The organism is Azospirillum sp. SYSU D00513, from assembly GCF_017356015.1.
Lineage (GTDB): Bacteria > Pseudomonadota > Alphaproteobacteria > Azospirillales > Azospirillaceae > Azospirillum.
The window spans coordinates 111,690-152,727 of sequence record NZ_JAFIQV010000011.1 but is presented as its reverse complement, the minus strand read 5'-3'; the positions used below and the strand labels follow the sequence as shown (position 1 = coordinate 152,727).

Annotated in this window: 38 protein-coding genes, 4 tRNA genes, 2 pseudogenes and 1 other annotated feature; of the genes and pseudogenes, 33 read left to right on the top strand and 11 right to left on the bottom strand. The window is 66.4% G+C overall.

Annotated features, from left to right (window positions below; all coding sequences use genetic code 11):
• The first annotated feature begins 137 nt into the window (after window positions 1–137).
• A complete protein-coding gene (locus tag JUB11_RS10935) occupies window positions 138–1,043 on the top strand; it encodes a GDP-mannose 4,6-dehydratase (protein ID WP_348771408.1) in 906 nt (301 codons plus the stop codon).
• A 28-nt stretch (window positions 1,044–1,071) separates the two neighbouring features.
• Here JUB11_RS10935 and JUB11_RS10930 read toward each other — a convergent pair whose 3' ends face one another.
• Together JUB11_RS10930 and JUB11_RS32710 are read right to left on the bottom strand one after the other, a co-directional pair.
• Window positions 1,072–5,154 (bottom strand): tetratricopeptide repeat protein, encoded by a 4,083-nt coding sequence (locus JUB11_RS10930; RefSeq protein WP_207458559.1) that lies wholly within the window; start codon window positions 5,152–5,154, stop codon window positions 1,072–1,074.
• A gap of 49 nt (window positions 5,155–5,203) precedes the next feature.
• Entirely contained in the window at window positions 5,204–5,491 is a 288-nt protein-coding gene (locus tag JUB11_RS32710; RefSeq protein WP_247886978.1) for a hypothetical protein, read from the bottom strand.
• A 162-nt stretch (window positions 5,492–5,653) separates the two neighbouring features.
• Between JUB11_RS32710 and JUB11_RS32705 the strand changes: the two are divergent.
• Window positions 5,654–5,825: pseudogene (locus JUB11_RS32705) on the top strand (IS3 family transposase); the annotation flags it as partial.
• Window positions 5,772–5,882, top strand: a sequence feature (AL1L pseudoknot). Its footprint overlaps the pseudogene before it by 54 nt.
• Window positions 5,883–5,934: 52 nt before the next feature.
• Window positions 5,935–6,316: pseudogene (locus tag JUB11_RS32700) on the top strand (IS3 family transposase); the annotation flags it as partial.
• A 1-nt stretch (window position 6,317) separates the two neighbouring features.
• On the opposite strand, the gene JUB11_RS10915 reads toward JUB11_RS32700, so the two are convergent.
• Window positions 6,318–6,509, bottom strand: coding sequence for a hypothetical protein (locus tag JUB11_RS10915; protein ID WP_207458558.1), 192 nt, complete (start codon window positions 6,507–6,509; stop codon window positions 6,318–6,320).
• Between the two features lie 565 nt (window positions 6,510–7,074).
• Here JUB11_RS10915 and JUB11_RS10910 point away from each other — a divergent pair.
• Both JUB11_RS10910 and glp read left to right on the top strand, forming a co-directional pair.
• A complete protein-coding gene (locus JUB11_RS10910; RefSeq protein ID WP_247886977.1) occupies window positions 7,075–7,449 on the top strand; it encodes a hypothetical protein in 375 nt (124 codons plus the stop codon).
• A gap of 127 nt (window positions 7,450–7,576) precedes the next feature.
• Window positions 7,577–8,815, top strand: coding sequence for a gephyrin-like molybdotransferase Glp (gene glp, locus JUB11_RS10905; RefSeq protein ID WP_207458557.1), 1,239 nt, complete (start codon window positions 7,577–7,579; stop codon window positions 8,813–8,815).
• 27 nt (window positions 8,816–8,842) lie between these two features.
• On the opposite strand, the gene JUB11_RS10900 is transcribed toward glp, so the two are convergent.
• Window positions 8,843–9,340, bottom strand: a complete 498-nt coding sequence (locus tag JUB11_RS10900) for a BLUF domain-containing protein (protein WP_207458556.1) — start codon at window positions 9,338–9,340, stop codon at window positions 8,843–8,845.
• A gap of 412 nt (window positions 9,341–9,752) precedes the next feature.
• Between JUB11_RS10900 and JUB11_RS10895 the strand changes: the two genes are divergently transcribed.
• On the top strand, window positions 9,753–10,382 hold the full coding sequence (locus JUB11_RS10895; RefSeq protein WP_207458555.1) for a metal-dependent hydrolase: 630 nt from the start codon (window positions 9,753–9,755) through the stop codon (window positions 10,380–10,382).
• 35 nt (window positions 10,383–10,417) lie between these two features.
• Here the strand turns inward: JUB11_RS10895 and JUB11_RS10890 are convergent, their stop codons facing one another.
• Window positions 10,418–10,903 carry a hypothetical protein gene (locus tag JUB11_RS10890; RefSeq protein WP_207458554.1) on the bottom strand — a complete coding sequence of 162 codons (486 nt, stop codon included), beginning with the start codon at window positions 10,901–10,903 and terminating at the stop codon, window positions 10,418–10,420.
• Window positions 10,904–11,026: 123 nt separating this feature from the next.
• Complete coding sequence (locus JUB11_RS10885) at window positions 11,027–11,344, bottom strand: hypothetical protein (protein ID WP_207458553.1); 318 nt, start codon at window positions 11,342–11,344, stop codon at window positions 11,027–11,029.
• 298 nt (window positions 11,345–11,642) lie between these two features.
• Here JUB11_RS10885 and JUB11_RS10880 point away from each other — a divergent pair, with 298 nt between their 5' ends.
• A complete protein-coding gene (locus JUB11_RS10880) occupies window positions 11,643–11,984 on the top strand; it encodes a hypothetical protein (protein ID WP_207458552.1) in 342 nt (113 codons plus the stop codon).
• Between the two features lie 39 nt (window positions 11,985–12,023).
• On the opposite strand, the gene JUB11_RS10875 is transcribed toward JUB11_RS10880, so the two are convergent.
• The 5 genes from JUB11_RS10875 to JUB11_RS10855 all read right to left on the bottom strand — a co-directional run bounded on the left by JUB11_RS10875 (window position 12,024) and on the right by JUB11_RS10855 (window position 16,582).
• Window positions 12,024–12,254: a hypothetical protein gene (locus JUB11_RS10875; RefSeq protein WP_207458551.1), complete on the bottom strand. Its 231-nt coding sequence runs from the start codon at window positions 12,252–12,254 to the stop codon at window positions 12,024–12,026.
• Between the two features lie 158 nt (window positions 12,255–12,412).
• Window positions 12,413–12,847, bottom strand: a complete 435-nt coding sequence (locus JUB11_RS10870) for a response regulator (protein ID WP_207458550.1) — start codon at window positions 12,845–12,847, stop codon at window positions 12,413–12,415.
• 278 nt (window positions 12,848–13,125) lie between these two features.
• Window positions 13,126–13,986 carry a calcium-binding protein gene (locus JUB11_RS10865; RefSeq protein WP_207458549.1) on the bottom strand — a complete coding sequence of 287 codons (861 nt, stop codon included), beginning with the start codon at window positions 13,984–13,986 and terminating at the stop codon, window positions 13,126–13,128.
• 607 nt (window positions 13,987–14,593) lie between these two features.
• Complete coding sequence (gene glnA / locus JUB11_RS10860; protein WP_207458548.1) at window positions 14,594–16,003, bottom strand: type I glutamate--ammonia ligase; 1,410 nt, start codon at window positions 16,001–16,003, stop codon at window positions 14,594–14,596.
• 240 nt (window positions 16,004–16,243) lie between these two features.
• On the bottom strand, window positions 16,244–16,582 hold the full coding sequence (locus JUB11_RS10855) for a P-II family nitrogen regulator (RefSeq protein WP_207458547.1): 339 nt from the start codon (window positions 16,580–16,582) through the stop codon (window positions 16,244–16,246).
• Between the two features lie 318 nt (window positions 16,583–16,900).
• Here JUB11_RS10855 and JUB11_RS10850 point away from each other — a divergent pair.
• From JUB11_RS10850 to JUB11_RS10730, 26 genes are all read left to right on the top strand, one after another.
• Window positions 16,901–16,976: transfer RNA gene (locus JUB11_RS10850), tRNA-His, on the top strand.
• A gap of 211 nt (window positions 16,977–17,187) precedes the next feature.
• Window positions 17,188–18,663, top strand: a complete 1,476-nt coding sequence (locus tag JUB11_RS10845) for an NAD(P)H-hydrate dehydratase (RefSeq protein WP_207458546.1) — start codon at window positions 17,188–17,190, stop codon at window positions 18,661–18,663.
• 117 nt (window positions 18,664–18,780) lie between these two features.
• Window positions 18,781–18,909, top strand: coding sequence for a hypothetical protein (locus JUB11_RS33165; RefSeq protein WP_282189055.1), 129 nt, complete (start codon window positions 18,781–18,783; stop codon window positions 18,907–18,909).
• A gap of 134 nt (window positions 18,910–19,043) precedes the next feature.
• Window positions 19,044–19,128, top strand: a tRNA-Leu gene (locus JUB11_RS10840).
• A gap of 95 nt (window positions 19,129–19,223) precedes the next feature.
• Window positions 19,224–20,561: a trigger factor gene (gene tig / locus JUB11_RS10835; RefSeq protein WP_207458545.1), complete on the top strand. Its 1,338-nt coding sequence runs from the start codon at window positions 19,224–19,226 to the stop codon at window positions 20,559–20,561.
• Between the two features lie 106 nt (window positions 20,562–20,667).
• Complete coding sequence (gene clpP, locus JUB11_RS10830; protein WP_207458544.1) at window positions 20,668–21,306, top strand: ATP-dependent Clp endopeptidase proteolytic subunit ClpP; 639 nt, start codon at window positions 20,668–20,670, stop codon at window positions 21,304–21,306.
• Window positions 21,307–21,624: 318 nt separating this feature from the next.
• Complete coding sequence (gene clpX / locus JUB11_RS10825; protein WP_207458543.1) at window positions 21,625–22,887, top strand: ATP-dependent Clp protease ATP-binding subunit ClpX; 1,263 nt, start codon at window positions 21,625–21,627, stop codon at window positions 22,885–22,887.
• 311 nt (window positions 22,888–23,198) lie between these two features.
• A complete protein-coding gene (lon, locus tag JUB11_RS10820; RefSeq protein ID WP_207458542.1) occupies window positions 23,199–25,607 on the top strand; it encodes an endopeptidase La in 2,409 nt (802 codons plus the stop codon).
• A gap of 225 nt (window positions 25,608–25,832) precedes the next feature.
• Window positions 25,833–26,105 carry an HU family DNA-binding protein gene (locus JUB11_RS10815; RefSeq protein ID WP_207458541.1) on the top strand — a complete coding sequence of 91 codons (273 nt, stop codon included), beginning with the start codon at window positions 25,833–25,835 and terminating at the stop codon, window positions 26,103–26,105.
• A 100-nt stretch (window positions 26,106–26,205) separates the two neighbouring features.
• Window positions 26,206–26,280: transfer RNA gene (locus JUB11_RS10810), tRNA-Val, on the top strand.
• A gap of 195 nt (window positions 26,281–26,475) precedes the next feature.
• Complete coding sequence (locus JUB11_RS10805) at window positions 26,476–27,147, top strand: calcium-binding protein (RefSeq protein ID WP_207458540.1); 672 nt, start codon at window positions 26,476–26,478, stop codon at window positions 27,145–27,147.
• 138 nt (window positions 27,148–27,285) lie between these two features.
• A complete protein-coding gene (locus JUB11_RS10800; RefSeq protein WP_207458539.1) occupies window positions 27,286–27,498 on the top strand; it encodes a hypothetical protein in 213 nt (70 codons plus the stop codon).
• A gap of 168 nt (window positions 27,499–27,666) precedes the next feature.
• Window positions 27,667–27,743 (top strand) — tRNA-Asp (locus tag JUB11_RS10795).
• 309 nt (window positions 27,744–28,052) lie between these two features.
• Window positions 28,053–28,421 (top strand): NADH-quinone oxidoreductase subunit A, encoded by a 369-nt coding sequence (locus tag JUB11_RS10790; RefSeq protein ID WP_207458538.1) that lies wholly within the window; start codon window positions 28,053–28,055, stop codon window positions 28,419–28,421.
• Window positions 28,412–28,957, top strand: a complete 546-nt coding sequence (locus JUB11_RS10785) for an NADH-quinone oxidoreductase subunit B (RefSeq protein WP_207458537.1) — start codon at window positions 28,412–28,414, stop codon at window positions 28,955–28,957. The genes JUB11_RS10790 and JUB11_RS10785 overlap by 10 nt, the downstream gene beginning before the upstream one ends.
• 29 nt (window positions 28,958–28,986) lie before the next feature.
• Window positions 28,987–29,616, top strand: coding sequence for an NADH-quinone oxidoreductase subunit C (locus JUB11_RS10780; RefSeq protein ID WP_207458536.1), 630 nt, complete (start codon window positions 28,987–28,989; stop codon window positions 29,614–29,616).
• Between the two features lie 68 nt (window positions 29,617–29,684).
• Window positions 29,685–30,833, top strand: a complete 1,149-nt coding sequence (locus JUB11_RS10775) for an NADH-quinone oxidoreductase subunit D (RefSeq protein ID WP_211112492.1) — start codon at window positions 29,685–29,687, stop codon at window positions 30,831–30,833.
• Window positions 30,830–31,465 (top strand): NADH-quinone oxidoreductase subunit NuoE, encoded by a 636-nt coding sequence (gene nuoE / locus JUB11_RS10770; protein WP_207458534.1) that lies wholly within the window; start codon window positions 30,830–30,832, stop codon window positions 31,463–31,465. Before JUB11_RS10775 ends, nuoE begins: the two co-directional genes overlap by 4 nt.
• A gap of 10 nt (window positions 31,466–31,475) precedes the next feature.
• The gene (gene nuoF / locus JUB11_RS10765) at window positions 31,476–32,768 is read left to right on the top strand and encodes an NADH-quinone oxidoreductase subunit NuoF (RefSeq protein WP_207458533.1); all 1,293 of its coding nucleotides are present in this window, start codon (window positions 31,476–31,478) and stop codon (window positions 32,766–32,768) included.
• Window positions 32,769–32,780: 12 nt separating this feature from the next.
• Window positions 32,781–34,844 (top strand): NADH-quinone oxidoreductase subunit NuoG, encoded by a 2,064-nt coding sequence (nuoG, locus tag JUB11_RS10760; protein ID WP_207458532.1) that lies wholly within the window; start codon window positions 32,781–32,783, stop codon window positions 34,842–34,844.
• Window positions 34,837–35,847 (top strand): NADH-quinone oxidoreductase subunit NuoH, encoded by a 1,011-nt coding sequence (nuoH, locus tag JUB11_RS10755; protein ID WP_207458531.1) that lies wholly within the window; start codon window positions 34,837–34,839, stop codon window positions 35,845–35,847. Before nuoG ends, nuoH begins: the two co-directional genes overlap by 8 nt.
• A 110-nt stretch (window positions 35,848–35,957) precedes the next feature.
• A complete protein-coding gene (gene nuoI / locus JUB11_RS10750; protein ID WP_207458530.1) occupies window positions 35,958–36,446 on the top strand; it encodes an NADH-quinone oxidoreductase subunit NuoI in 489 nt (162 codons plus the stop codon).
• 21 nt (window positions 36,447–36,467) lie between these two features.
• The gene (locus tag JUB11_RS10745) at window positions 36,468–37,079 is read left to right on the top strand and encodes an NADH-quinone oxidoreductase subunit J (RefSeq protein WP_207458529.1); all 612 of its coding nucleotides are present in this window, start codon (window positions 36,468–36,470) and stop codon (window positions 37,077–37,079) included.
• A gap of 1 nt (window position 37,080) precedes the next feature.
• Window positions 37,081–37,389 carry an NADH-quinone oxidoreductase subunit NuoK gene (gene nuoK / locus JUB11_RS10740; protein WP_207458528.1) on the top strand — a complete coding sequence of 103 codons (309 nt, stop codon included), beginning with the start codon at window positions 37,081–37,083 and terminating at the stop codon, window positions 37,387–37,389.
• 9 nt (window positions 37,390–37,398) lie between these two features.
• On the top strand, window positions 37,399–39,498 hold the full coding sequence (gene nuoL, locus JUB11_RS10735) for an NADH-quinone oxidoreductase subunit L (RefSeq protein WP_207458527.1): 2,100 nt from the start codon (window positions 37,399–37,401) through the stop codon (window positions 39,496–39,498).
• A 23-nt stretch (window positions 39,499–39,521) separates the two neighbouring features.
• Complete coding sequence (locus JUB11_RS10730; RefSeq protein ID WP_207458526.1) at window positions 39,522–41,036, top strand: NADH-quinone oxidoreductase subunit M; 1,515 nt, start codon at window positions 39,522–39,524, stop codon at window positions 41,034–41,036.
• Window positions 41,037–41,038: the final 2 nt, after the last annotated feature.

Below are 41,038 nucleotides of genomic sequence, written 5' to 3'. Positions count from 1 at the left end.
CTGGAAGATGTCACCCCGTGAATGGACGGCCGCAAAGGCGCAGATGGCCGTCATGTTCGGTGAGCGGTTCACAAAGGCCATGAGCGCCTGAAACTGAAATCGCCCCCGCCGAGCACGAAATTCCGGATAGTCCCGAGGTGTCCAGCTTCGCCAGCCTCAAGCGGCTGCAAGTCCTTGACCAAGTCCATCTGCATTCCGCGGTGCCGACGGATTTCCGCAGCGTCGCCCAAGTCATCGGCACTATCCAACCGGACGAGATCTACAATCTGTCGGCCCAATCCTCCGTCGGGTTGTCCTTTGACCAGCCGGTGGAAACGCTGAACAGCATTCTGCTGGGCACCGTCAACATAATGGAGGCGATCCGTTTTCTGGGACTTGAGACGCGCTTTTACAACGCTTCGTCCAGTGAATGCTTCGGCAACACCGACAACGGCCCGGCGGACGAGCGGCACGCCTTTCACCCCCGCAGCCCCTACGGGGTTGGGAAAGCTGCGGCCTATTGGGCAGTCGCGAACTACCGCGAATCCTACAACCTGTTCGCCTGCTCAGGCATCCTGTTTAATCACGAGTCCCCGCTCCGCCCTGCGCGCTTCGTGACTCAGAAGATCATCCGCGGGGCGGCCATGATCTCCGAGCGAAAGGCGAGCGTCCTTACGCTCGGTTCGCTGCACGTCGTCCGTGATTGGGGCTGGGCGCCGGAATATGTCGACGCCATGTGGCGGATGCTCAACCATCATCAGCCGGAAGACTTTGTCATCGCGACGGGCAAAAGCCATTCGCTGGAGGAGTTCGTCCAGCGGGCCTTCGCCTGCTTTGGCCTCGACTGGCGCAACCACGTCGAAATCGACGAACGCGTCATGCGCCCGGCCGACATCGCTCTCAGCATCGGCAATCCTGAAAAGGCGAATGCCGTCCTTGCTTGGAAGGCTTCCCAAACGATGGATACCGTCATAGAAAAGCTCGTTCAGGCCGAGCTTGAGCGGTTGCACATGGAAAAGGAACTGTCTGGGATCGGCAGGGCGCCGGTCCTGACCCTGTGCTGATGCCGCATTGTCGGATGTTGCGTTCCGGTCACCAATGCTCGCCGAGAATGCGGCCGGCGTATTTGGCTCCATGGTCGGCGACGAAGCGGGCGTACATCGTCCCGTCTGCCGCATAGCTCTTGTCGTACCAGCCGCCGTAGCCAAGCCACAGACTCCGCTCCATGACCAGTTGCATGCAGTCGATGTGGTTTGGCGCGGGCGGATAGCCGCTCAGGACGAGGCCGACGGAGGGATCGTCCCGATTCTCCTGCCAAACGTTCGTGCCGTCGGTCTGCAGTCCGACCATGTAGACCGGGAAAATCGCGATGCGGTCGCGGTTGATGTCCCTCATCAAGCCGTCGGCCAGATAGGAGCCGATGGCCAGGCGCCGCCGGAAGACAGCGAGGATCTCCGCCAAGGCCTCCGGATAAAGGACATTGTCGGCGTTAAGGTGCAGTATGTAGCGCCCACGTGCGCGGCGCAGGCCGATGTCGCGCAGGCTGTGTCCCCAGTCACCGAAGCGGAAAGACGTGTCCTCCGCCACGGCTAGGTTCGGCACGTCCGCCGCCGTGGGGGCGGCCGAAGTGCCGCGCGGACCGTCGTGCAGCAGAACAACTTCGAAATCCCGGCAGCTCTGCGCGGCGAGTGAGCGGAGCATGCGCTCCACATGAGGGCGCGGCACGCTGCCGTCATAGTCGGGCACGATGATGGAAAAGGTGGGCCGTCGTGACGGATCGAGCCCGCCCAACTCCGGTTCCGCTTCGGCAGATGCCCTTGGCGCGGCCAAGGCTTTTCCCACGATCTCCGCCATGGGTCGGCGGGCGAAGGCCTCCGCCGCGCGCCACTCCAGGGCATGACGACGGTCGTCGTCGGCCACCAGGGCAGCGCAGGCCCCTACCAGCCCTTCGTACGGAACGGCGACCAATGCGTCGGCCAGTTCGGGCTCCACTTCATCATCGCCCGTCACCTCCGCCACCACGGCCTTGCCGTTGTTCAGAAGATAGGCAATCCGTGCCATCTCAAGCGCATTGCCCTCGTAGAAATGCAGGCACAAAACAGTCTTAGTGCGAGCAATCCAGGCGTCACGCTCGGCCCCATAAACCCCGAACAGGACCTCCACCCGCAAGCCCCGCGCGCGCAGCGCGTCCAGCACGCGCCGCCGCCGCTCGTTGGGAGAGCCGTAGAAGAGCACGTCCACATCCTGCACCGGCGCCGGTGCGATGCGGGCCAGCTCCGGCGCGTGGCCGAGCGGAATGTGGCGCACGTCCCGCCCCAGCCCCAGGCGCCGCAGATGAGTGACGTTCGCGCGGCTGTAATCCCAAACCCGGTGGCGGTGCAGCAGGTCGAGGAACCCTGGCCGCACCAGTGGACTTTCGAGCGCCAACGGCTCCAGATTGTAGAGAATCGTGTCCGGGGGCAGGGCCGGCAGCTCTGCCGGAGGCACGAGGTTCGCCCCGAACAGGACGTTGGTGGCGTTCCCGGACAGCTGGTTGTCCGCCGTCTCCACGGGAAATCCGAGAGCGCGCAGGCCGCTCGCCACCGCCTCCATCGCCTCGTCGAAGGCGGCGGCATGCCGGTAACCGGGCGGCATCATGCGGACGAGCCGGAAACTGCCGCGATGGGTGGTTGGCAGGGGATTGCCGTGTACCCGCTTCCACGCCTCCTCGTAAAGGCGCTCCAACTCCCGCGTCGTTTTGGCGCTGTCGAACAGCGGGGCCGTGTCGCGGGCCATGTCCAGGTGGCGGCGCAGCCGCGCCCGCTCCTTCGGGCGGCGGGCCAGATCGAGGGCCAGGGCGCGGTAACCGGCGAGATCGGGGGCGACCAGCTCCGGCAAGCCAACCGCGCGCAGCAGGCTGGCCGATACCCGCCCGATCATGCTGTTTCCGGCACAGCTCACCACGGGGCAACCCATCCACAACGCGTCACTTGCCGTAGTGTGGGCGGCGACCGGCAGCGTGTCGAGAAACAGGTCGGCGAGGCGCAGCCGAGCGAGATGAGGTTCCAACGGCAGAAGCGAGGCGAAGACCAGCCGCTCCGCCGCGACGCCTTGCGCGACGGCTGCGGCGCGCAGGTTGGCGGTTGCCGTATCACCGTAATCGAGCAGCCAAAGCACGCTGTCCGGTTCGTTTCGCAGCAGCTCCATCCAGACGGCGAATAGCGTGGGCGTGATCTTGTAGCTGGAATGGAAGGCGCAGAAGACCGTGCCCTGCTCGGGTAGCCCGCAGGCGGCTCGGTTCGGTCCCGTGGCCGGGCGGGGACGACGGCGGTCGTTCACTTGGTAGCAGTCGGGAAGGAACAGCGGCTCCTCGGAGAACCATTCCGCGACCTCGGGCGGAGCGACGGTGCGGTCGAGGATGGCGAAGTCGATGAAAGGCGCCCCTGTCGTGCCGGGATATCCGAGATAGGCGATCTGCACCGGGGCCGGGCGCAGCGCCAGGATCTCCGGCCGGGCCTGGTAAGTGTAGCCTTTCAGATCGACCAGCACGTCGATGGCGTCGGCGTGGATGCGCAGGGCAGCGTCCTCATGCGACAGGCCGTCCAGCTCGACGAAGCCGTCCACCGCCGCCTCGATCCTGCGACGCCAGTCGCCGCCCTTGGCCGGTCCAATGGAGTAGGCGAACACCTCAATTCGGGCTCGGTCGTGCCGCTCCAGCATCTCGGCTATCAGATAGCTGGTCGCGTGGTCACCGAAGTCGGCGGACAGGTAGCCGACGCGCAGCCGTTCCCCCCTCGGCTCCCCCCGGACCGGCCGGTGCCCGAGGTTGAGGAACTTGCGGCGGCTCTCCATGCGGGCGGCGACGGCCGCTGCGGTCCGCCGCGCGCAGCGGAACTGCGCCTCCGGCGATGCCCCTGTCGCCATGACGAAGAAGGGCGACAGCCCATCGAACGGGTTGGCGAGCGCCCGCATCCGTTCCAGCAACCCGTCGAGCGCCGGCCAGTCGTAAAGCCGTTGCAGGAGCTGCGCGAGGTCGGCGAGCGCGCCGCCGTCCCAGGGGGCGAGCGCTAGGGCGCGGCGGTGGGCGGCCAGGGTCTCCCGCTCCAGGGCCGCGCCGGCCTCATCCAGCACCGCGTCGGCATCGGCTTCCACCTCGGCATCGGCGGGGCGGCGGGACGCCATGCGGCGGGTCGCCCGCTTGTAGAGGGCGACGGACAGACAGCGCGCGTGCTGCAGGTGGGCCGCCGCGGAGTCCGGAGCGGCGAGGGCGGCGCGCCGGGCGGTTCCGGCCGCCTCGGCTGTTCGGTCGGCCTGGAGCAGAGTCTGGCCAAGGCGCCGCCATGCCTCCTCATCCGCCGGGCTCAGGGCGACGAGGCCGCGGAGCGCGGCGAGCGCTCCGGCGCGCTGCCCCTGCTCGGCCCGCAGCCGGGCCAAGGCCCGCCACGCCTCCTCATGGTTCGGCGCGCGCGCAATCAGCCATTCCAGGGTTAGCCCGGCCTGATGGTGGTCGCCCCGCTCTGCCAAGGCCATGGCGACGATCATGTGGACCGCGGTCCGGTCGGGCTGAAGGCGCAGCGCATTTCCAGCGGCGCGCAGGGCATCCTCCGCACGGTCGAGCGCGAGCAGGGCCTCCGCCTCCTGCTGGAGGATGGCCGGATGCTCGCCCCGGGCGGACATCCAGTCGCGACAGAGGGCGAGCGCCTCCTTCGTCCGTCCTGCCAGGCGCAGGGCCCGGGCGAGATTGTCGATCGGATCGGGTCGGCTGGGGGCCGCCCAAACGGCATGGTGGAAGGCGTCGAGGGCGGCGTCCAACATACCGGCCCGCGCCCGCGCGACGGCGAAGTTGGTCCAGGCGGCGGGATCGGCCGGATCGACTGTAAGGATGCGCTCGAAGCAGACAGCCGCTCCCGCAGGGTCGCCAATGGCGAGCCGGGCCGCGCCCAGCCCGCCCAGCGGCTCCACCGCGAAGGTCAGCAGGCGTAGCGCGCGGGCGAAGGAGCGCGCGGCGTCACCGGGACGCTGCCGCTCCGCCCGTAGGGTGCCGAGCGCGTAATGGGCCCGGGCCATAGCCGGGTCTACGGTCAGGAGCTGGCACAGGTCCGCCTCGGCCTCGGTCAGGCGGCCTGCCCGGGCATGCTCCGCTGCTTGGGCAAGCAGCGCGGCGGACAGATCCTTGCGAGCCTGGAGCGTTGTCATGGTTGGGGTGTGGCGCCTGGAATGGGAATAAGCGTCGTTCGGGTCGGGATCAAGACGGACGGCCTATGGAGGTGTAGGCGAAGCCGGCCTTGGTCATGATCGCCGGGGTGTGAACCTTGTGCAAATTGACCATGACCAGCCGCTCAGCAATATCTCGACCCGCTCCAGGTTCAGCACGCGGAACTCGTTCCACGCCGTCAGCAGGGCCACGCAGTCTTCCCCGTCCAGCAAGTCTTAGGCGTCGGGCGTCGATGCAGCAGACGTGGACGCCAAATTCCGAAAAGCAGGCATCGGACGACAGGCCGACATAACCCGTGTCGATCATCGCGATGGGCATGTCTTCTCCCGTACCTGTCGCTGACGGCGGGGGACGATTGCGCAGGGTCCCTGGCCGCTGTTAGAACCGGCGGCGAAGATAACAGACCGGGCACCGGAACGGGAAAGCGATAACGGCGCTTTAGTGAACCACACCGGGTTTTCCTGAGGCTCCATCTTCTGAGAACGCGATCAGGGCAAACGGCCCGGCCCAACGACGGATGAGCAGGAGCGGATCAAGGCGCTGGAGCGCGAGGTCCGGGAACTGCGCCAAGCCAACGAGATCACCGCAGCAAGGCCTCGGCGTATTTCGCCCAGGCGGAGCTCGACCGCCCGTTCAGGAAATGATCGCCTTCATCGGTCCCCGATTTGATTGGGGAGCACCGCGCCGCCCACCGGGTCGAGTCGATCCGTCCAAGGCGCCGGCCCACTTGCGAAGCAACGCGGAGCTGAGCGGGGCCATCCCAGCGGATCTGGGATGTGAATCAGGTCTATGGGGCGCGGAAGGTCTGGCGGCAGGTGCGGTGGGAGGGCCTGGAGATGGCGCGCCGCACGGTGGCACGCCTGATGCGCCAGATGGGCCTGAGGGGAACGATGCGGGGCAAGGCGGTTCGGACCACGATCGGCGACCGTGCGGTGCCGTGCCCCTTTGCGGCGGCAGCGGTTCCGCTACGGAACCGTGAGAGCCGGCTGACCAGGTGAACCGCCAGTTCCAGGCTTCGCCACCTTGGAATGGGTGGGCTGGTTCTACAGCCGACGCTTGCTCCAACCCATCGGCAACATTCCTCCCGCCAAGGCCGAAGCACGTTGCTATGCCCAAGCGGAGGACGTCGCCACGGCGGCGTGACTCAACCCAAACAGCCTCCGGGGAACTCGATGCGGTTCAGCTTCCACGATAAGCCGGCTTGGGCCGAGCCGCTTTCAATATTCGAAAAGAGCGAAGCGGCAAATTGCGACACCTCGCCGCCGGTCCCCGTCAGATCATCTCGAACAGAAGTCCGTAAAGGAACATGAAGGCCATGACGGTCATCGTCAGCCAAGCGTACATATCCGGACCCCCACAGCCGGTTGTCACGAGCGGGCATGATGCAAGGAAGGGGCAGGGTGCTCAATGGGCCATGCGGCTTAGGACCGTAAGGAGAATTCCTGGGCCTAGCCGAAAGGGGTAAGGGAAGACCCCAATATCACCATCGCCCTGTCCATGGTCTTATGCCGTCCGTTGGAACAAACGTCTTAGAGCATAGTGCCATGAACGGGCATCTCCACTGCGCCTCGAACACGCCGCGCTGCTGTTGCTGCGGTGGTCCCATCATCGCGGGCGAGCCGCACTGGGCCGGAGATCCGCAGGGGCGGCCCTGGCATTATGCCTGCGCCGAAATGGCTCGGCTGACCTCGCCCTTCGACGCGCGCGGAAGGCGGCCCGATGCGAAGCCGTTCGAGGTTTCGGGCTGCGTCTCCTCCGCGGTTCAGTAAGGCTGGCGCCTTGCATCGAAAAAAAGGGCCAGGACTTCCATCGGGTCAGGGCCGGTTCCGGGCGATGTTGCCGACCGGATCCTGTTGACGCCGACGGGGTGGATGGCACCCCGCATCGAGGAGAATCGGCCGATGCCGGCGTCGCGAACCCCCCGTCCTGCTTTTAAAGCTTACCGGGCCGCCTTTCTGCTGCCCGTCCTTCTGCTGGGCGCCTGTGCCGGCCTGAGGCCAGTGGCGACGGCAGCACCGGAACCGGGGGCGGTCGCGGCACTCGACCGGCTCAGCCCCGGCGACTGCAACGAGGAGGTCGCCGCCGCGCTGGCGGGCTCGGGCATCCCGGTGTCGCGGGTGGAAGGTCTCACCTACGGGCTCTACCGGGATGATCGGACCGGCAACATCTCCGCCTACGACGCCTGGCTCAAGATGCGGGACCAGCCGGGGTCGGTCGTCTTGAAGCTCGACCGCTTTTGCCGGCCCGTCCAGTTCTACAACCGCGGCGGCGCGTAGGCGCAGGCTGAGGCGGGCTTGCTCGCCAGCGGGAGCTTGCGGCCGGGGCCGGTACCCATTGCGGGCTTGAGTTTTCCGGCCGGGGCGGGTCACATCGGTTGAGACGCTGATCGGGAGACGACTCGCCATGGATTGCTACACCGCGCCGGGACCCGGGCTGCTGCCGCTGGACGATGCGCTGGCCGCGATTCGCGACGGGGTGGACGCCGTGACGGGGGTGGAGAGCGTGCCCCTGCGCGAGGCGCTCGGGCGCATCCTGGCCGAGGACGTGACGGCTCCGGACAATGTGCCACCGATGGCGGTGTCGGCGATGGACGGCTGGGCTTTCCGCGCGGCGCCGGATTTGGGTGGTGCCATGCGGCGGCTGGCCGTGGTCGGGCGCGTGCCGGCGGGATCGGTCTTCCCCGGCACGGTCGGGCCGGGCGAGGCGGTGCGCATCTTCACCGGCGCGCCGCTGCCCGACGGGGCGGACGCCGTCGCCATGCAGGAGGAGTGCGAGGCCGCCGGCGACGCCGTGCTGGTTCCGGCGCTGGAGCGCGGCGCCAGCGTGCGCGCCGCGGGCGAGGACATGCAGGCGGGCGCCACCGTCCTGACGGCCGGGCGGCGGCTGCGCGCGCAGGAGGTCGGGCTCGCCGCCGCGGTCGGGCGCGACCGGCTTCGGGTGCGCCAGCGGCTGCGGGTGGTGCTGTTTTCCACCGGCGACGAGCTGCGCGAACCGGGCGGGGGAAAGCCGGCCGGTGCCATCTACGACGCCAACCGCTACACGCTGGCGGCCCAGCTCGACGCGCTGGGGGTGGAACTGCGCGACCTCGGCATCCTGCCGGACAAGGCCGCGTCCGTGCGCGAGGCGCTGGCCGCCGCCGCCGGCACGGCCGACTTGATCGTCACGTCGGGCGGCGTGTCGGTGGGGGAGGAGGACCATGTGAAGGCCGCCGTTTCCGAACTCGGCGTCATCACCCACTGGCGTCTTGCGCTGAAGCCGGGCAAGCCGCTCGCCATGGGGCGGGTCGGCGGCACCCCCTTCCTGGGGCTGCCGGGGAACCCGGTGTCGGCCATGGTCACCTTCATGCTGGTCGGGCGGCCGCTGGTGCTGCGCCTGTCCGGCGGGGAGGCGGCGACGCCGCGCAGCCTCGTCGTGTCGGGCTTCACCTTCACCAAGAAGGCGGGCCGGCGCGAGTTCCTGCGCGCCCGGCTGGAGACCGGCCCCGACGGCCGCCCGGTGGCGCACAAGTTCCTCAGCGACAGCTCGGGCGTCCTGACCTCGATGGTGGAGGCCGACGGGTTGGTGGACATGCCGGCCGAGGCGACGGAGATCCGGGCCGGGCAGATGGTGGACTTCCTGCCCTTCACCGGCCTGTTCGCCTGATCCGCCAAAGGGCGCTCCGGAGGCCGGTCAGGCCAAGCGGGGCAGATCGCAGGGCTGCGGGATGGCGGCGCGGATGAGATGGCGCACGGCGGGGCTGAGCTTCGCGCGGTTGCAGGCCTGCTCATACGCGCGGCCGAGCACCTCCAGGGCGAAGTCCGGCTCGTGCGACCGCTCCCGGAACAGCGCCGGGTCCATGGGTTCGTCCAGCACCGCGCGCCAGAAGGACTCGGTGTTCAGGGGTCCGTAATTCATCGCCCAGAAGCCGTGGCGGGGCGGCCCGTCATGGCGGGTCATCATCAGGGTCTTGATCCCGTGATGCCTCCGGTCGCGGATGATCGACGCGTAGAGGTCCGTCACCGGCCCCGCTGCCCCCTCCAGGATCTGCATGAAGGTGCCCTCATACTCCACCAGGAAGCCGGTGATGCCGCGCTCCTGGTTCCGGTGGGCGCTCTGCAGGCAGATGTCCGTGATCTCCGAAAAGGGCAGCAATTGAACAGCGTCGCTGCGGTAGGCGAGGGTGAGCACGGACGTCTCCGCGGTGTTCGGCGGGCGGGAGTGGGCGGGCGCGGAGCCGGGGGGCCGGCCGGCATCCCCGAAGCTTCCCGGGAAGCCTCTGCGAAGCCCCAGGTTAGGGGTGTTCGTCGTCCCCTCGCCAGCCTCTTCGCTGCGGTCCTGCCATGCATGCCCCCCGTCCATGTCCCGTCCTGCCCGTCGAATGGATGTGTGTCGAAACAATATGGGCTGGCGGCGCCCCCCGTCCACTCGGACTTCGGTCGAATCCCGGCCTATGCGTCCGTTCCCTTTTTGTTGATGGAGGAGGCCCTGCGCCGTTGTCCGCCGACTCGGCCAATGCTATGATTCCAAACAATTTTCCGGGGCAATCGGGCCGCGGTCGGCCTGGGGGATGCGTGGTGCGGGCGTTTCAAGGTGGCGCGTCATGATGGCGTCGTCCCACATCATCGTCGGCGCCGCGACCTGGAGCTACCTGTCGAACCGCCTGGGCCTGCCGCCCTTCGACGCGATCGCCATGGGAATGGCGGTCCTGGGCGCGCTGGCGCCGGACATCGATCACCCGAAATCCACGCTGGGCAGCCGGCTGAAGCCGGTGTCGGTCCCGGTGTCCTGGCTGTTCGGCCACAGGGGCATCACCCATTCGCTGCTGGCGGTGGCGGCCTGCGTCTGGGTGCTGGCGGAGAACCCGGCCTACGCGCGCTGGACCATTCCCTTCGTCGTCGGCTACCTGACTCATCTGGGCGGCGACCTCCTGTCGCCCGGTGGGCTGCCGCTGCTCTACCCGCTGAAGCGGCGGCGCACCTTCTCGCTGCCGATCATCAAGACGGGGGGCTTCTCCGAGCAGCTCCTGGTCGCGGTCCTCTGCGGCTGGCTGATCTCCGGCATCTTCGGCTGCGATTGGCGCTCCGTTTCGACTGCGGAACTGTGGCGCGGCGCCGTCGCGGCCGTCCGGCAGGCGGAGGGGGTGGTCTTCGCATCGGCCGCCAGGCAGGTGGCCGGCCCGCCGCCGCCGCCTCCCAAGCCGAAGCCGCCCCGCCGCAGCGCCGTTTCATAGCTGGAACGGACGTAAGGCGGATCGCCCCCGGCGGATCAGGTCTCGTAGGTGACGATGGTGAGGATCACGTCCACACGCTCCCCGTCCTCGGACAGGGGCAGGTGGATGCCCATGGCGCGGCGGACCGCGTGGTTGCCGCCGGTGTAGGGCGGAACGGTGAGGAGCGGACGGCCCGTCTCCACCACGGCGGTGCGGTCCTTCCAGACCTGGCTGTCGGGGCGGGTGTGTTCCAGTTCGGTGAAGTGGAAGCCGGTGAAGTCCCGCCGCGACATCCGCACGAGGCTGGGCCCGATCCAGTCGTACCGGAAATCGGCCGCCCTCCCGGCCGCGTCGCGCAGGACCCGCGTGAGGGTCACCCAGGGGGCGAGGACGACCGGAAGGGTGGCGGGGGCGAAATCCGCCGCGGGCGGCATGGGCCGGGCGCCGCGCTTCTCCTTCCACAGCCCGTAGGCCGCGGACAGGCGGAAACTGCGCGCGATGAGATCCAGTTCATCGGAGGGCAGCGGATCGTCGCACAGCATGGGCAGGAGGTTATTGTTCCGGAATCCCGAACGGGCCGTCCATCGTCGCGCCGCGCGATTGGTTTGGCAACCGCCGGGGACCGGCCAGCCTCCCATTCCGCCGACGGGAAGGGGGTAAACCGTTCAGACCGGTGGGGGCTCCCCGCTCAGCCAGCGGGTGGCGAGGTCGCGCAGCCGCGCGGTCTGCTGGCGCTGTCGGCGGCTGGACAGCGCGTAGCCGAGCCAGGTCAAGGCCACCAGCGCGACCCAGGTGCCGGCCAGATAACGCCAGTCCCCGCCGGCGACCAGCAGCACCGTGACGGCGGCCGTCACCAGCACCACCAGCACCCAGCACAGGATGCGGGTGCGCCGGAAGGAGGATTCGTCGCTCGCTTCGAATTCCTGCGCGAGGGCCTGGAGTTCCAGCCCGGCCTGCCGGCGGGTCTCGGTCGCTGGTGTCATGGTCGCTCCTGCTCGTCGCTCGGTACGTACGGTCCGGAAGTCGGTCCGCGCCGCCTTCCGTCGGGCTACGGAATGCGGAAAGCCGGGCTCCGGTTCCCGCGAGCGGGCGGGACGGCGCGGGCCGCAGCCATGCGTTGCCGTTCGATTCTTATCATGCCTATCATCCAGCGCGCGAGCGGAGCCGGGACGATGCCTCGCCGCCGCACCCGTCCTGCCGCGCCGATCCAAGTGTGGAATGAACCAGCGGGTGGCAGCGTTCGTGACGGTGGGCGATCCTGCCCGGAAGGAGAAAATGGGCATGCGTGCGTCACTCAAGCTCGCCGGCGGGCTGTCCGCCCTGGTCATGTCCCTCGCCGGATGTGTCTCGGACGGGGGCTACAACTCGCCTTACGGGCAGGGTTCCGGCTACGGGTCGCGCAGTTCCTCTTACGATGACGATGACTCGCCGAGCGTCCACAATCTGGGCAAGCGGCAGCGCGAAGCCCTGAAGCAGGGATGCGCCCGGAAATACGAGAACGACCGCAAGCGCTACCGCGACTGCATCCAGGGCGAACGCCACAGCGAGGAAGCCCTGATCGAGGGCTGCTACCAGCGCTACAACGGCGATTCGAAGAAGCTGCGGCAGTGCCTGGGGCGTTGAGAGTCCACTCCCGGCCGTCCTCCGGCGGGCGGGGGCGGTTCAGCCCCGGTAAAAGGGGTAGAGCGCCGGGATCCGCATGATCCGCGTCGGCATCGGCAGTGTCTCGATGTCTTCGTAAATCGATACATCCCGCCAAGCGCCGCCCTGTTGGACGCTGATGTGGCAGGAGCGGCGGATCACCACGCAACTCTCCACAGTGATGGAATCCTCCATCTTGTGCGGGATGACGTGGTGTCCCTCGACCCGCTCCCCGAACCTGTGGTTCGCCATGCCGGCCTCGCCGACATCCGTGACCCGGATGCCGCAGCAGGCGCAACATTTCCTCTGCCGCTTGAGCGCCTGTTCCCGCACCGCTTTCGGAAAGCGCAGGTGTTCGTAGGACTTTATCCGTCTCCAATCGGTTCCGGCGCCGCCGGCGCCCACGCGCGTCAGTGGCGTGTGTCCGCTTCGGACCGGCCGTGCCCGGCGCTTTCCTCCACTGCCGCAAGCGCGCCGTCTCCCTCGCGCGGCAGCGAGGCCTCGACCGCCTCGAGAAGCTGGACCGAGGGAACGGGCTTCATGAAGATCGTGGTCTTGGCCGCCGATGGCGTGACGACCACCATGCTGGTGAGCATGTGGCCGGTCATGACGACCACGGGCAGGGAGGGCCGCATCTCGCGCAGCCGCTCCGTCAGCCCGAGCCCGTCGAGCCCCGGCATGCGGACGTCGGTCACCAGCAGGTCCGCCGGGTCGCGGGAGAAGGCGTCCAGCGCCTCCAGCCCGTTGCGGGCCACGGTCACGCGGTAGCCGGCATCGGTCAGCAGATCCTCCACCGCCATCGCGACCAACGCCTCGTCTTCCGCAAGCAGCACATGGATCGGCACGGCTTTTCCCCTTCAAACGCTCGGACGTGCGGGAGGGCGCAAGGCGCCATCCCGGGCCGACCGGACAGGCTCATCCTTAACCCATGTTAATGGGAGAGGCGATTCCGCGCTTCGCCATAGCGGGGCCATGGCTTTCGGCAAGAGGGCCGTGGCGATGCGGATAGGGAACCCGCAACCACGACCGACTCATCCAGTTGATGATGCGAAATGGAGGCTCCATTCCAAATGGGCTTGCGATGCATTCCGAGAGCCACCATCCCGGAATGGAGTCTGGGCTTTCATAGAATGCTGAAGCTGGCTGCCGTCAAGGTGGAGGCAATCACTCCAATCAAGGTGATGCTGCTGCCTGCGCCAAGGTCGATTACGGCATTTCCGTTTACCGCAGAAACGCGTTCTAAGAGTTCTGCAGCGCTGGTATGAGCCAATCCATTCAAGCCGGCCCCCACCAGGATGCGGTCACCTTCGGAGGCGTTGAAGCCTAGGACGAAGTCCGCATCGCCCGTGTCGGTAAAGACGAAGCGGTCGGCACCGATACCGCCGGTCAGAGTGTCAGCGCCCGCTCCGCCATTCAGGAAATCGTTACCAGCGCCGCCGAACAACAGGTCATTGCCCGCTCCACCGTCCAGAGTGTCGTTGCCAAGAGCACCCCGAAGCTCATCAAGGCCGTCGCCGCCCCACTGGACGTCATTTCCTTGCCCGCCACCGAGGAAATCGTCGCCGGTTCCGCCGAAAAGCAAATCCATGCCAGCGCCACCGGACAAGGTATCGTTGCCGGTGCCGCCATCGAGCAGATCAGCGCCGGCTCCGCCCGCGAGGGAGTCATTGCCATCACCGCAGAATAAGCGGTCGTCCAGGTCTCCGCCGTCCACCGTGTCGTCTCCCGAGCCGGCGGACACAAAGTCGTAACCATCTCCGCCCAGGATAGAGTCGTCGCCCGTAACGCCCCGGATGAAATCGTCGCCGATCCCACCGATAACCGTATCATTGCCAGACCCACCGTGGATTATCGCCGGCGCGTCGCTTGGTTGAGTGTAGGCCAGAGTGATTAGATCGTCACCATTTAGCCCGTAATAGCCTTCGTAAAACTCCGTAATCGTAATCGAGCTGCTTCCGCCAGAAGAGTCCATGAGAACGGCCATTTACTTTGTCCTTTTTAGTGGTTGTTAATCATAGGGGCGGAGTGGTCATTCGAATCTGTGAGGGAATAGATATTACAAAAATTATTAAGAAACTTTTATTCCAAGTGCCGCTGGCATGAGGAGGATCAGCGCCTAAGTCATTCTGTGTCGCTGGGGTCACGCCCTGAACTCGTCTCCGGCCATGGCCCGGACCTGAAGTAACTGCGAGTTCCTGCTCACTGCATGAACCCGAGGTGTACCCATCCCCACAGAGTGACTTCGGGTAAGGGGCGTACCGGACCCATCGGAAACCCCTGGACCCGTTGCAAGCCCTTCTTGATAGGCCTCGCGCGTCATGCCTGGTCGGCAGGAAAGCTACCTTGAAGACTGCATTCGGCTTGGTCTGGTAGGGATGAGCGATCGCCACTCCGTCATGAGGACCAAAAACGTACTGATGCTTCGTCATGCCTCGTCTTGGTCGTCCCTGAGGACCGGACGGGAGCATCGATCCAAAAACACGAGAGCCCCCCTCGGGTTTCCCCAAGGGAGGCTCTTGCCTGCTACACCGGACTGCTACGCCGTGGGTTCCGAGGGGCGCTCAAAAACCCTGACGTTTCAGTGTCTTAGATCAGACCGAATAGTACATCTTGTACTCGATCGGGTGCGGCATGGTTTCGAAGGCCATCATCTCTTCCGTGCGGAGGTCGATGTAGGAGTCGATCATGTCCTGCGTGAAGACGTCGCCCTTCTGGAGGAAGGCGCTGTCGGCGCGCAGGCTTTCCAAGGCTTCACGCAGCGAGCCGCAGACGGTCGGGACCTTGGCCAGCTCTTCGGCCGGGAGGTCGTACAGGTTCTTGTCCATCGCCTCGCCCGGATGGATCTTGTTCTGGATGCCGTCCAGGCCGGCCATCAGCATGGCGGCGAAGGCGAGGTACGGGTTGGCCGACGGATCCGGGAAGCGGACCTCGACGCGCTTGCCCTTCGGCGAGGCGACGTGCGGGATGCGGCAGGAGGCCGAGCGGTTGCGGGCCGAATAGGCCAGCAGAACCGGAGCCTCGTAGCCCGGGACCAGGCGCTTGTAGCTGTTGGTCGAGGGGTTGGTGAAGGCGTTCAGGGCCTTGGCGTGCTTGATGATGCCGCCGATGTAGAAGAGCGCCAGCTCCGACAGGTCGGCGTAGCCCGAACCCGCGAAGAGCGGCTGACCGTCCTTCCAGATCGACTGGTGGCAGTGCATGCCCGAGCCGTTGTCGCCGAACACCGGCTTCGGCATGAAGGTCGCCGACTTGCCGTAGGCGTGGGCGACGTTGTGCACCACGTACTTGTAGTACTGCATGTTGTCGCCGGTGCGGACCAGCGTGTCGAACTTGATGCCCAGCTCGTGCTGAGCGGCCGCCACCTCGTGGTGGTGCTTCTCGACCGGCACGCCCATCTCGGCCAGGACGCTCAGCATCTCGGCGCGCAGGTCGTTGCCGCTGTCGATCGGGGCGACCGGGAAGTAGCCGCCCTTGATGCCCGGGCGGTGGCCCATGTTGCCGTCTTCGTAGGCGCGGTCGGAGTTGTAGTGACCTTCCTCGGAGTCGATCTGGTAGGACACCTTGTTCATCTCGACGGAGTACTTGACGTCGTCGAAGACGAAGAACTCGGCCTCGGGGCCGAAGAAGATGGTGTCGCCGATGCCGGCCGAGGCGGTGTACTTCTCCGCGGCCTTCGCGATGGAGCGCGGGCAGCGGGCGTAGGGCTGGCCGGTCGAGGGCTCATGCACGTCGCAGAGGATGCTCAGCGTCGGCTGGGCGGCGAACGGGTCCATGATCGCGGTGGCCGGGTCGAGCTGCAGGACCATGTCCGACTCGTTGATGGCCTTCCAGCCGGCAATCGAGGAACCGTCGAACATGATGCCGTCTTCGAAGACGTCCTCATCGATCGTCGAGACGTGCTGGGCCGTGTGGTGCAGCTTGCCGCGCGGATCGGTGAAGCGCAGGTCCACGTACTTGACGTCGTGTTCCTTGATCAGGTCGAAGACCTTGCTGATGTCGGACATATCTTGTTTTCCACGCTTGAAGGTTGGTTCCCGCAGCGAGTGAACCGGCCACCCTGAGCAAGGCGGTTCGCGGCGTTCGCGGCGGACGTTATGTCATGCCTCTCCGCCCCGCACAACGCAGCAACGCAAAATGTCCTTTGGCCGCAGCTTTCCTGGTCTTTCCGGAAAGAACCGTCGGTTTCGGGGGCATGCGCCGGCCTGGGCTCGCGGGAGGAGGGGAGGGAGGTTATGGGCCGGCGGTCAGACGGCGTCCGCGCCGCGCTCGCCGGTCCGGATGCGGATCACCCCTTCCACGGGAGTGACGAAGATCTTGCCATCGCCGATGCGGCCGGTGTGGGCCGCCTGCTGGATCGCCTCGATCGCGCGTTCGACGAGGGAATCCTCCATCACCACCTCGATCTTCACCTTGGGCAGGAAGTCCACGACGTATTCGGCGCCGCGGTACAGCTCGGTGTGTCCCTTCTGACGGCCGAAGCCCTTGGCCTCCGTCACGGTGATGCCCTTGATGCCGACTTCGTGAAGGGCTTCCTTCACCTCGTCGAGCTTGAACGGCTTGATGATGGCTTCGATCTTCTTCATGGGTCTCTCGTGTACAGGGTGCCAACGCCGGCAGGCACCGTTCACGGCTCTACCGACGGGGGCGATTAAAGCATGGACCGTGCCAAGCGCGCCTGAGTGAGATCCGCCTGTGCCGGTTCCACGCCTCGGGATGGCTTTGCTTCCGGTTGGGGCACAGGATCGCCCGTTGCCGCGCCATTGTGAACAAAAAATATGCAAAGATATCCCGCCGCGCCGGGCACGCGGACGGCCACGGCGGGCGAGGGCAAAAATTTCAGGCGTGTGAAAAACTCCGCTTGACCTCGGCGGGACAGGGGCGCTATCAACCCGCTCACAGCGGCGGCGGTAGCTCAGTTGGTAGAGCCCTCGGTTGTGGTCCGAGTGGTCGTGGGTTCGAATCCCATCCGTCGCCCCATCTTCTTCTTCACCTCTCATTCTCTCCTCTTCGTGAGGGCATCGGCCCCCGGCCGGCTTTTCGCCGGCCCCGCGCGGGACTATGCTGCGGCGCTGAAGGCCGCAGGGGGAGGGGAGATGAACCGCAGCAGAACCATTGAGACAAAGCCAAGCCCGGCGTCATCCGACGCTTCGGGCTTTTCGCGTTCGGCCCGTTCCGGCGGGGCGCGCTGATGGACGAGCTGCTGACCGTCGCCGAGATGCGGCGCGCCGACGCGCTCGCCATCGCGGGCGGCACATCGGGCATCGCCCTGATGGAGGAGGCCGGCGCCGCCGTGGCGCGCGCCATCTGCGAGCGCTGGGCGCCGCACCCCACGGCGGTCCTCTGCGGGCCGGGCAACAACGGCGGCGACGGCTTCGTCATCGGGCGGCTGCTTCTGGAGGCCGGCTGGCCGGTGCGGCTGGCGCTGCTCGGCACCCGCTCCGACCTGCGGGGCGACGCCGCGCTGGCGGCGGCGCGCTGGGGCGGTCCGATCGAGGCCGCCGACCCCGCCATCCTCGAAGGCAACCCCCTGGTCATCGACGCCCTGTTCGGCGCGGGTCTGTCGCGGCCGCTCGACGGCATGGCGCGGCGGGTGGTCGATGCCATGGAAGGGCTGACCGTCGTCGCGGTGGATGTGCCGAGCGGCCTGCACGGCGACAGCGGTCAAGTGATGGGCGCGGCGCCGCGGGCCGCCCTGACCGTTACCTTCTTCCGGCGCAAGCCCGGCCATGTGCTGCTGCCGGGGCGGCGGCTGTGCGGCGAGCTGCTGGTCGCCGACATCGGCATTCCGGAAACCGTGCTCGACGCCATCGACCCGCAACTGGCGGTGAACGGGCCGGACCTCTGGCGCCGCCGCTACCCCTGGCCGACGGCGGACTCTCATAAGTACACGCGCGGGCACGCGCTGCTGACGGGCGGGGACCGCATGACCGGGGCCGCCCGGCTGGCGGCACGGGCGGCGCTGCGGGCCGGGGCCGGGCTGGTCACTCTGGCCTGCTCGCCCGCCACTTTCCCGATCTACGCCACCGCCACGCCGGCCGCCATCGTGGCGCCCGTCGCCGACGGGGCCGACTTCCTGGAGCTGCTGGCCGATCCGCGCCGCAACGCGGTGCTGCTGGGGCCTGGGGCCGGGCTGGGCGAGACGACGCGTGCGCGGGTCCTGGCGGCGCTGGAGGCCGGAAAGGCCTGTGTGCTGGATGCCGACGCGCTGACCAGCTTCGCCGAATCGCCCGAGCAGCTGCTGGACGGGCTGAACGCGCGCTGCGTCCTTACCCCGCATGAAGGGGAGTTCGCCCGGCTCTTCGGCCGCGACGCCGACGGCGACAAGCTGGGGCGGGCCCGTGCCGCCGCCGCCCGCTGCGGGGCCGTCGTTCTGCTGAAGGGGGCGGACACCGTGATCGCGGCGCCCGACGGGCGGGCCGCCGTGAACACGAACGCGCCGCCTGACCTCGCCACCGCCGGGTCGGGCGACGTGCTCGCGGGAATCGTCCTGGGGCTCATGGCGCAGGGCATGAGCGCCTTCGACGCGGCCTGCGCCGGAGTCTGGCTGCATGCCGAGGCCGCGGCTGGTTTCGGGCCGGGCCTGATCGCGGAGGATCTGCCGGACCTCCTGCCGGGCGTGCTGCGCCGGCTGAAGGGCGCCGGGGTGCCGCCCCGCGCGGAATAGCCGCGCCTGGGGGAGCCGGCCGGTGCGGGGCCGAGACCGCGGGCGAGCGCGTTGCTCGAATCGGCGTCGGAGCGGAGCCCGGCGGGTGGGCGGGCCGCTCGCCAAAGGGGCCGCGGGATGATCAGCACTCTATATGAGCCGGGCGCCAGCGGCGCCAAGCAGGATGCCTATGGCGGCAAAGGGCGGACCATCGCATCCGCGGGCGTGCGTCCGCTCATGGCGGGGGCGGCGAAAGGGGCCGGCTGAGCGGCGGAATCCCCTCAAATCCATCGTATGGCTAGACCATTTTGCCTGTTTGCACGGACAACGCTGTGCTATAGACCGGACTTCAAGCAGGCCTGCCGGGTGCGTCGCGCCCGGCAGGCTTGCCGTTGCCCAGGGCGGGCGTGGCGGAATTGGTAGACGCGCCGGATTTAGGTTCCGGTGACGAAAGTCGTGGGGGTTCGAGTCCCTTCGCCCGCACCATGGCAACGCAGAAGGAATCGCAACGGGGAACCGGTATCGGGCCGTCTGTGGACGGGTGCCGCCGTGCCGGACAAACTAGACAGGCTTTCGTTCCGATGAACATCACCGAAACCAGCACCGACGGACTCAAGCGCGAGTTCAAGGTCGTCATTTCCGCCCAGGACATTGAAGAGAAGGTGAAGGGGCGGCTCGACGAGCTGCGCCAGACGGTGCAGCTCCCCGGTTTCCGTCCGGGCAAGGTGCCGGCCGCGGTGATCCGCAAGCGCTATGGCGGCAGCGTTCTCTCCGAAGTGCTGGAAGACGCCATCGGCGACAGCTCGCGCCAGGCGCTGACCGAGCGCGGCCTGCGCCCGGCCCTGCAGCCGAAGATCGAGGTCGGCAAGTACGAGGAGAACGGCGACCTCGAATACACGATGGCCGTCGAGCTGCTGCCGGACGTCGAGCCGGGCGACTTCTCGGGCATCGAGCTGGAGCGCCCGGTCGCCGAGGTTGACGACAAGGCTCTGACCGAGGCGCTGGAGCGGCTGGCCGCGACCAACACCACCCAGGAGACCGTGACCGAGGACCGCGCGGCCGAGAACGGCGACATCGCCGTGATCGACTTCGCCGGCACGGTGAACGGCGAGGCCCTGCCGGGCATGGACGGCAAGGACTACCCGCTGGAGCTGGGCGCCAACCAGTTCGTGCCGGGATTCGAGGAGCAGCTGGTCGGCGCCAAGGCCGGCGAGCACCGCACCGTCAACGTCACCTTCCCCGAGGACTACCCGCACGAGCAGCTCAAGGGCGCCGCGACGGTCTTCGAGGTGGACGTGAAGGAGCTGCGCAAGTCCGTCCCGGCCAAGGTCGACGACGAACTGGCCAAGAGCTTCGGCATGGAGAACCTCGACGCTCTGCGCGAGGCCCTGCGCGACCGCATGAAACAGGAATACGCCAGCCTGTCGCGCCTGCGCGTGAAGCGCCAGCTGCTCGACAAGCTCGCCGACTCCCACTCCTTCGAGGTGCCGGCCGGCATGGTCGACATCGAGTTCAACGGCATCTGGGAGCGTCTCCAGCAGGAGCTGAAGAACGGCAACGCGGGTGAGGACGCCGGCAAGTCCGAGGACGAGCTGAAGGCCGAGTACCGCGCCATCGCCGAGCGCCGCGTGCGCCTGGGCCTGCTGCTGTCGGAGATCGGCCGCCGCAACAACATCGAGGTCACCCAGGACGAGGTGAACCGCGCCCTCATCAACGAGGCGCGCCGCTTCCCCGGCCAGGAGCGCCAGGTGTTCGAGTTCTTCAAGCAGAACCAGCAGGCGCTGGAAGGCCTGCGCGCCCCCATCTTCGAGGATAAGGTCGTCGACCACATCATCGAGGCGGCGAAGGTGAGCGAGAAGACGGTTTCGGTCGAGGAGCTGACCCGCGACCCGGACGAGGACCAGGCTCAGGCGGCATAACTGCCGTTTTGCGTAGAGGGGCGGCCTACCGGTCGCCCCTTTCCGTACCTATATGGATGTGGAGCCGCTCTGACACTTGAGCTGCGGGAGCAGGGAAGAGAAATAAATGTACAACTTCGATTTCGAACCGAAGATGAACACTCTGGTCCCGATGGTCATCGAACAGACCAACCGGGGAGAGCGCTCGTACGATATCTATTCGCGCCTGCTGAAGGAGCGGATCATTTTCCTGGTCGGTGGCGTGAATGATGCCGTCGCCAGCCTGATCTGTTCGCAGCTGCTGTTCCTGGAAGCGGAAAACCCGTCCAAGGACATCGCGCTCTACATCAATTCGCCGGGCGGCTACGTTTCGGCCGGCCTCGCCATCTACGACACCATGCAGTACATCCGGCCGCAGGTCTCGACCGTGTGCATGGGCCAGGCCGCCTCGATGGGCTCGCTCCTGCTCGCCGCCGGCGCGCCGGGCAAGCGCTTCTCGCTGCCGAACAGCCGCATCATGATCCACCAGCCCTCGGGCGGCGCCCAGGGCCAGGCCTCGGACATCGAGATCCAGGCCCAGGAGATCCTGAAGCTGCGCTCGCGCCTCAACGACATCTACGTGCGCCACACCGGCCAGCCGCTCGACGTGATCGAGCAGGCCATGGAGCGTGACAAGTTCATGTCGCCGCAGGAGGCCAAGGAGTTCGGCCTGATCGACGAAGTCGTTGAATCCCGCCCGGCCGCGCTGAACGGCGAGGGTTCCTGATCCTTCGTTTGCGCGATGGGCGTCGTGCCGGACCCGGTTGAACTGGTGGCCGGCACGAACAAATGATTGATCGCGCCGGTACGGCTGTTGTTGAATGTCAGACGGCCGGCGCGATAGGCTCCCCTCGGGGAGCGGTCGACCTTGTCAAGGGCTTGGCCCGAGACAACCTCTGAAGAAGGAGCCCCCCTCCCGCACGGGACGGGGCACCGGGACGCGGAGGAAGGCCGGACGTTCGTTTTCCTCTAGGGCCGGCGTCGGGGGACGCCGAATCTCGTGTGACCGTTACCAAAACGTCCCCCGGGAGATGACGGAGTACCAATGACCAAGTCCAGCAGCGGCGATTCGAAGAATACGCTCTACTGCTCCTTCTGCGGCAAGAGCCAGCACGAGGTTCGCAAGCTGATCGCCGGTCCGACGGTGTTCATCTGCGACGAATGCGTCGAGCTGTGCATGGATATCATTCGCGAGGAGAACAAGACGACCCTCGTGAAGTCGCGGGACGGCGTGCCGACGCCGCGTGACATCCATACCGTGCTGGATGACTACGTGATTGGGCAGGAGCAGGCGAAGCGCGTCCTCTCGGTCGCGGTGCACAACCACTACAAGCGGTTGTCCCACGGCACCAAGCACAACGATGTCGAACTGGCGAAGTCGAACATCCTGCTGGTCGGCCCGACCGGTTGCGGCAAGACGCTGCTCGCGCAGACGCTCGCCCGCATCATCGACGTGCCCTTCACGATGGCCGACGCCACGACCCTGACCGAAGCGGGCTATGTCGGCGAGGATGTCGAGAACATCATTCTCAAGCTGCTCCAGGCCGCCGACTACAACGTCGAGCGGGCGCAGCGCGGCATCGTCTACATCGACGAGGTCGACAAGATTTCCCGCAAGTCGGACAACCCGTCCATCACCCGCGACGTGTCGGGCGAGGGCGTGCAGCAGGCCCTGCTGAAGATCATGGAGGGCACCGTCGCCTCCGTGCCCCCGCAGGGCGGTCGCAAGCACCCGCAGCAGGAATTCCTGCAGGTCGACACCACGAACATCCTGTTCATCTGCGGCGGCGCCTTCGCCGGGCTGGACAAGATCATCGCCCAGCGCGGCAAGGGTTCGTCGATCGGCTTCGGCGCCGACGTGCGCAGCCCCGAGGAGCGGACCACGGGCGACATCCTGCGCGAGGTCGAGCCGGAGGATCTGCTGAAGTTCGGCCTGATCCCCGAGTTCGTCGGCCGCCTGCCGGTCGTGGCCACGCTGACCGACCTCAGCGAGGAAGCCCTGGTCGAGATCCTGACCAAGCCGAAGAACGCGCTCGTGAAGCAGTACCAGCGCCTGTTCGAGATGGAGGACGTCCATCTCGAATTCACGGACGACGCGCTGCGCACGATCGCCAACAAGGCGATCCAGCGCAAGACCGGCGCGCGCGGCCTGCGGTCGATCATGGAGGCCATCCTGCTCGACCCGATGTTCGACCTGCCGGGCATGTCCGGGATCGAGAGCATCGCGGTCAACAAGGAAGTGGCGGAGGGCCGTGCCAAGCCGCTCTACGTCCACGCCGAGAGCCGGAGCCAGGCCCCGGGGGCCTGACCGGGCGCCAAGCTGTTGCTCGAGGCCAAGAAAAGCCGGGAAACCGCAGGGTTTCCCGGCTTTTTCATGCCCGAAACGCCGGATCCGGGGGCGCAGATGGGGCGAAAGGGGCTCGAACTTGGCCGCAAGCCTGCCGTAGGACGGCAAAACCGGGACAAATGGGCGGGATTCGGCGGCTGCCCCTTGAAGGGGGAGGGGGCCTGTGCCACGTTTACAGGGTGCCGCCATGCGATCCCCGCGCTTTCCCGAGGCGGTGTTCCTTCAGGCCCATTTCCGGGCTGACGGCGTTCCTATCATGAGGCCCAATTCCGATGTTTGAAATCCCCAGTGGTGCCCTCTATCCGGTCCTGCCGCTGCGCGATATCGTGGTTTTCCCCCACATGATCGTGCCGCTGTTCGTCGGACGCGAAAAGTCCGTGCGCGCCCTGGAAGATGTGATGAAGGATGACAAGCAGATCCTCCTCGTCACTCAGAAGAACGCGGCGCAGGACGACCCGACGCCGGCCGACATCTTCAGCGTCGGTACCGTCGGCACCGTGCTCCAGCTTCTGAAGCTGCCGGACGGCACCGTGAAGGTGCTCGTCGAGGGCGGACAACGGGCCTCGATCACCAAATTCGCCGACAACGAGGACTTCTTCCAGGCTCACGCCGAACTGATCGAGGAGTCGATCGGCGACAATCAGGAACTGGAAGCGCTGAGCCGCGCCGTGGTCTCTCAGTTCGAGCAGTACATCAAGCTCAACAAGAAGATCCCCCCGGAGGTGCTCGTCTCGATCAACCAGATCGAGGAGCCGGGCAAGCTGGCCGACACGGTCGCCTCCCACCTCGCGCTGAAGATCGCAGAGAAGCAGCAGCTCCTGGAATGCTCCACCGTCTCCGAGCGGCTGGAGCGGGTCTATGCCTTCATGGAAGGCGAGATCGGCGTCCTCCAGGTGGAAAAGCGCATCCGCAACCGCGTCAAGCGGCAGATGGAGAAGACCCAGCGCGAGTACTATCTGAACGAGCAGCTCAAGGCGATCCAGAAGGAACTCGGCGAGACCGAGGATGGCCGCGACGAGTCGGCCGAGCTGGAAGAGAAGATCAACAAGACCCGCCTGTCGAAGGAAGCCCGCGAGAAGGCTCTCGGCGAGCTGAAGAAGCTCCGCTCGATGAGCCCGATGTCGGCCGAGGCGACGGTCGTGCGCAACTACCTGGACTGGATGCTTTCCATTCCCTGGAAGAAGCGCAGCAAGGTGAAGCGCGACCTGAAGCTCGCCCAGAAGATTCTCGACGATGATCATTACGGGCTGGAGAAGGTCAAGGAGCGCATCCTCGAATACCTTGCCGTGCAGAACCGCATGAACAAGGTCAAGGGTCCGATCCTCTGCCTCGTCGGCCCGCCCGGCGTCGGCAAGACCTCGCTCGGCAAGTCCATCGCCAAGTCCACGGGTCGCAACTTCGTCCGCATGTCCATGGGCGGCGTCCGCGACGAGGCCGAGATCCGTGGCCATCGCCGCACCTACATCGGCTCCATGCCCGGAAAGATCATCCAGGGCATGCGCAAGGCCAAGTCGTCGAACCCGCTCTTCCTCATGGACGAGATCGACAAGCTCGGCTCCGACTGGCGCGGCGACCCCTCCTCGGCCCTGCTGGAGGTCCTTGACCCCGAGCAGAACGGGACCTTCGGCGACCATTACCTGGAGGTCGATTACGACCTGTCGGACGTGATGTTCGTCTGCACGGCCAACACGCTGCGCATGCCGCAGCCGCTGCTGGACCGCATGGAGATCATCCGCGTCGCCGGCTACACCGAGGATGAGAAGGTCGAGATCACCAAGCGCCACCTGCTGGACAAGCAGATCGAGGCGAACGGCCTGAAGAAGGGCGAGTTCAGCGTTTCCGACGACGCGCTGCGCGACCTCGTCCGCTACTACACCCGCGAGGCCGGTGTCCGCAGCCTGGAGCGCGAGATCGCCAACCTTTGCCGCAAGGCCGTGAAGGAGATCTCGCTCAAGGGTTCGGGCAAGGTCGCGGTCACCCGCCGCAACCTCGACAAATATGCCGGCGTCCGCCGCTTCCACTTCGGCGAGGCGGAACTGGAGGACCTGGTCGGCGTCACCACCGGCCTTGCCTGGACCGAGGTCGGCGGCGAGATCCTCTCGATCGAGTCGGTGAGCCTGCCCGGCAAGGGCCGGGTCACCACGACCGGCAAGCTCGGCGACGTGATGAAGGAATCGGTCCAGGCGGCCGAGAGCTACGTCAAGTCGCGCGCCGCGGAGTTCGGCATTAAGCCGACGCTTTTCGAGAAGAAGGACATCCACGTCCACGTTCCGGAAGGCGCCACCCCGAAGGACGGCCCCTCGGCCGGCGTCGCGATGATCACCTCCATCGTCTCCGTCCTGACCGGCATTCCGGTCCGCAAGGACGTGGCGATGACCGGCGAGATCACGCTGCGCGGACGGGTCCTGCCGATCGGCGGCCTGAAGGAAAAGCTGCTGGCCGCGCTGCGCGGCGGGCTGAAGCTCGTGCTGATCCCGAAGGACAACGAGAAGGACCTGGCGGACATCCCGGACAACGTGAAGCGCGGCCTGGAGATCATCCCGGTCAGCACGGTGGACGAGGTGCTGCGCAACGCGTTGGCCGCTCCGCTCCAGCCCATCGAATGGAGCGAGGCGGCGGAGATCGACGCCGCCGCGGCCAAGCAGCGGGCCGAGGCGAACGCGGACGCCCTGCGTCATTGATCGCATAGGGTGTGAAGGGAAAGGCCGGTGCATGGTTCCATGCGCCGGCCTTTCGCCGTCAACAGCATCCGTCAACCCTCGGCAGTGCTCGAATCTCAAGAAACGCTGGTATTTGGGACGCCTGGCCAATTGACGCCAGAGCCTTGGCGGGCTTAAGCTTTGCCCGCGCAAAGTCGTGGGGCGGCTTTGATAAAAAGTATTTTGCCTGTTAGGAAGGGGGATTAAGTGAACAAGAATGATCTCGTCGCGCATGTTGCCGACACATCTGGTTTGTCCAAGACCGACGCGACCAAGGCCGTGGACGCCGTGTTCGAGGGCATCTCGGACTCGCTGAAGAAGGGCGACGAAGTGCGTCTCGTCGGTTTCGGCACCTTCGCCGTTGCCGAGCGCGCCGCCAGCGAGGGCCGCAACCCGCGCACCGGTGAGAAGATCACCATTCCAGCGTCCAAGCAGCCGAAGTTCAAGCCCGGCAAAACCCTCAAGGACGCGCTGAACTGATCAGCCCTTTACGGGCCGGCCGTTTCAGGCCATAAAGGCGCCGGCCGGGCACAACCCGGCCGGTTCCCGCAACCCGGCGGAGCGCCGGGCCGGCATGGGCGGGCGATTAGCTCAGCGGTAGAGCGTCTCGTTTACACCGAGAATGTCGGGGGTTCGATCCCCTCATCGCCCACCAACCCAAAAAGCTTTCAGGACGGACACGAACGGCCCCTTCGCGGGCCGTTTTCGTTTTTTCGGCACGCCGCAGCGAATGCTCGAGGGTGGCAGTGAAAGCGCCGCGCGAAAACAGGTTTTCCTTGGAATGAATGAGGGATCGCCCGCGTTCATCCCTGCATGGAGATCATGACTGATCCAAGCGGGGGAGTGGGCGATGACCTACGGGGATGATTACGCGGCTTGGGACTGGAGCCTGGACCCATACTCCTATGGCGGTGGGTTGTCCTACGATCCGTTCCTCGACTCCTACCTCTACGATCCTGTGCCGGATGCTTACCTCGACACGCCAATCTACGATCCGGGCCTTGTGATCCTTGAGCCGCCGCTTGTTACGACGGTCATTTACGATCCGGTTCCCACCGGCGGGATCATCCTTGACGGCACGTACGGGGACGATCTGCTGGAAGGGACATCGTCCGCCGATGACCTCCATGGCGGACCAGGCGATGACCTGGTACTCGGCTATCGCGGTGCGGACCTGCTCTATGGCGGCCGGGGCGATGACGATCTCATCGGCGGGCGCGGCCCCGACGATCTCTATGGCGGGCAGGGTGCCGACACGCTGGAAGGGCAAGCCGGCGACGATCTCCTCATCGGAGGCACCGGCCCGGACCTCTTCCTGTTCGAGCTGGGCGGCGGACGGGACCTGATCGAGGATTTCTTCCCGGAGGAGGGTGATGCCGTCGGCCTTCCCCTCGGGACCACCTATGCAGTCACGGCCGACTTCGACGGCAACGCCGTCATCACCCTGTCCGCCGGAGACGAGCTGACCCTGCTTGGACTTGCGCCGGAAGCGGTGAGGCCCGGCTGGTTCGTGGTCGCTTGAACGGTCACCAAGGGGGCATCCTGCCCGATCCTCAGGTTGCACTTTCCGTCATGCCTTCGCACGGAATAGCGCAGCGGAGGCGACCCGCTGTGCTATGGTCCTCCTTCGAAATCGCATGCAAGGAATGGAGAGGGAAGGGTGAGCATCGAAGAACGCCGGCTGGGTGACCGCATCCTCCACGCGCTGAACCTCGCCCTGGAGCAGAAGGACCTCGATGTGGCGGAGCATCTGGCCCGCGCGCTGGAGTCGGCGCTGACCCGTTTCGGCGGGGAAGGGGCGGTTGAGAACCGGGACCTTTCCGACTCCATGGTGCTGGCCTTCCGCCAACTCGACGACCTGCGCCGCGGCTGAATTGTGGGGCGCCGCCGCGCCGGGATCGCTTTTCGCAGCCGGGTTGCCGCTTCGGCATTGACAGCCCGGCCGCCCCGCGGCTAGAAACGCCGCACCGAACGGCGGGGGCGCACAATGCGCTCTGGACCGGGCAGCGGCAAGGGGCCGCGCACCGGAAACGCCTGTTGCGCGGGTGTAGCTCAGTTGGTTAGAGCGCCGGCCTGTCACGCCGGAGGCCGCGGGTTCAAGTCCCGTCACTCGCGCCATTTCCTCTCGTTTCAAAACATTTCGTAGCGGCGAAACCGCTGGCGCGGGCGACGGTGTCATGCCCGTTTATGCCCTTCTCCGCCAGGGCCTATGCCCACCCGAAATTGCTGGATAAGCAAACAGTTAACGGCGCAGTACGGGTTTTTCCGCCTGCTACGAAAGTCGTTGAAACCGCTTTCAAACCCCAACCGCACGGCCTATATTCCGCCCGTCTGATGGGCTAATCCAAGGCAATCCCGCCACGGCATCGCGCTTCGGCCAACCCGGCCGCAGGCGACGCGCGTGGCGTGAGCTATGGGAGGACCGCGGTGACCAACCCGCTGATTGTTGAGTACCTTCCGATTCTGGTGTTTTTGCTGATCGGCATCGCGCTCGCCGTCGTGATGGTCGGCGCGTCCTACGTCATCAGCCCCAAGAATCCGGACGCCGAGAAGGTCTCCCCCTACGAGTGCGGCTTCGAGCCCTTCGAGGATGCGCGCACGAAGTTCGACGTGCGCTTCTACCTCGTCTCGATCCTGTTCATCATCTTCGACCTTGAGATCGCCTTCCTGTTCCCCTGGGCCGTGGCGCTCGGCGACATCGGGATGTTCGGCTTCTGGTCCATGATGCTGTTCCTGGGCATCCTGACGATCGGCTTCATTTACGAGTGGAAGAAAGGAGCTCTGGAATGGGAGTAGAGGCAGCCAAGTCCCTGGCGCCGATTCCGCCCGGACCGGAACAGGACGCGTATCTTCGTGCCGTCTCCGAGGAAATCCAGGAAAAGGGTTTCATCACGGCGAAGTACGAGGATCTGCTGGCCTGGGCGCGCACCGGCTCGCTCTGGCCCATGACCTTCGGTCTGGCCTGCTGCGCGGTGGAAATGATCCACGCCTACATGAGCCGTTACGACCTTGACCGGTTCGGCGTCATTCCGCGTCCCAGCCCGCGCCAGTCCGACTGCATGATCGTCGCCGGCACGCTGACCAACAAGATGGCCCCGGCCCTGCGCAAGGTCTACGACCAGATGCCCGAGCCCCGCTGGGTCATCTCGATGGGCTCCTGCGCCAATGGCGGCGGCTACTATCACTATTCCTATGCGGTGGTGCGCGGCTGCGACCGGATCGTCCCGGTCGACATCTACGTGCCGGGCTGCCCCCCGACGGCCGAGGCGCTCGTCTACGGCATCCTTCAGCTGCAGAAGAAGATCCGGCGCGGCAACCGCATCGCCCGCTGAGACACGAAGAAGAAGGCAGGCCCTGGCCCATGTCCGAACAGGCTTTGAAGGAACTCGGTGATCACATCGCCGGAGCGCTCGGCGACGACGTGCTGAACGTGGAAGTGGCGCTCGGCGAACTGATGATCACGGTGCGCCGTCCGTCCATCATCAAGGCGCTGACGTTCCTGCGCGACGACACGCGCTGCTCGTTCGAGCAGCTGATCGACATCACCGCCGTGGACTGGCCGGAGCGCGAAGAGCGTTTCGAGGTCGTCTACAACCTCCTCAGCTACAAGCACAACCAGCGCATCCGCCTGAAGCTCGGCACGGACGAGGACACGCCCGTCCCGTCCTGCGTGCCGGTCTACAGCGCGGCCAACTGGTTCGAGCGCGAGACCTGGGACCTGTTCGGCGTCTTCTTCTCCGACCATCCGGACCTGCGCCGCATCCTGACCGACTACGGCTTCGAGGGGCATCCTTTCCGCAAGGATTTCCCCCTGACCGGCTATGTCGAGGTGCGCTACGACGAGGACCAGAAGCGCGTGGTCTACGAGCCCGTGCGCCTGACCCAGGACTTCCGCACCTTCGACTTCCTGTCGCCCTGGGAAGGCATGACCGACGTCATGCTGCCCGGCGACGAAAAGGCCCAAGCCCCTGACACTGGGAGCAAGTCGTGACCATCGCCACCTCCGCGAGCCCGACCGCCGGACAGGCGGGCGGCAAGACCCAAATCAAGCCCTACACCATGAACTTCGGGCCGCAGCACCCGGCGGCCCACGGCGTGCTGCGCCTGGTGATGGAGCTGAACGGCGAGGTGGTGGAGCGCTGCGATCCGCACATCGGCCTCCTGCACCGCGGCACCGAGAAGCTGATCGAGTACAAGACCTACCTCCAGGCCGTTCCCTACTTCGACCGCCTCGACTATGTCAGCCCGATGTGCATGGAGCACGCCTATGTGCTCGCCATCGAGAACCTGCTGAAGATCAAGGCGCCGATCCGTGCCCAGTACATCCGCGTGATGTTCTCCGAGATCACGCGCATCCTGAACCACATCCTGTCGATCACGACCGGCGCGCTCGACGTCGGTGCGATCACGCCGGCGCTGTGGGGCTTCGAGGAGCGCGAGATCCTCATGGAGTTCTACGAGCGTGTCTCGGGCTCGCGGCTGCACGCCAACTACTTCCGCCCGGGCGGCGTCGCCTGGGACCTGCCGCCCGGCCTGACCGACGACATCTGGGCCTTCACCGAGAGCTTCCCGAAGTTCATCGACGACATCGACAACCTGCTGACGGACAACCGCATCTTCAAGCAGCGCACGGTCGACATCGGCATCGTGACGAAGGAAGAGGCGTTCGACTGGGGCTTCACCGGCCCGATGCTGCGCGGCTCGAACGTCGCCTGGGACCTGCGCAAGTCGCAGCCCTATGAAGTGTACGGCGAGCTGGACTTCGACGTGCCGGTCGGCCTCACCGGCGACTGCTGGGCGCGCTACCTCGTCCGCATGGAGGAGATGCGCCAGTCCCTGCGGATCATCCGCCAGTGCATCGAGAAGCTGCCCGACGGTCCGGTGCGGGTGCAGGACCGCAAGGTCGTGCCGCCCCCGCGCGGGGAGATGAAGCGCTCCATGGAGGCGCTCATCCACCACTTCAAGCTCTTCACCGAGGGCTTCCACGTGCCCGCGGGCGAGACCTACACCGCCATCGAGGCGCCCAAGGGCGAGTTCGGCGTCTATCTCGTGGCCGACGGCACCAACAAGCCGTACCGCTGCAAGATCCGCGCGCCCGGCTTCCCCCACCTGCAGGGCCTCGACTTCATGTCCAAGGGCCACATGCTCGCCGACGCGGTGGCGAACATCGCGTCCATGGACATCGTCTTCGGAGAAATCGACCGATGAGCGCGCCGGACACCACCCTGGCCGACACCCACGCCGACGAGCCGGCCTTCCTCTTCACGCCGGACAACCTGGCGCTCGCCGAGCGGATCATCGCCAAGTACCCGGCCGGCCGCCAAGCCAGCGCCTGCATGCCGCTGCTCGACCTCGCCCAGCGCCAGAACGCCGGCTACCTGTCGCGCGCCTGCATGGACGCGGTCGCCGACATGCTGTCGATGCCGCGCATCCGCGTGTACGAGGTGGCGACCTTCTACACGATGTTCAACAAGGCGCCCGTCGGTAAGCACGTCATCCAGGTCTGCACGACCACGCCCTGCTGGCTGCGCGGTTCCGACGATGTGGTGCACGCCTGCGAGCGCAAGCTGGGCATCCATGTCGGCGAGACCACCGACGACGGGCAGTTCACGCTGCGCGAGGTCGAGTGCTCCGGCGCCTGCGTGAACGCGCCCGTGGTGCAGATCGGCGACGACTACTACGAGGACGTCGCCCCCGAGAGGATGGAAAAGATCATCGACGCGCTGGCGCGGGGCGAGATCCCGCCGCATGGTTCGCAGATCGGCCGCCGCTCGTCCGAACCGGAGGGAGGGCCGACCACGCTGAAGGCCTTCACCACCGACAGCCAGACCGATCACTGAGGGGGATGCGATGCTTCGCGACGAGGACCGCATTTTCACGAACCTTTACGGCTACCAGGACTTCGGCCTGGAGGCCGCGAAGAAGCGCGGTGATTGGGACAACACCGCCGCCCTGATCGCCAAGGGCCGCGACTGGATCATCAACGAGACCAAGGAATCCGGTCTGCGCGGCCGCGGCGGCGCCGGCTTCTCCACCGGCATGAAGTGGTCCTTCATGCCCAAGAACGTGACCGACAAGCCGGTCTATCTGGTGGTGAACGCCGACGAGGGCGAGCCCGGCACCTGCAAGGACCGCGACATCCTGCGGCACGACCCGCACAAGCTGATCGAGGGCTGCCTTCTGGCCGGTGTCGCGATCGGGGCGACCGCCTGCTACATCTACATCCGCGGCGAGTTCTACAACGAGGGCTCGAACGTTCAGCGCGCCATCGACGAGGCCTACGAGGCCGGTCTGATCGGCAAGAACGCCTGCGGCAGCGGCTACGATTACGACATCTACATCCACCGCGGTGCCGGCGCCTACATCTGCGGCGAGGAGACGGCGCTCATCGAGTCCATCGAGGGCAAGAAGGGCCAGCCGCGCAACAAGCCGCCCTTCCCGGCGCAGGCGGGCCTCTATTCCTGCCCGACCACGGTGAACAACGTCGAATCCATCGCCGTCGTTCCCACCATCCTGCGCCGCGGTGCCGCCTGGTTCGCCGGGCTCGGCCGCCCGAAGAACACCGGCACCAAGCTCTTCTGCATCTCCGGCCACGTGAACAAGCCGTGCAACGTGGAAGAGGAGATGGGCATCCCCTTGAAGGAGCTGATCGAACGCCATGCCGGCGGCGTGCGTGGGGGCTGGGACAACCTGCTCGCCATCATCCCCGGCGGCTCCTCGGTTCCGCTGCTGCCCAAGGACATCTGCGACACCGTCCTGATGGACTTCGACAGCCTGCGCGAGGTCCGTTCGGGCCTGGGCACCGCCGCCGTGATCGTGATGGACAAGTCCACCGACATCGTGAAGGCGATCGCCCGACTGTCGCAGTTCTACGCCCACGAATCCTGCGGCCAGTGCACGCCCTGCCGCGAGGGCACCGGCTGGATGAGCCGCATCATGCAGCGCATGGTGAAGGGCAACGCCAGCGTCGAGGAAATCGACATGCTGCTGGAAGTCACCAAGCAGATCGAAGGCCACACGATCTGCGCTCTCGGCGACGCCGCGGCCTGGCCGGTCCAGGGGCTGTTCCGGTACTTCCGCCCGGAGGTGGAGCGCCGCATCCACGCCTATCGCAATTCCGCCAGCCCGCTGGCGGCCGAGTAAGGAGCCCGGCAGATGCCGAAACTCACCATCGACGGGATCGAGATCGAAGTCGAGCCGGGCACCTCGATCCTGCAGGCCTGCGAGCAGCTCGGGATCGAGATCCCGCGCTTCTGCTACCACGAGCGCCTGAGCGTTCCGGCCAACTGCCGCATGTGTCTGGTGGAGATGGAGCGGGCGCCCAAGCCCGTCGCCGCCTGCGCCATGCCCTGCGCCGACAACATGGTCATCAAGACCAACAGCGAACTGGTCCATAAGGCCCGCAAGGGCGTCATGGAGTTCCTGCTGATCAATCACCCGCTGGACTGCCCGATCTGCGACCAGGGCGGCGAGTGCGATCTCCAGGACCAGGCCATGGCCTACGGGTTCGACCGCGGCCGCTACGGCGAGAACAAGCGCGCGGTCAAGGACAAGTACATGGGTCCGCTGATCAAGACGATCATGACCCGCTGCATCCACTGCACGCGCTGCATCCGCTTCTCCAACGAGATCGCCGGCGTGCCGGACCTCGGCGCGGTGCACCGCGGCGAGCACATGGAGATCACGACCTTCGTCGAGAAGGCCGTGGCGACAGAGCTGGCCGGCAACCTCGTGGACGTCTGCCCGGTCGGCGCCCTGACCTCCAAGCCCTACGCCTACACCTCGCGCCCCTGGGAACTCCGCAAGACGGAGACGGTGGACGTGATGGACGCGGTGGGCTCGAACATCCGCGTGGACACGCGCGGGTCCGAGGTCATGCGCGTCCTGCCGCGCGTCAACGAGGACGTGAACGAGGAGTGGCTGAACGACAAGTCGCGTTTCGCCTATGACGGGCTGAAGCGCCAGCGTCTCGACCGCCCCTACGTCCGCAAGGACGGCAAGCTGGTTCCGGCGAGCTGGGTCGAGGCCTTCCAGGCCGTCGCACAGAAGCTGAAGGGCACCTCGGGCGACCGCATCGCCGCCATCGCCGGCGACCTCGTCGACGTCGAATCGACACTGGCGCTGAAGGAGCTGATGACGGCTTTGGGTTCGGCGAACATCGACTGCCGCCAGGACGGCGCGCTGTTCGACACCTCCTCGCGCGCCGGCTACCTGTTCAACAGCACGATCGCCGGCGTCGAGCAGGCGGACGTGATCCTGCTGGTCGGGACCAACCCGCGCTGGGAAGGCTCCCTGATCAACGCGCGCATCCGCAAGCGCTACCTGCAGGGCGGTCTCCAGGTCGGGCTGATCGGCGAGAGCCGTGATCTGACCTACCCCTACGCCCATCTGGGCACGGGCGCCGACCTGCTGTCGGGCATCCTCGACGGCAGCCACGCCTTCGCCGAGACCCTGCGCAACGCCAAGCGGCCGATGCTGATCCTGGGCATGGGCGCCTTCCAGCGCGCCGATGCCCTGGCCATCCAGGCGGCGGCCCGCGCGGTCGCCGAAACCTTCAACATGATCGGCGAGGGCTGGAACGGATACAACGTGCTGCACACGGCCGCCGGCCGCGTCGGCGCGCTGGATGTCGGCTTCCTGCCGGGTCCGGGCGGCCGCGACCTCGCGGGCATCCTCGATGGTGCGTCCAACGGCGCCATCGACGTGGTCTACCTGCTGGGCGCGGACGAGATCGACATGGCCCGCCTCGGCAAGGCCTTCGTCATCTACCAGGGCCATCATGGCGACGCCGGGGCGCAGCGCGCCGACGTGATCCTGCCGGGCGCGGCCTACACCGAGAAGAACGCCCTCTACGTCAACACCGAGGGCCGCCCGCAGCTCGCGCGTCTCGCCACCTTCCCGCCTGGCGAGGCGCGGGAGGACTGGAAGATCCTGCGCGCGCTGTCCGAGCTTCTCGGCCACAAGCTGCCCTACGACAGCGTCATCCAGCTGCGCAAGCACCTGGCCGACGTGAACCCGATTTTCGCGAAGATCGGCGCGGTCACCCCGGCGGCCTGGGGCGGCTTCGGCCGGTCCGGCTCGCTGGACGCGGCCCCCTTCGTCTCGCCGGTCGCCAACTTCTACATGACCGACCCGATCAGCCGCGCCTCCATCACGATGGCGCGCTGCACCGAGACGCTCGTGCGACCCGCCCAGGAGAGGACCGGTACCCATGGCTGAGTTCTGGAGCGGCTTCCTTCTGCCGCTGATCATCATCGTCCTCAAGATCCTGGCGATCGTGGTGCCGCTGCTGGTGTCGGTGGCCTTCATGACCTACGCCGAGCGCAAGATCATGGGCGCCATGCAGCTCCGCCAGGGACCGAACGTGGTCGGTCCCTTCGGGCTCCTGCAGCCCTTCGCCGACGGCCTCAAGCTGTTCGCGAAGGAGCAGATCCTCCCGGCGGGCGCCAACCGCATCGTGTTCTACGCGGCGCCGATGCTGACCTTCTTCCTCGCCATCGTGGCCTGGGCGGTGATCCCGTTCGACTACGGCATGGCGCTGGCGGACATCAATGTCGGCATCCTCTACCTGCTCGCGATCTCCTCGCTCGGCGTGTACGGCGTGGTGATGGCGGGCTGGGCGTCGAACTCCCGCTACGCCTTCCTCGGCGCCTTGCGCTCGGCGGCGCAGATGGTGTCCTACGAGGTCTCCATCGGCCTCGTCATCATCACGGTGCTGCTCTGCGTCGGCTCGCTGAACCTTCAGGAGATCGTGCGGGCGCAGGAGACGGTGTGGTTCTGCATCCCGCTGCTGCCGATGTTCGTGATCTTCTTCATCTCGGCGCTGGCGGAAACCAACCGTTCGCCCTTCGACCTGCCGGAAGGCGAGTCGGAGCTGGTGGCGGGCTTCATGGTGGAATACAGCTCGGCTCCCTTCGCGCTCTTCTTCCTTGGCGAATACGCCAACATGATCCTGATGAGCGCGCTGACGAGCATCCTGTTCCTGGGCGGCTGGCTGCCCCCGCTGGACATCGCGCCGCTGAACTGGATCCCGGGCCCGATCTGGCTCTTCGCGAAGATCGCCTTCTGCCTCTTCGTGTTCGTGTGGGTCCGCGCCACGATGCCGCGCTACCGCTACGACCAGCTGATGCGGCTGGGCTGGAAGGTCTTCCTGCCCTTCTCGCTGCTGTGGGTCGTGCTGACCGCCGGCTTCCTGGTGTCGTTCGGCTTGCTGCCGCAGTAAGCGGAGCGACGAGACCGAGCGGGGCGGCACGGCCGCCCCGCGCCCTGAGATTTTGAGTGATTGCGGGCGCGCCCTCGCGCGGCGCCCGCCAGGAAGGAGACGAAGAGGCCATGGCGTTCCTCGACCGCGCGGCGCGCAGCCTGTTCCTGACCGAGCTGCTGGGCGGCCTGGGCCTGACCTTGCGCTACATGTTCAAGCCAAAGGTCACGCTGAACTACCCGTACGAGAAGGGGCCGATCAGCTCGCGCTTCCGGGGGGAGCACGTGCTGCGCCGCTACCCCGGCGGCGAGGAGCGCTGCATCGCTTGCAAGCTCTGCGAAGCGGTGTGCCCGGCGCTCGCCATCACCATCGAGGCCGAACCGCGTGACGACGGCAGCCGCCGCACCACGCGCTACGACATCGACATGACGAAGTGCATCTACTGCGGCCTGTGCCAGGAGGCCTGCCCGGTGGACGCCGTCGTCCTCGGTCCGAATTTCGAGTTCTCGACGGAAAACCGCGAAGAGCTTTTCTACAACAAGCAGAAGCTGCTGGCGAACGGCGACCGCTGGGAGGCGGAGATCGCCCAGAACCTGGCGGCCGAGGCCCCTTACCGGTAAGCGGAAGCGGAAAGTAACGACATGATCCAAGGCATCGCCTTCTACGTGTTCTCCGCGATCCTGCTGGCCTCCGGTGTGATGGTCATCTCCGCGCGGAACCCCGTCCATTCGGTCCTCTACCTGATCCTGGCCTTCTTCCAGGCGGCGGGGCTGTGCGTCCTTCTCGGCGCCGAGTTCATCGCGATGATCCTCATCATCGTGTATGTCGGCGCGGTCGCCGTTCTGTTCCTGTTCGTCGTCATGATGCTCGACATCAACTTCAAGGAATTCCGGCAGGGCACCATGCGGTACCTGCCCATCGGCGGCATCGTCGGGCTGATCCTGCTGGTCGAGCTGGCCGCCGTGCTCGGCGGCTGGGTCGTCTCGCCGGCCGCCCTTCAGGTGGCGGGCGCGCCCACGCCGGACTATGGCGCGGTGACCAACACCGAGGCGCTCGGCCAGCTGATGTACACCCACTACGTCTATCTGTTCCAAGCCTGCGGCCTGGTCCTGCTGATCGCCATGATCGGCGCCATCGTCCTGACCCTGCGTCAGCGCGAGGGCGTGCGCCGTCAGGACGTCGGCACCCAGCTCGCGCGCCGCCGCGAGGAGGTCGTCGCGATCCGCAAGGTGTCGAGCGGGGGAGGGCTCTGATATGGAAATCGGTCTCGGCCATTACCTGACGGTGTCGGGGATCCTGTTCACGCTCGGCGTGCTGGGGATCTTCCTGAACCGCAAGAACGTGATCGTCATCCTGATGTCGATCGAAATGATCCTGCTCGCGGTGAACCTGAATCTGGTCTCCTTCTCGGTCTTCCTGAACGACCTCGTCGGCCAGGTCTTCGCGATGATCATCCTGACCGTGGCCGCCGCCGAAGCGGCGATCGGCCTGGCCATCCTGGTGGTCTACTTCCGCAACCGCGGCTCGATCCGAGTCGAAGACATCAACCTGATGAAGGGCTGAGGCAGCGTCATGGAAGTGCTTGTCGTATTCCTCCCGCTGCTGGCTTTTCTGATCGCGGGTTCCATCGCCCTGTTCGGAGGCGCGCCCGCCGTGGCGGCGCCGGCCGGGCATGGGCACGATCACGGTCATCACGACCACCACAACCATCACAACCACGACGCCCACCATGCCGGGGACGACCATGTCCACCCGGCCGAGGAAGGCGACGACCATGATGACCACGGCCCGGTGGCCGGGCCGCCCACGGTCGGCGACCGCGTGGCCCAGCTCGTCACCACGGGCTCCGTGCTGATCTCGGCGCTCCTGTCCTGGGTTCTGTTCTTCGACGTCGCCGTCGGCGGCGATCCGCGGACCATCCACCTGATGACCTGGATCCAGAGCGGCACGCTCGACACCGCCTGGTCGCTGCGCATCGACCAGCTCACCGCCGTGATGCTGGTCGTGATCAACACCGTCTCGGCGATGGTGCATGTCTACTCCATCGGCTACATGGCCGAGGACCCGCAGAAGCCGCGCTTCATGGCGTACCTGTCGCTCTTCACCTTCTGCATGCTCATGCTGGTGACGGCCGACAACCTCGTGCAGCTCTTCTTCGGCTGGGAAGGCGTCGGTCTCGCGTCTTATCTGCTGATCAACTTCTGGTACGAGAAGCCCTCGGCGAACAACGCGTCGATGAAGGCCTTCCTCGTCAACCGCGTCGGCGACTTCGGCTTCGCGCTGGGCATCTTCGCGATCTTCGTGCTGACCGGCTCTGTGGTGTTCGACGAGATCTTCGCCCGCGTGCCGGAGATCGCCGGCCAGAGCATGACCTTCCTGAGCTGGGAGTTCCACGGCCTGACCGTCGCCTGCCTGCTGCTCTTCATGGGCGCCATGGGCAAGTCGGCGCAGCTCGGCCTGCACACCTGGCTGCCGGACGCGATGGAAGGCCCGACCCCGGTGTCGGCGCTCATCCACGCGGCCACGATGGTGACCGCCGGCGTCTTCATGCTGTGCCGCCTGTCGCCGGTGTTCGAGTACGCCCCCGTGGCCCTGTCGGTCGTCACCGTCGTCGGCGCGCTGACCGCCTTCGTCGCCGCGACGATCGGCATGACCCAGTACGACATCAAGCGCGTCATCGCCTATTCGACCATGAGCCAGCTCGGCTACATGTTCTTCGCCATCGGCGTCTCCGCCTATGGTGCCGCGATGTTCCACCTGTTCACGCACGCCTTCTTCAAGGCGCTGCTGTTCCTCGGCGCCGGCTCGGTCATCCACGCGATGCACCACGAGCAGGACATGCGCAAGATGGGCGGCATCTGGCGGAAGGTTCCCTTCACCTACGCGGTGATGTGGATCGGCAACCTGGCGCTCGCCGGCCTCCCGTTCTTCGCCGGCTACTTCTCCAAGGACATGATCCTGGAGGCGGCCTACGCCTCGCACAGCTCCTTCGGCCTGCTGGCCTTCTGGATCGGCATCGCCGCCGCCTTGATGACGGCCTTCTACTCCTGGCGCCTGCTGTTCCTGACCTTCCACGGCCAGACCCGCGCCGACCATCACACCTATGAGCACGCTCATGAGTCGCCGATGGTCATGCTGGTGCCGCTGGCCGTGCTGACGCTCGGGGCGCTCTTCTCGGGCATGCTGTTCGCGGGCTGGTTCGTAGGCGATCACCGGCTGGACTTCTGGGGCAAGGCGATCTTCGTCATGCAAGAGAACGACAGCATCGAGCACGCCCACCACGGCCTGCCGTTCTGGGTGCCGCTGGCCCCGATGGTCGTCGGGTTGATCGGCATCGGTCTCGCCTACCTCGCCTACATCGCCAATCCGGGCCTGCCGGGGCGGATCACCGCGACGCTCGGCGGCCTCTACCGCTTCGTCTACCGCAAGTGGATGTTCGACGAGCTGTACGACGCGTTGTTCGTCCGCCCGGCGAGCTGGCTCGGCCGTGGCCTGTGGAAGACCGGCGACGTCACGGTGATCGACGGCATGGGTCCGAACGGCCTTGCCGCGGCGACCCGCCTGATTTCCGCGCGGGCCAGCCTCCTGCAGTCCGGTTACGTCTATCACTACGCCTTCGCCATGGTGATCGGGGTCGTCGCCCTCATCGCCTGGCTGTCGCTGCGCGGTTGAGCGGTTGAGAGGGAAGAAGAAAAATGGCTAGCTGGCCGCTCCTGTCGTTCACGACATTCCTGCCGCTCATCGGCATCCTGCTGATCCTCCCGCTTCGCACCAGCGAGGCGGAGGCCGCACGCAACGCGCGTTACGTCGCCCTCTGGACGACGCTCGTCACCTTCGTGCTGTCGCTCTTCATCTGGGCCAACTTCGACCCGGCCAACCCCGGTTACCAGATGGTCGAGCGGGTGGACTGGATGCCGGAATTCGGCATCTCCTACCACATGGGCGTCGACGGCATTTCCGTGCTGTTCGTCATCCTCTCCACCTTCCTGATGCCGCTCTGCATCCTCTCGAGCTGGGAGGCCGTGCAGCACCGGGTCAAGGAGTACATGATCGCCTTCCTCGCGCTGGAAACCCTGATGATCGGGATGTTCTGCGCGCTGGACATGGTGCTCTTCTACATGTTCTTCGAAGGCGTCCTGATCCCGATGTTCCTGATCATCGGCGTCTGGGGCGGCGCGCGGCGCGTCTACGCGGCGTTCAAGTTCTTCCTCTACACGCTGCTCGGCTCCGTGCTGATGCTGCTGGCGATCCTGGCCATGTACTATGTGGCCGGCACCACCGACATCCCCACCATCACGGCGACCCAGTTCCCGCGCTCCATGCAGATGTGGCTGTGGCTGGCCTTCTTCGCTTCCTTCGCCGTGAAGGTGCCGATGTGGCCGGTCCACACCTGGCTGCCGGACGCCCACGTCGAGGCGCCGACCGCCGGTTCGGTGATCCTGGCGGGCGTGCTGCTGAAGATGGGCGGCTACGGGCTGCTGCGCTTCAACATCCCGATGATGCCGGAGGCGACGGAGTTCTTCACGCCGCTCGTCTACACCATGTCGGTCGTGGCCGTGATCTACACCTCGCTGGTGGCGCTGGTGCAGGAGGACATGAAGAAGCTGATCGCCTATTCGTCGGTCGCTCACATGGGCTTCGTCACCGTCGGTCTGTTCGCGCTGAACGAGCAGGGCATCGAGGGCGCCATCTTCCAGATGCTGTCGCACGGCGTGGTGTCGGGTGCGCTCTTCCTGTGCGTCGGTGTCGTCTATGACCGGCTGCACACCCGCGAGATCTCCCGCTACGGCGGCCTCGTGAAGAACATGCCGAAATACGCGGTCGTCTTCCTGTTCATGACCATGGCCTCGGTCGGCCTGCCCGGCACGGCCGGCTTCGTCGGCGAGTTCCTGGTGATGCTCGGCGCCTTCCGCGACAACACCTGGGTCGCGATGCTGATCGCCACCGGCATGGTGCTGGGCGCCGCCTACGCGCTGTGGCTCTTCCGCCGCGTGGTCTACGGCAAGCTGACGCGCGCCGACGTCCGCTCGATGGTCGACCTCACTCCGCGCGAGATCGCGATCTTCGTGCCGCTCGTCATCGTCGTCCTGTGGATGGGCGTCTATCCGAGCAGCTTCCTCGACATGACCTCGGCCTCGGTCGAGCAGTTGATCCAGACCTACCAGACCAAGCTGGCCGCGGCCGGCGACGTGTCCCTGGCCGCACGCTGAGG

What these genes read in the sequence shown, in the direction of transcription:
- nuoG (WP_207458532.1), top strand. Translation starts at nt 32,781, where the DNA reads ATGCCGAAACTCACCATCGACGGGATCGAGATCGAAGTCGAGCCGGGC.
- JUB11_RS10885 (WP_207458553.1), bottom strand. Translation starts at nt 11,344, where the DNA reads ATGACACCAGCGACCGAGACCCGCCGGCAGGCCGGGCTGGAACTCCAG.
- JUB11_RS10730 (WP_207458526.1), top strand. Translation starts at nt 39,522, where the DNA reads ATGGCTAGCTGGCCGCTCCTGTCGTTCACGACATTCCTGCCGCTCATC.
- nuoL (WP_207458527.1), top strand. Translation starts at nt 37,399, where the DNA reads ATGGAAGTGCTTGTCGTATTCCTCCCGCTGCTGGCTTTTCTGATCGCG.
- JUB11_RS10780 (WP_207458536.1), top strand. Translation starts at nt 28,987, where the DNA reads ATGTCCGAACAGGCTTTGAAGGAACTCGGTGATCACATCGCCGGAGCG.
- JUB11_RS10910 (WP_247886977.1), top strand. Translation starts at nt 7,075, where the DNA reads ATGCCGGCGTCGCGAACCCCCCGTCCTGCTTTTAAAGCTTACCGGGCC.
- clpP (WP_207458544.1), top strand. Translation starts at nt 20,668, where the DNA reads ATGTACAACTTCGATTTCGAACCGAAGATGAACACTCTGGTCCCGATG.
- JUB11_RS10895 (WP_207458555.1), top strand. Translation starts at nt 9,753, where the DNA reads ATGATGGCGTCGTCCCACATCATCGTCGGCGCCGCGACCTGGAGCTAC.
- glnA (WP_207458548.1), bottom strand. Translation starts at nt 16,003, where the DNA reads ATGTCCGACATCAGCAAGGTCTTCGACCTGATCAAGGAACACGACGTC.
- JUB11_RS10775 (WP_211112492.1), top strand. Translation starts at nt 29,685, where the DNA reads ATGAACTTCGGGCCGCAGCACCCGGCGGCCCACGGCGTGCTGCGCCTG.
- nuoI (WP_207458530.1), top strand. Translation starts at nt 35,958, where the DNA reads ATGGCGTTCCTCGACCGCGCGGCGCGCAGCCTGTTCCTGACCGAGCTG.
- nuoH (WP_207458531.1), top strand. Translation starts at nt 34,837, where the DNA reads ATGGCTGAGTTCTGGAGCGGCTTCCTTCTGCCGCTGATCATCATCGTC.
- JUB11_RS10865 (WP_207458549.1), bottom strand. Translation starts at nt 13,986, where the DNA reads ATGGCCGTTCTCATGGACTCTTCTGGCGGAAGCAGCTCGATTACGATT.
- JUB11_RS10845 (WP_207458546.1), top strand. Translation starts at nt 17,188, where the DNA reads ATGGACGAGCTGCTGACCGTCGCCGAGATGCGGCGCGCCGACGCGCTC.
- JUB11_RS10855 (WP_207458547.1), bottom strand. Translation starts at nt 16,582, where the DNA reads ATGAAGAAGATCGAAGCCATCATCAAGCCGTTCAAGCTCGACGAGGTG.
- JUB11_RS10890 (WP_207458554.1), bottom strand. Translation starts at nt 10,903, where the DNA reads ATGCTGTGCGACGATCCGCTGCCCTCCGATGAACTGGATCTCATCGCG.
- JUB11_RS10805 (WP_207458540.1), top strand. Translation starts at nt 26,476, where the DNA reads ATGACCTACGGGGATGATTACGCGGCTTGGGACTGGAGCCTGGACCCA.
- tig (WP_207458545.1), top strand. Translation starts at nt 19,224, where the DNA reads ATGAACATCACCGAAACCAGCACCGACGGACTCAAGCGCGAGTTCAAG.
- nuoE (WP_207458534.1), top strand. Translation starts at nt 30,830, where the DNA reads ATGAGCGCGCCGGACACCACCCTGGCCGACACCCACGCCGACGAGCCG.
- clpX (WP_207458543.1), top strand. Translation starts at nt 21,625, where the DNA reads ATGACCAAGTCCAGCAGCGGCGATTCGAAGAATACGCTCTACTGCTCC.
- lon (WP_207458542.1), top strand. Translation starts at nt 23,199, where the DNA reads ATGTTTGAAATCCCCAGTGGTGCCCTCTATCCGGTCCTGCCGCTGCGC.
- JUB11_RS32710 (WP_247886978.1), bottom strand. Translation starts at nt 5,491, where the DNA reads ATGCCCATCGCGATGATCGACACGGGTTATGTCGGCCTGTCGTCCGAT.
- JUB11_RS10745 (WP_207458529.1), top strand. Translation starts at nt 36,468, where the DNA reads ATGATCCAAGGCATCGCCTTCTACGTGTTCTCCGCGATCCTGCTGGCC.
- JUB11_RS33165 (WP_282189055.1), top strand. Translation starts at nt 18,781, where the DNA reads ATGATCAGCACTCTATATGAGCCGGGCGCCAGCGGCGCCAAGCAGGAT.
- nuoK (WP_207458528.1), top strand. Translation starts at nt 37,081, where the DNA reads ATGGAAATCGGTCTCGGCCATTACCTGACGGTGTCGGGGATCCTGTTC.
- glp (WP_207458557.1), top strand. Translation starts at nt 7,577, where the DNA reads ATGGATTGCTACACCGCGCCGGGACCCGGGCTGCTGCCGCTGGACGAT.
- JUB11_RS10930 (WP_207458559.1), bottom strand. Translation starts at nt 5,154, where the DNA reads ATGACAACGCTCCAGGCTCGCAAGGATCTGTCCGCCGCGCTGCTTGCC.
- JUB11_RS10785 (WP_207458537.1), top strand. Translation starts at nt 28,412, where the DNA reads ATGGGAGTAGAGGCAGCCAAGTCCCTGGCGCCGATTCCGCCCGGACCG.
- JUB11_RS10875 (WP_207458551.1), bottom strand. Translation starts at nt 12,254, where the DNA reads ATGGCGAACCACAGGTTCGGGGAGCGGGTCGAGGGACACCACGTCATC.
- JUB11_RS10880 (WP_207458552.1), top strand. Translation starts at nt 11,643, where the DNA reads ATGCGTGCGTCACTCAAGCTCGCCGGCGGGCTGTCCGCCCTGGTCATG.
- nuoF (WP_207458533.1), top strand. Translation starts at nt 31,476, where the DNA reads ATGCTTCGCGACGAGGACCGCATTTTCACGAACCTTTACGGCTACCAG.